Source organism: Pantoea sp. SIMBA_079, assembly GCF_046940275.1.
Lineage (GTDB): Bacteria > Pseudomonadota > Gammaproteobacteria > Enterobacterales > Enterobacteriaceae > Pantoea > Pantoea borealis.
In genome coordinates, this window is sequence record NZ_JAWRYR010000009.1 from 1 (window position 1) to 56,330 (window position 56,330).

The following is a 56,330-nucleotide window of genomic DNA, read 5'->3' on the forward strand; positions in this document are numbered from 1 at the left end:
CTGGTTGCGTGCATCGTCTGAACCAGGGGCGCATTAATGCGCCCCCTACATATCTCGGGGGCGGCATTTATGCCGCCCTGGAAAATTATGCGCATCCTCAAACGCAGGGGCGGCATTCATGCCGCCCTGGTTGCGTGCATCGTCTGAACCAGGGGCGCATTAATGCGCCCCCTACATATCTCGGGGGGCGGCATTTATGCCGCCCTGGAAAGTTATGCGCATCCTCAAACGCAGGGGCGGCATTTATGCCGCCCTGGTTGCGTGCATCGTCTGAACCAGGGGCGCATTAATGCGCCCCCTACATATCTCGGGGGCGGCATTTATGCCGCCTCTGCAAAATTATGCGCATCCTTAAACGTAGGGGCGGCATTAATGCCGCCCTGGTTGCGTGCATCGTCTGAACCAGGGGCGCATTAATGCGCCCCCTACATATCGCCAGGGTGGCATTCATGCCGCTCTGGCGATATTACAGCTCATCCAGAATGGCCAGCGCATCCGCCAGCTTCTTCGCGCTGTAAACCTTCATGCCATCAATCGTTTTCTTCGGCGCGTTGCCGGCCGGCACAATGGCGCGCTTAAAGCCGTGCTTCGCGGCTTCAGAGATGCGCTCCTGACCACTCGGTACCGGCCGGATCTCGCCCGCCAGCCCGACTTCACCAAAGATCACCACATCCTGCGGCAGAGGGCGATCGCGCAGACTGGAGACCAGCGCCAGCAGCAGCGCCAGATCGGCGCTGGTTTCCGTGACTTTGACGCCACCTACCACGTTAACAAACACATCCTGATCTGCCATCTGCAGGCCGCCGTGACGGTGCAGTACCGCCAGTAAAATCGCCAGACGGTTCTGCTCCAGACCCACCGCAACACGGCGCGGATTGCCCATCATCGAGTGATCCACCAGCGCCTGGATCTCAACCAGCAGCGGCCGGGTGCCTTCCCAGACCACCATCACCGAACTGCCTGAAGTGATCTCATCGCCGCGTGACAGGAAGATAGCCGAGGGATTGCTGACCTCGCGCATCCCCTGCTCCGTCATGGCAAAGACGCCCAGCTCATTCACCGCGCCAAAGCGGTTTTTATGGCTGCGCAGCGTGCGAAAGCGCGAGTCGGCGTCGCCATCCAGCAGTACCGAGCAGTCGATACAGTGCTCGAGCACTTTCGGACCCGCCAGCGAACCATCTTTGGTCACGTGGCCAACCATGATAATCGCCACGCCGCGCGTTTTGGCAAAGCGCGTCAGATAGGCGGCGGTTTCCCGCACCTGCGCCACGCTGCCGGGTGAAGACTGAATATCCGCCATGTGCATCACCTGGATAGAGTCGATAACCATCAGCTTCGGCTCTTCCTGCTCAGCAATCAGGCAGATCTGCTCAATACTGGTTTCGGACAGCATATTCAGGTTGTCCGTGGGCAGTCCCAGCCGGTGCGCGCGCATCGCCACCTGCTGCAGCGACTCCTCGCCGGTGACGTAGAGCGTCTTCATGCTCTCTGCCAGCTTGCACATCACCTGCAGCAGCAGCGTCGATTTACCGGCACCGGGGCTGCCGCCAATCAGGATAGCGCTGCCCGGTACCACTCCGCCGCCCAGGACGCGGTCAAACTCTTTAAACGTGGTGGTGAAGCGCGGCAGCGCCTCAAGGCTGATCTCCGAGAGCTTCTGCACCCGGCTGCTGCCGGCGTTACCTGCATAGCCGCTCAGGCGCTCATTGCGCGCAGCGGCAGGCGAGGCAGCAATACGCACCTCGGTAATGGTATTCCAGGCGTGGCAGGCGCTGCATTGCCCCTGCCAGCGCGGATAGTCTGCGCCACATTCGTTGCATACGAAGGCGCGTTTTGCCGCTTTGGCCAAATCAGTTCCTCAGTTAACGCTCTTCATGAATCAGGCTGCCGGTCAGGATGCAGAACACCCCCATCAGGTCAGCGTGACGGATAGTGACTTCCGTCTGCTCATTCACTTTTGGTTTAGCATGATAGGCGATACCCAGCGCCGCGCGTTTAATCATCGGCAGATCGTTGGCGCCGTCGCCAATCGCTACCGTCTGCTGCGGCGCGATGTCAAAACGCTGCGCCAGCTGATGCAGGGTATCCGCTTTATATTGTGCATCGACAATCTGTCCAATGACTTCGCCGGTAAGCTTACCGTCGCGCATCTCCAGCTCATTGGCGACGGCAGCGGCCAGATGCAAGGTCTGACGCAGGTGATCCGCATAAAAGGTAAAACCGCCGGATGCAATCGCGACCTGCCAGCCCAGCGCCTGCAGCTTATGTACCAGCGTGGTCAGCCCTGGCATCAGCGGCAGTGCGTCGCGCACCTGTTTAAGGATAGCCGCATCGGCGCCAGCCAGCTGCGCCACGCGCTCACGCAGGCTGGCTTTGAAGTCGAGTTCGCCACGCATCGCCCGTTCGGTGACCTCAGCCACCTGCTCACCACAGCCCGCCAGTCTGGCGATCTCATCAATGCATTCGATCTGGATCGCCGTTGAGTCCATATCCATCACCAGCAGCCCCGGCGTTTTAAGGTGCGGGATTTTACCCAGCGGTGCCACGTCGAATCCGGCATCATGCGCCAGCCGGGTGGCACGCGGCGTCAGCGAGCCAGCCAGCCGGATCACCTGGTACTCGTCAACGTTCCACGCGCTGACAATCACCATGGCAGCGCCCAGCTGATGCTGGTAATCGGTCAGCTGCTGTTTATCGAGTCCGCGCCCATACAGCAGCCAGCCTGTGCGGCCGGCACGGTAGTCCAGCGGCATAACTTCATCACCGCTCAGGGAGAGGGGTAAACCCGGCCAGAGTGAGACATCGGCGGGCAGATCGCACCAGGTAAGACGATTTGGCATTACAGCTCCTGTAGGGACAACAAAACCACGCAAGAGGCTACCTTGTCTGCGCGGGTTCTGGCAACATAATTGCCAGCCTTTCTGCTGCTATGTCACATGGGTTTCTGATGGTTAAAACTGCACTGAAATTTCGCCTGCATCGCACGGTGATTGTTCTTATCTCTCTGGCGTTGCTGGTGGTGCTGATGCAGGGCGCCTCATGGTTCAGCCTGGGTCATCAGATGGCGCGCTCTGAGCAGGTTGAAGAGCTGGCTCATACCCTCACCCGGCAGGTGGCGTTCAGCCTGAAGCCCCTGATGGATAACAGCGATGACAACCGTACGCAGATTGCCGCCATACTCGATCAGATGACGGATAACAGCCGCATCCTTGATGCCTCTGTCTATGCCGATGATGGCAGTCTGGTGGCACACAGCGGCGAAACCATTAACGTACGCGACCGTCTGGCGCTGGATGGCAAACGTGCCGGCAGCTACTTCAATCATCAGATTGTGCAGCCGCTGGAAGGCAAAGAGGGGCCGCAGGGTTTCTTACGCGTGACGCTGGATACGCACGTGCTGGTCACCGAATCCCGTCAGGTAGACAACACCACCAATATTCTGCGCCTGATGATGCTGCTGGCGCTGGCGATTGGCATTATCCTGACCCGCACCCTGCTGCGCGACCGCCGCACCCGCTGGCAGCAGTCGCCCTTCCTGCTCACTGCCAGCCGCGAGGTGAAAGAGGATAAAGAGGAAGGGTCAGCAGAAACGATCGACACAGAAGAAAAGAAAAAATAAGTGCCGGCCTGGCCCGATACCGCTTTTATTTTACAGGCCTGACAACGCCAGGCCGCTGTTTCTGCCTGGCTTGCTGTTTTTTACACGCTTTCGCTCTGCTAAGCGGTAAGAATGGCCTGAAGCTGGGCGAGATTGTTGACCTGGAAATCAGGGGTAATATCCGCAGGCAACGGGCGCGTGCCGTGATCGATCCAGCAGGTCTTCAGACCCGCATTCATCCCCCCGAGAATATCAGACTCGGGCGTATCACCGACCATCAGTACGCGCTGCGGCGCCGGATTGCCGAGCAAGGCCAGCGTGTGGGCAAAGATCTTCGCGTCCGGCTTGGGCACGCCAACCTGCTCTGAAATCACCAGCGCATCGAACATATCGTGAAAGCCCGTGCGTTCCAGTCGCGCCTGCTGCAGGGCCGTAAAGCCGTTGGTAACAATCGCCATTTTGACGTGGCCTTTAAGGCTCTTCAGCAGTTCAGGCGCGCCTTCCAGCGGCAGGCAGATTTCTGCCATGGCATTAAGGAAATCGCTGTTTAAGATGTCCGGCTCTACGCTGAGTTTCTCTCCCCAGAGCGTAAAGCGCTGCGTCTGCAGCTGTGCGGCAGTGATGGTGCCGTTCTGGTAATCCACCCACAAAGGCTTATTGATCGCCTGATAATCGGCGTAATCGCGATCGCTGAACTGCACATCGTAGCGGGTAAACATGCGCTGCAGCCCGGCAAAGGCGTCAAAATGAAATAGCGTATCATCAGCATCAAACAGGATGCAGTCCCAGTCGTTTAACATGGTACTCCTTAATCAGCGGTCAAAGTGTCAGCGCCATAATGACGGCGTCTTCCCGTCCGCCTGCGGTGGGATAGTAATTGGGGCGTACGCTGACCTGATGAAAATCCAGCTGCTCATACAGAGCAATCGCCGCGCGGTTTGACGCGCGAACTTCCAGCCAGAGGGTCAGGACATCACGCTGCTCCAGTTCGCCGATCAGCCTCTGTAATAGCTGACGCGCATATCCGCGACGCTGAAAGTCAGGATCAACGGCGATGTTAAACAGCGACGCCTCATCCAGCACAACCTGCGTAATAGCAAAGCCGGCAAGGCGTCCGTCACTGCGCAGCCCGAAATTGAGAAAACGTTCACCCTGATTGCTGGCGAAGGTCTGTTCGCTCCAGGGAAAAGCGTGCGCCCGGAGTTCAATGGCGAGCAGCTGCGGCCGATCGTCAGGCGTGATGAGCGAGATAGTGGTCATGGTTACACATCTGTTGCCACAGCGCGCGCCTGGCTGCGCCGCTGCTAATCAGTTCATTAAGGACGGCGCTGGTGAACACCACACCGTTAAAGCTGTGCCCGCTCTCCACGCCCAGCAGCCAGCCGGGACAGGCTACCTGCTCTGGCAGCATCGGCAGCTGCTCCGGCGTCAGCGTCATCACCTGCGCAGGCGGAATATCCAGCGCCCGCAGCACGTCCCGTATCAGAGGCTCATCCAGTGCCGGCGGATGTTCCGCTACCAGCAGCAGGCGCGTATCGGGTGCCAGCCTGACGGCGATCTCCCCTTGCAGCACGCGCGGACGCCGCAGCTGATACTGCGTGATCCCCATCTGCTGCAGAAGCCAGTCGCGTCTTGTACTCATGCTGTTTTCCGCTATGCCGTAAGTAATGCGCGCTATGCTAGCAAACCCGTCGAACATGCGCCAACAAAGCACTATAATCCCCGCTCTGATTTAACAGGAGCGTTCCATGTCTGCTTTTACCCCGGCCAGTGAAGTTATTCTGCGCCACAGTGATGAATTTACCACCCGCCACGTGCTGTTTGCGGGTGACCTGCAGGATGACCTGCCCGCCCAGCTGGAAACCGCGCTCAGCCGCGTTCATACCCAGCAGTATCATCACTGGCAGAATCTGAGCCACCGGCTGGGCGATCGCGCCGTATACAGCCTCGTGGCCAGTGCGGCTGATGTGACAGACTGCACCACCCTGATTTACTTCTGGCCAAAAAATAAGCCGGAAGCGCAGTTCCAGCTGCAAAATCTGCTCGCGTTGCTGCCTGTGGGCAGCGATATCTTTGTAGTGGGCGAAAACCGCAGCGGTGTGCGCAGCGCCGAAGGCATGCTGGAGCAGTGGGTGACGCTGGAGAAAATTGACAGCGCGCGTCGCTGCGGCCTCTATCATGGTCAGCTGACGCAGCAGCCTGAGTTTGATGCCAGCCAGTTTGGCAACACCTACCTGCTGGATGGGATGACGATCCATACGCTGCCAGGCGTATTCAGCCGCGATGGTCTGGATATTGGCAGCGATCTGCTGCTGTCGACGCTGACGCCGCATACCAAAGGAAAAGTGCTGGATCTCGGATGCGGCAGCGGTGTCTTAGCGACCGCGCTGGCGCAGCACTCGCCGAAGGTGCGTTTGTGGCTGTGTGATGTGCACGCTGCTGCCATTGAGGCGAGCAAAGCCACGCTGGCAGCAAACGGGCTGGAAGGCGACGTGTTTGCCAGCAACGTTTTTAGCGACGTGACCGGACGCTTCGATCTGATTATCTCCAACCCGCCGTTCCATGACGGCATGCAGACCAGCCTTGATGCGGCACACAGCCTTATTCGCGGCGCGGTGAAGCATCTCAACAGCGGCGGCGAACTGCGTATTGTGGCGAATGCTTTCCTGCCTTATCCGCAGATACTTGATGAGACCTTCGGCAGCCATGAAGTGCTGGCGCAAACCGGTCGCTTTAAGGTTTATCGTGCGGTATATGGCCGTGGCGCGCGCGGACGCTAAGCGCCTGATACGGCGATAAAGCGTTGCTTTTTCCAGCAGTCGGTTTATCGCCGTAAAATATCTGTTGACGCATTGCGTAAAACCTCTAGAATGCGCCTCCGTGGTTAGCAATACTGTAAAGTGTTGCCAGGTATGCGAAGGTGGCGGAATTGGTAGACGCGCTAGCTTCAGGTGTTAGTGTCCTAACGGACGTGAGGGTTCAAGTCCCTCTCTTCGCACCAATAATCACAGAGTTTATATCGCGTGCACTGCGCGAAGGTGGCGGAATTGGTAGACGCGCTAGCTTCAGGTGTTAGTGTTCTTACGGACGTGAGGGTTCAAGTCCCTCTCTTCGCACCATGCGGTGATATAAACAGACAACACGATGCGAAGGTGGCGGAATTGGTAGACGCGCTAGCTTCAGGTGTTAGTGTTCTTACGGACGTGAGGGTTCAAGTCCCTCTCTTCGCACCACTGTTGTCACCTCTCCCCCGGCAGTTAATTCCCTGAATCACATTCTTTTGCTTATCACGCGCTGCGTGATGTTGCTGTTTCTGCCCGCGGTTAACCCGGATAAAAATTCACTGACGCAGCCGTAATGCCGCCAGCCAGTGCTATGCAGGATGGCAGCAATATGTAGTGCCGCAGTCGCTGATGAAACAGCATGACCAGCGTCAGCAGAAGCATAACGATCATAATTGCCCGCCACTGCGCATACCCGGGTTCCCATAGCGCAAACAGCGGCATCGCGGTACAGGGCAGCAATATCCCCCAGCCGCTATCCAGGCGCTTACCCATTACCCAGCTCACGCCCCATAAGCCACAGGCTGCCAGCATTGCTGCAATCATCATCACGCTCCTTAATGATAAAAATTACCATTATCATATGACAATCATTCTCATTCTGCAGCGAATTTTTCACTGCATGACAGAAATACTGGAAAATGCTAAATTGCCGCCGATAACACACCTGATAACAACATGAAACGTGCTGACTATCCGTATAGCAGAATTCACTCTGCCGGGTAGCGCTTTGATATTTCAGGGCTGTCACGGGTAATAACAATGAAATTAAACGCTTACGATGACCTGAAACACAGCAAATATCGGCTTTCACTGATGCTGTTTTTATTTCTTAATATCGCCGTTTCACTCTTTTGTCTGCTGCCCTGCCTGAACGTTCAGATACCGGTATTTACTCTGCCCGCGGTGCTGGTCGCCGGTTTCAGTACAACGCTGCTGCTGCTTTGCCTGATCGTGCCCGGCCTGCGCTTTTCCGTATTAACGCCGGTCGCGCTGCTGCTGGGGCTGCTATGGGCATGGCATATTGATCAGAAATATCATCTGATCTCTGCGTTTGAGAGCAGCTATTTAATTATCAGTTTACTTAGCGTCTTTTTTATCAGCGCTATTGCTCTGAGCGATTATTTAACTGCCTTTTGCCTGCATATTACGCCGCCGGTGCTGACCGTCCTGCTGCTGGATAACGGACAGCATCTGATGACCATTCTGTTTACTATCACGCTGCCGCTAATTGGCTTTTCCCTGCTTCACCTGATGCGCCGGCGTTTTGATCATTTCACCCGCCAGCTGATCGGCCAGCTGTATGAAGAGAAACAGAGCTTCAGCGCGCTCAGCATGCTCGACCCGCTGACCGGTCTCTATAACCGGCGGGGGCTGCAAAACCGGCTGGAAACAATTCTGGAGAACCATGCCGGCAGCCACTTTATCCTGCTGCTGGATATCGACCATTTCAAAGCCTATAACGACAATTACGGACATGCGATGGGCGACCAGGCGCTGAAACGGGTTTCGGCCGCGATCCGGGACGCCGTACGCTCGCGCGATGTGGTCACCCGCTATGGCGGCGAGGAGTTTCTGGTACTGCTGACGAATGTCAATGCGTCGATAGCCATGAAACTCGCCGAGCGTATCCGCCAATCGGTGCTGGAACTGGAAATCCCCCATCGCTCCAATACCGCGGTAGCTACTCACGTTACCGTCAGCACCGGTATTGCTCTAATGGCAGCGCACGATTTCGACCGCGCCGTCGCCAATGCCGACCGCGCGCTGTATGTGGCTAAAAACCAGGGGCGTAATACCATCCTGGCCTGGGAGACGCTGCCGGCACGCCGGCAGGCAATCGGCGAACCGCACTGAGGTGATGAATATAACGCTATAGCAATCTTATGCTGCTGCTATCTTGCTCACTCAATCAGGAACGATTATCATTTGTTTTTCGTTTCCCGTTATCATTCAGGATTGGCATGGCTACGATTACGCGTCAGGCGCACCGCTTCAGTGAGCAGTCCCCGATCTTCATGCAGCGCGATCGCACGCTGGTACGTGCGCTGCAGGAGCTGATACGTGAGCAGTGCAGCGACCGTCAGGCGTATGTCAGACTGGGAGAACCTGCGCCCGAAGGCGCTTTGACGCTGGCTGAATGGTCGACACCCGGGCACTATCAGCGGCTGATGCAGCGCTACGGTGACTATCTCTATCACAGTCATCCTGATACGCCACGGGAGGCGAAGCCGCTGCAGTCACTCTGGGCGCAGTGGTATTTCGGCCTGCTGGTGCCCACGCTGATGATAGCGCTGCTACATGAACCGCGTGCGCTGAGCTGCTCGCCTGAACATATTCGCGCTGAGTTTCACGAAAACGGGCATCCCGCCGCCTTCTGGCTGGATGTGCAGGAGGATGAGCCCGCGCGCTTTCTCTCTGCTCCGCAGCGCATGGCGCGCCTGATCCAGACCTGCCTGCAGCCCGCCGTGGAAGGCATGACGCAGCACGGCGACATTAACGCGCGCCTTATCTGGAATAACATGGGATATCTGATCTACTGGTTTCTGGGTGAACTCCGGGCGCAGCTGCCTGCCGCGCTGATCGACCAGCTGGAAGAGATGCTGTTTTTCACGCCGTCGCTGCCGGACGGCAGCGATAACCCGCTTTATCGCACCATGATCGTACGCCACGGCACGATGGAGCGGCGCAGCTGCTGCCAGCGCTACCGGATCCCTGACGTCGATCGCTGCGGTAACTGTACACTGAAAGCGCAATAAGCACGCGCACGCCGTAAATTCTCCTTTTCTCTCGTTTACACTTTTTTCGCCTTATGGCAGCGTTCAGGTTCAGTTTTTACCGGAGAACACCATGAGCCTGGAGTCGGTACAGCAGTTCTTTGCTGAGCATGCGCCGGATATCGAAATTATTGAAACGCCTGAAAGCACGGCCACCGTGGCGCTGGCAGCACGCGTTCACGGCGTCTTACCAGGACAAATCGCCAAAACGCTGTCGCTGAAAGTAAAAGAGCAGGTCGTGCTGATTGTCACCCGCGGCGATGCGCGTCTGGACAACCGCAAACTGAAAGCCGCACTGGGCGCTAAAGCGCGCATGCTGAGCGTGGATGAAGTGGTGAACTGGACCGGCCATCCGGCAGACGGGGTCTGCCCTTTTGGCCTGGAAAACCCGCTGACCGTATACTGCGATACCTCTCTGCGCAGCTTTGATGAGGTGCTGCCCGCCGCAGGTTCGGTGCGCAGCGCGGTCCGGATCTCTCCGCTGAGAATGGCGGAGCTGACCCACGCAACCTGGGTCGACGTCTGCGAAGTGCTGTGAGGGCGCGGAGATTATCGCGCCCTCGCTGTCTCATTTCAGAGCCGGTGTGGCAGACGGATAAAGGCCTGTTCAAGCATATCCAGCAGCAGCGCATTATCAACACGCTGGATCACATGAACCAGCGCGCCGGTCTCTGGCGGAATACCCACGTCGAGGCGCAGCGGCGGACGGTAACGCCAGCTCTTGCCGCGCGTTGCACCGGGACGCAGCTCAATATCCACGAAATAATCCGCCCCTTCCGCCACGCGCTGATTCAGCAGCCAGGCTACTACCAGCGCATCATGGATCCAGCAGCCAGGCAGCTGCCGGGTCCGCATTGAGTAGTCGATCCAGGGTCCCAGCGTCTCCCGGACAAACTGCGTCAGCGGATGCGGCTGTGCCGTAATGCGCGTGAGATCGTCGCGGGTCAGCAGCGTCTGCGTAGTCGCATCCATCGGCACCAGCGTGATGGTGGCGCCGCTGTGCAGTACCTGATGAGCCGCCTCCGGATCGAGACCAAAATTGGTATCTTTGATGTAATCATCAAGCGCAAATACGCCGCCCATGATCACAATCTCTGCTACCGCTTCAGCCATCTCCGGATAACGCTGCAGCGCCTGCGCCACGTTCGTCAGCGGCCCGATAGCAACCAGAGTAAACTCTCCCGGATTATCGCAGATTAACTGCCCCATCACGCCGGCTGCATCATTGCCGTCCGCCGCCATGACGGCGGGCTGACGTACGCCCTGCCACAGCGCAGCCAGCGCCGGGTCGGCCAGATTATCCAGACGCGCCCGCCACGGCAGCGGATCTTCGCGCAGCGCCTGCAGCGCCCCCTGCACTACCGGAATATTCATCCCGAGACGTTTCAGCAAATCTTTTGCCACACGGGCACCCGTCGCGCTGGGCGTGTTACCGGTGACCGTGGTGATCAGTTCCGGCGACAATGCAGGTGATGCCAGCGCCAGCGCGATAGCCAGTCCGTCATCGGTATTTGCCCCTGCGATGCCATTCCCCGGATCGCAATCAATAATTACTCGTTTCATAATGTTTTATCGTTATTGTATTTAAGGCTGCAGGCAGCCACAGGATTCACCGGTTTCGATGTAGTGCGGCAGCTCTGCCATCACTCCCTCATCCGGCTGGTTTTTCAGCATAGCAATAGCGCGCTGCGCCAGCTCAGACAGCGGCTGCCGCACCGTGGTCAGCGAAGGCACGTGAAACGCGGCCTGTGTGGTACCGTTAAAGCAGACCAGCGCCACATCCTGCGGCACGCGGATCCCCTGCTCGGCAAACGCACGAATACAGCCAATGGCCTGTCCTTCATTACTGGCAAACAGCGCACGCGGCAGGCGCCCGCTGGCGATCATGCGCTGCGCCGCGTCATAGCCCCCCTGCCGCGAGTAGTCAGCCGGGAAAATCAGGTTTTCATCAACGGGCAGTCCCTGCTCCTGCATCGCATCCCGCCAGCCCTGAATACGATCCTGGGCGTTAAACATTGCCAGCGGACCGCTGATCATCCCCACCTGCTGGTAGCCGTGACTCAGCAGATGCCGGGTTACATCGCAGGCTGCCAGCCGCTCGTTCATGCTCAGCACGCTGACGCCGGGCCGCGGAGCAATGCGATCCAGCATCAGCAGCGGCGTACCGCTGGCCTGTATCACATCAATATAAGGATGACGATCGACGCTGTTGTAAAACAGTCCGTCAATCTGACGGTTAAGCATTCCCTGAATCAGCTCCAGCTCACGCTGACGATCGTCACCGGCGTCGCCCAGCAGCATAATATGGCCGTGGTTAAGCGACTCCTGCAGCAGCACATGCGCCATGGAAGCAACAAACGGGTTAGCAATGTTCGGCACAATCAGACCAAAGGTTTTGGTGGTGCCGGAGGCCAGCGCGCGCGCTACGGCGTTAGGCCGGTAGCCCGTCTGCTTAATGGCAGCCAGCACCCGCTGACGGGTCGCTTCTGCGACCGGGCGCGGCCCGTTATTGATCACATAGCTGACCACGGCTACCGAGGTACCGGCGACGCGGGCGACATCGGTACGGGTTACATTTCCGCCGGGAGATTTTGCCAAATTAGCCTCAATATAAATGCCGCTGGCCGGATTCACCGGCCAGCGTTATGTCAATGGTCCTGCCTGCGCCTGCGCGTCAGATAGCATCCTCCGGCAGATTAAGGTCACGACCGCGCGTTTCCGGTGCGACAAACGTCGTCAGAAATCCGATAGCGGCCATTGCGCTAAAGTAAACGGCGATCGGCCACCAGTGGCCGGTCCATGAGAGCAGCGCCGCCGCGACCAGCGGTGCAGTGCCGCCAGAAAGAATCGATCCCAGCTCTTTTGCCACTGCCATCTTGGTATAGCGGTGTTTCACGCCAAACATCTCGACGCCCCAGGCCGCCTGCACGCCAAATATCCCCAGCGACGCGAGCGCCATGCCGACAACAATAACCGCAATGATAATCGTCGGATCGCGGCTATCCATCAGGCTGAAGGCAGGCCACGCATAGATCATCAGCAGCAGGCAAAAGCCCCGATAGGTAATGCGGCGACCAAAACGATCGGAGAGCCAGCCCGCAAAAGGAATAATCAGAAAGCCCAGCAGCGAGGCGATAAACACCGCCGTGGTCGGTACAGATTTATCCAGCATCAGCACTTTTGCTACGTAACCGACAATAAAGCCCTGAGCCAGATAAGAGGGGCCATTCTCACCAATGCGCAGACCCACCATGGTCCAGAACGCCCGCGTACGCTGCCAGACGCTGCGGCTGTCTGTTTCAGTGTGTGCCTGAGCCAGCGTTTCACTGCGCTGCGCCTGCAGTTCAGCCTGCTGACGCTCAAACACCGGCGTTTCGCGCAGATGGCGGCGGATCCACAGCGCCACGATGGCGATCAGCACGCTGCTCAGAAAAGGAATACGCCAGCCCCAGGCCAGCAGGCTCTCTTTATCCATCTGGATCACCGCCAGCCAGACCAGAGAGGCGATCAGCGTGCCGCTGTTGGATCCCAGCGCAATCACGGAAGAGACCAGGCCGCGCCGTTCAACCGGTGCATACTCGCCCAGCATCACCGTGCCGCCAGAGAGCTCCGCCCCTGCTCCTAATCCCTGCGTAAAGCGTAGCAGCACCAGACAGGCGGGTGCCCAGAGTCCAATCGTTGCATAAGACGGGATCAGGCCAATCAGCGTGGTAGAGGCGCCCATCAGAATAATCGTGCTGATCATCACGACTTTGCGCCCTTTGCGATCGCCAATCCAGCCAAACAGCAGTGCGCCTATCGGGCGGGCAATAAAGCCGACTGACCAGGTAGCAAAACTGGAGAGCAGTGCCATAGCCGGTGTCGCTTCCGGAAAAAAAATGTCGCCAAAGATGATACCCGCCGCCAGACCATACAGGGCAAAGTCGGCATACTCCATCGCCGTACCGAGCCAGCAGGAGAAGGTTGCGCGCCAGAAATCTTTCCGGCCAGCGGCAGTTTGCAGTCGTTCATCGGCCGCGGTGAGGTGAGGTGAGTGCTGTGCAGTGGGATGATGTTCCGTCATAACCCTTTCTCTTAGTGAAGTGAAAACAGTAAACGCCCTTCCATGGGTCTGTTCGCTTGCGCAGACAAGCGGAACGTCCCGGTGACGACGTTCGACAGGCAAATCCTGAAAGATCAGTAAGGAATTCCCTGGTGTTGGAATTCATCTCTCTGCTGCGTTTCGCCGATGTTTAATTCACCGATCGTATTAGCACAGCAAATGTAACCTGGTCATTTCGGGTCTGTAGCCGCGTCTGGCACCGTGAGTTATCACTGGGGAGACAGTCTATCTACGCGCGTAGATAAATCAAGCGGCAAAAAGAAAAATTAGTTAGATTATTTTGACTATCCTCCCTGACTGATACCAAAAAAACACCATAATTCAGGCAATTGCATGCGTTTTAATTAAGCAAAAGCCGTATTAAAACGCAGCAATTGATATCCGTAATTTATCAATAGCAGCACACTGCCTGCTATCGCGCCGCCTTTATGCCACCTGCAGATGACACTAAAATGACAGCGGCTGCCTCAGCGCAGCGTAAAATAACTTAACGCCTCACAGCCTGTGCCCGCCTGCGGCGTGGCGATGACCTTTCGCTGCGCCAGATCGATAACGCTTAACGACCCCTCACCCTCATTGGCAATAAGCAGCGTGCGGTTATCTTCACTGAAACAGCCATCGCCGGGCCGGCACCCCACACGAACGGTGCCGGAGGGAGTAAGCAGATCGTCAAACAGCGTAACCAGTGATTCATCACGCCCGATCGCAACCAGCCGTTCGCCACTGGCACTGAACCGCACAACATGGCAGGGCTGCTGGTGCCCGGCCAGCGTAATGCGCTGCCGGACCCGGTGGCTCTGCCGATCGATCACGTAAAGCAGCGGTGCGTCGGCGGCGCTGGCAACCAGATAAGGATGTCTGGGCGAGGCAGCAATACCGGCTATCGGACCAGGCAGCAGAATGTTATCAATGACGCGTCCTTCTGCCTCACATAAATCGATTACCGTGATGCTGGCATCCTCTTCATTTTCCGTGAACAGTTTGCGTCCGCTGGGTGAGAGCGTCAGCCGGTGCGCGTGATGCGAAGGCAGCGGTATGGTTTTCTCCACGCGATCGGTGTGCGGATCGATGACCGCGACCGCCGCGCTGTTTTCACAGCAGAGATAAACCTTGCCGTCGCGACCCAGCTGCCCGCTGTGTGGCGACTGCAGTGGCGTAAGGTCGATAAAGCCGCTGATCCGGCGCTGACGCAGATCGATAACAGCAACTTTATGCCCGGGATGTGGGTTAGCGCCGTGCATGCCGCTGCCATAGAGCGGGACATAGGCTTTCTCCAGCGCGGGCAGCATCAGCAGCTCATGCGGGCGCGGCGGAAACGCATTCAGCTCCTGCTCAACGGTAAAGCGTTCCGGATGCAGAAACAGCACCCGGTTACCCTGTTTATCAACGGCTATCAGGCCGCGGGCAGATGACTGCATAATCACTCCTTAAACAGAATGCCTGACTAAAGCGTAGCTAAGCTGCATGACGAAGGTAAATTTCGCTCTGATGCCAGGCTAAAATCCAGCAAGGATAATCGTTCATTTCTTGCTGCAATTTTCAGATTGCCGCACCTTACGCAGCCCGCGGGGAATAATCTTAGGATTAATCCTGGCGGGAAAAATTAAACTGTGAAATTCATCACGCTGTTATTTTGTTAAATTTTTATTGATAACGGCTGCTTCATTTTCCGCTTTATCTGAAAGAGAAAAAAAGTATTAGCGCAAACGCGAAGAATGTTTTATTAAGCTCAATGTAATACTTTTACACACAGCCCCCGTAAGGAAACATAAGAGCGTCTAAGGCGCCAGCATCAGGGACTCCTTGCCCATAATCACAATAATCAGGTGCATCATGTCAAAAAAACGTCTTCAGCCGGCGCGCGCGCTCTGGCACAACTGGAAAAGAATAGCGTTTACCGGTCAGTCATTACTGCAGAAAAAACAGCATAATGCGCTCTGCGCGCCGGAGTATGATCCCAGCGAAGAGGACAATATCGTGTTACTTTCTGGTGAGAAGACGTTGCCAGATATCCCGAAAAAAGTATGGCTGTACTGGGATACAGAATATTTACCAAAATCGCTGCAGGCGAATATTGCTAAAATACGCCGCGATAATCCTGACCACAGCGTTCACCTGTTAAATAAATATTCTGTAAAAGAAGTCCTGCCCGATTTTATATTTACTTCAGCGCAATTAACGGCACAGCAGAAAAGCGAAGTGATCAGGCTTGAGCTGTTATTACGCTACGGCGGCATCGCTATCGACTGCGCTGCGCTGCTGTTTGAAGATCTGAGCTGGGTACACAGCGCCCATCAGGAACGTCCGATGGATGTGATCGGCTATTATTGCGAACGCTCAACGCTGAATTATCTCGCACCTGTTATTGAGAACTGGTTCCTCGCTGCTGCGCCAAATAATCCTTTTATTCGCGAATGGCAGAAGCAGTATGCGCCGATTAAACATCAGGGTGAGCAGAGCTTCTTTAACGAAATGCGCAAGCGTGATGACTTTTCGCTGCTGACGCAGAGAATCGCTGAACCGGCACAGCAGCCGGGTGCGCTGGCGCAGCAGGCGGCCATGCGTGAATACCGCCGCGTTAATCTCTTTTTGCGTAAATGTGAAGCCAGCGCCTTTTACTATCAGCGCCTCAATAACTGGAAAAGCGACGCCTTTACGCATGCCATTCTGTTTCATCAGCGTCCGCATACGCCACCGCCGGTTATTAAACTGGACGGCCACGCGCAGCTGCATCTCGACTTTAACCTGCGCCTGGGTAACTACAACCGCAGCAGCCTGCTGGGCGCCATGATGCAGCCTGTCGCCCCGCTGAGCGTGGCGCTGCCCTCACCCGTCAATAAAGCGAGCGCGTAGCCAGTGGATAAAGGTCGTCACTGCACGCGGCACCTGTGCCGCGTAAGGACGCACCACCCAGAGGCGGTCGGCAAAGGCGTCGATTGCCTGCCACGATGACAGCACCGGCTGCAGCGCGCCGCTTTCCAGCGCTGCGCGGGCGCTGAAGTCGGGCAGCATGGCAATGCCTGCACCCTGCAGCGCGGCATCCCGAATCGACTCGCTGTTGTTCGTGGCAAAATTTCCCTGAATTTTCACCGTCAGCGTTTCACCTCCCTGATGCGACTGAAAGCGCCACTGCGGCGCATCAGGACCGCGCGGATACCACAGGCAGTTATGCTGAAGCAGCGCGTCCGGCGTCTGCGGCACGCCGTGCTGTGCCAGATAAGCGGGCGAAGCCACCAGCAGCGCGCGCGTGGCGCACAGAGGCAGCGCGACGTGCGTTTCCGGCAGCGACTGGCTGTGGCGGATAGCAAGATCAAATCCTTCGCCGCCGAGTGACACCAGGCGGTCAGTCACATCCAGCTGCAGACGAACCTGCGGATATTCCCGCAGAAAGTCGCCGATAATCGGCACCAGCTGCTGCCGGGCAAACGCCACCGGCGCGCTGATGCGTACCTGCCCGCGTACCGGCCCCGCCTCATCGCGCACGCGATAAACGCTTTCAGCTATCCGGGTAAAGGGCTCACGCAGCTCGCCAGCCAGCTGTTCGCCGGCTGAGGTGAGCCGCACGCTGCGCGTGGTGCGCTGAACCAGCGCTACCCCGGTCAGCGTCTCCAGCTCTTTAATTTTCTGACTCACTGCCGCTTTACTCACATCCAGCCGCTCAGCGGCGCGGGTAAAACTGCCCTGCTCCGCCAGTACCGTCAGCCAGTAAAGATGTGTCCAGAGCGCCTCCGTTTTCATCCCTTTGCCCGCCATTGTTCAAAATAGTGAACAATCAGTTTATCGCAGACGCTTTTTCTTTGCGCGTACAGCGGGCAGCATAGCCACATCTGTCTCTGCTTTTTTGCCACTACTGCGAGGGTTTACCGATGCCATTACTCACTTTTGATCTGATTCAGGGCCGCTCTGAGAGTGAAGTTCGTACTTTACTGGATGCTGCCCATCGCGCCGTGCTTACCGCCTTCGGTGTTCCTGAGCGGGACCGCTATCAGATTGTTCACGAAAACAAAGCGTATCAGATGGTTTTTCAGGATACCGGGCTGGGCTTTTCGCGCACGGATAATCTGGTGATGGTGCGGGTCTACACCAGCCCGCGCAGTGAGGCGCAAAAAGCCAGTTTTATGGCAGAACTGGCGCGCGAGCTGCGCGAAAACTGCGGCGTGCAGGGGCACGATCTGATGATAAGCTTTATTACCAACAGCAAAGGCGACTGGAGCTTTGCACAGGGTGAGGCGCAGTATCTTACCGGCGCGTTATAAACCACCGTCTGCCAGATATGCCGCCGCGCTTATCATCCCGCCTGGCGGCACGATTCCGAATGTACCGCACAAATCCCGCCGGACAGGTTGCAGCCCGGTGACAGCCAATATAGATTGACGCAAACCCCCTGAGAGGGCGCGCAGCCACTCGCGCTGTGCTATTCATCTATCGTGAGGATTTGCCGTTGGCATTGCTTTCAATTGTGCTGTTTCTGACCGCCATTATCGTTTACAGCTGTAAAGCCGGACGCAATACTTTCTGGTTTATCCTGATGCTGCTGCTGCTCACGCTGTTTATTGTGCTGAATGCCACGCTGTTCGCCAGCAACTATTTTACCGGTGACGGCATTAACGATGCGGTGATCTACACGCTGACCAACAGCCTGACGGGCGCCGGCGTCAGTAAATATGTGGTGCCCGCTATCGGGCTGATTATCGTGCTGTTTCTGCTGTTCTGCTTTCTCTCATGGATTTTGCGCCGCCATAAACGCCCGCATCATCTCGGCTGGAGCCTGCTGGCGATCGCCTGTGCCGCCGGATCGGTACAGACCACGCCGGCGTTTCGCCAGGTTAAAGATCTGATTGCCTCCCACGCACACGCGGGCGACTCCGATTTCGCTACCTGGTATATTACGCCGCAGAACCGTATCGAACAGCCCGCGCTTAACCTGGTCTATATCTACGGCGAGAGTCTGGAGCGCACCTATTTAAATCAGCAGGCTTTTCCCGATCTGGCGCCAGAGCTGAGCCGCGAGCAGGCGCAGAGTCTGGATTTCAGCCATACGGCCCAGCTTCCCGGCACCGACTACACTATTGCCGGCATGGTCGCCTCGCAGTGCGGCATCCCGCTGTTTGCCCCTTTTGACGGTAACGCCTCAGCCGCGCTCTCCAGCTTCTATCCGCAGAGCCTCTGCCTCGGCGATATTCTTAAAAACAGCGGCTACGAGAACTGGTTTATTCAGGGCGCCGATCTGCGCTTTGCCGGCAAAGACACCTTTCTGCTCTCGCACGGCTTTGCTGCCGCGAATCTCTATGGCGCGCAGGAGCTGAAAAGCCGCGTGGCCGATCCCGACTACCGTAACAACTGGGGCTTTTACGACGATACCGTGCTGGACGAGGTGTTTGAAAAATATACTGAACTGTCACAGCAGAATAAACGCTTTGCCCTGTTCACCCTGACGGTGGATACCCATCACCCTGATGGCTTTATCTCACGCAGCTGCCGGCGCAAGAGCTATCAGTATGACGGCAAACTGAACCAGTCATTCAGCGCCGTCACCTGTTCGCAGGAGCACGTGGCGCGCCTGATTGAGCGTATCAAAGCCTCGCCGTGGTTTAAAAACACCGTCATCGTCGTCAGCTCCGATCATCTGGCGATGAACAATACCGCCCATCCCTATCTGATGAAGCTGCCGCGCCACGATCTCTTTATGGTGATCCGCGGCGACCAGCCGCAGGCGGCGGTGCGCGATGCCCCCCGCAGCACGCTCGATAACGGTGCCACGGTGCTGGAGATCCTCGGCGGCGACAAAGCGCTGGGTCTTGGCCGCAGCTCACTCTCCACGCCGTCGCTCTCCACGCAGTTTGACGACATGGCGAAGAAGGTCAGCAGCTGGAAAGCCGATATTGTGCAGCTGTGGAATTTTCCGGCCAGCATGAAAGATTTCACCATCGACCAGCAGAAGAATACCTTTACCTTCTCCGGCGCCACGTTCCGCCTGCCGATCCTGTTCCGGCTGGGCAATAAGCAGGTAGAACCGCTGCCGGAGGGGGAGTATGCCGCGCCGCTGCGCTATCAGCTGGCGGATTTTGCCGCGAACGACAAATTTGTCTGGGCTGACCGCTGCTTTAAAATGGCGCGACTCTGGAAGCCGGAGCTGGCGCTCTCTACCGATCTCTGCCTGGCGATGGGCCAGATGGGCGGCCAGCCCAGCGTGGTGCGTATCGATCAGCCGCTCTGGCACGGCAAAACGCACTTCCCGCCGCTGCGCGTCAGCCCGGAAACCTGGCGGCTCAACCAGCAGCAGATCCGCATTGAAGATAATGACATTCGCTACGATGCCGACAGCTTTGTGCTGAACGTGCCAGGCGCCCCGCACAGCATCCGGCGCTTTAGCGGCATCTCACGTCCGGAGAGCTGGGGACGCTGGTCAAACGCCAACCTGGCTCCGGAGGTGAATATTGAGTATGCCGACCCGCTGCCGCCGCGGTTTGATCTGGTGATCACCGCGCGCGCGTTTGGTGCCAATGCGCAGCAGTCAATTCCGGTACGCGTAGGCAGCGAGGAGCACGTTCTGCGGCTGGGCGATACTTTCTCAACCACCACGCTGCACTTCAGCAATCGCGACGGCAGCCATAATCTGGTGATTGTGCCACCGGCGCCGCAGCTGTCGAATCAGGATAATATTGTGGGTCAGGCGCCACGTAAGCTCGGCATTGGCATGGCGGAGATCCGCATTGTGCCGCGGCCCTGAGCGCGGCCTCAGTCGCGCTGGCGCAGCGTCTCCAGCCGCTCCCGCTGCGCGCCATCGGCGCTGAAATTATCCGGCGCCAGCCAGCGCTCAAAGGCGTGCTTTAACACCGGCCAGTCGCTATCGATAACAGAGAACCAGCAGGTATCGCGGCTGCGGCCTTTATACACCATCGCCTGACGGAACACGCCCTCGGGCTGAAAACCGAGCCGCAGCGCCGCCTGGCGCGACGGCTGATTGCAGCTGTCGCATTTCCATTCGTAGCGGCGATAGCCGAGCTGGTCAAACGCATATGCCATCAGCAGAAAGTGCGCCTCGGTTGCCATGCGGGTACGCTGAAGCAGCGGTGAAAACACCACATACCCTACTTCCATTACGCCGTGCTGCGGCTCGATACGCATCAGGGCGAGCGTCCCCACCGCCTGCCCGCGCTGCAGGTCAATCACGGCAAAATGCAGATAATCGGGAGTATGCTGGCAGGCGGCGGCGAACGTCAGCCACTCATGCTGCGATGCCGGACGCTCCACGGGCAGCCAGGTCCAGCTGCGATCGTCTGCGGCCTGCGCATGCGCGGCGCTGAGATCGGACGCGTGGCGTGGCGCATCCAGCGGCTCAAGGCGACAGTAACGCCCCTGAAGCGTAATGCGCTGCGGACGCGGGCGCGGCTGCCAGTCAGGTAATGCAACACCCGTCGGCTGGCCAAATGCATTAACGGTCGGGGCCATCTTTCCTGCCTCTGAAATAAAACAGGCGGACCCGGTGGCCCGCCTGCTGGCGTTATCCCTTAAAGAAGATGTCGCCCGATTTGCCCATCACGATTTTGCCGCTGTCATCGGTGATCTGAATATAGTTGGCGTTGATGTAAGCCCAGTGTGCACCGGCCTGCGGAGCGGGCAGATGACGCGCCTGCCAGTCAGTGATGGTGTACTCTTTTTTGCGATACTCTTCCGGCACTACATCGCCGACCTTGTGCTCTTTGTAGTCGATAATGATGGTATGCAGATTGTAGTTGTTGGCGGCGGAAGGCTGTTCGCCGGTACCGTTGTTAGACGGGCGAACCGGCGCGTCGTCGCCTGATGCAGCAGGTGCCTGAGCGGCGGGCGCATCGGCGGCGGGTGCTGACGCGGCGTCAGGAGCCTGCGCATCCGGCTGCTGCACCTGAGGCGGCATTGGTACACTATCGGTCTGCTCATCCGCTGCCAGTGCGGCTGGCGTCAGGCTGAGCGCCCCCAGAAACAGGCTGGCTGATAAAAAGGTTAGGTGTGTCCTGCGCATTGGTGATTCCCACTCTGATGAATAGTCTGATGTCCATTTACTGACAAGCGCACCGGGCCAATGGTTCCCGCTGCCGTGCGGCGCTCGTCGCGTCATGCCACAGCATACCTCAGCCTGGCCCGATTCAGGCGCGCTAAAATTGCAAATAATCGTGATAATGCCGCTATAATCGCGCCATGAGATGCGGGCCTGGCCCGTACAGAATATTACGTGCAGGAGAGAACCGATGAATCAGGGGCCGTTAACGGAAAAAGAGCTGAACTGGCTGGATGACATGCTGGAGAAGTATGGCAATGCCCACTCCGTGGTGGATACGGCCGAGCTGGATGGGATGCTGACCGCCCTGCTCTCCGGCCCGAATGATATTGAACCCAGCGAGTGGCTGGTGGCGATGTGGGGCGGCCAGAAGCATATTCCTAAATGGGCTAATGAGCGCGAGATGGATCGCTTTATGACCCTGACCTTTCAGCACCTGAACGATATTGCTGAGCGTCTGGCCGAATTTCCGGAGCAGTTTGACCCGCTGTTTGGCCTGCAGGAGATGGAGGGCCAGGAGTTTACCGTGGTCGAAGACTGGTGTTACGGCTATATGCGCGGCGTCGCGCTGGACGCCGACTGGTCACAGCTGCCCGACGCGCTGCAGCCGCAGCTGCAGGCAATTGCCCTGCACGGCAGCGAAGAGCAGCGCGAAGCGCGCGAGGCGCTCGATCCGGACGCGTTTGAAGCGAGCATGGAGGCGATCCGCCCGGCGGCGCTGGAACTGCACGAATACTGGCAGGCCGAGCGCATGGCGCAGCCCGATCCCGAGCCACAGCTGCCGTTCTTTGCCGGTGATAAAACCGGCCGCAACGATCCCTGCCCGTGCGGCAGCGGCAAAAAATATAAGCAGTGTTGCCTGAATAAATAACCTGCGTTGGGGTCGCATGATATCGCGCCTAATCCAACCCGGGCCGCATAAATGCGGCCCCTACAAACGCCGCCACAGGGGCGCCATTTATGGCGCCCTGGTCCCATCGCGCCTAATCCAACCCGGGCCGCATAAATGCGGCCCCTACATTGGTATCCGTAGGGGCGCCATTCATGGCGCCCTGGCCACATCCGGCACCTGACCCCGGGCCGCATTAATGCGACCCCTGGGGATATCGCGCCCAATTACCCCGGGTCGCATAAATACGGCCCCTACAAACGCCGCCACAGGGGCGCCATTTATGGCGCCCTGGTCCCATACGGTCTGCAATCAGGGGGCGGGTCTGACATCGCTGACCAGCACCGGCAGCTGCCAGGCGCCGCCGGCGCGGATAGCGCGGCACATGCCGGTGGTGGCGTCGCTGCTCTGTACAAAATTGCGGCCATCCCAGACCCATGCGGCGGTGCTCCAGCAGTCGCCAATGCCGCGGCCTTTCTGCGCTTCGCTAATTACCCCAGCGTGATAATCGGAGCCGGAGTCGGTGATCAGCTGCGGTGAACCCTGCAGCGCGCGATCCATCAGCCAGTAGCCATACCCTTCGTTATAGGCACCGCGCCAGCAGAGGGCGGCGATCAGCACATGGTCCGTATCCACGGTGGTCAGCGTCGGCGGCTCTGCGCCCTCTTCCGGCTGATCGTCTGCCGGTGCAAGATTATCGCAGCTGTCATCATCCGTCAGCGTAGCGATAAGCGCCGGCTTGATCCGCGCCAGCTCCTGCGGCGTCAGCGGACGCGGCTTTGCCTCAACGGTTCTGGCCTGGATAATCACCGGCAGCGGTACCGCAGGCGGCACGCTGCTTTCCGGCTTGCTGTCTTTACGCACCAGCGCACCCGGCGTGCCGATGCGCCCCTGCGCCTCATCCATTTTCAGCAGCACGGCAAAGGCACCGTTTGCAGAGAGATCAAACGGCTCGGCACCGCCACGGAACTCCACGCTGCCGCTGCCTTTAATGGCAGTAATAATCGACCGGGTCTGCGCATCGGTCAGCGTCCACTCATCATTATCGGCTTTTGCCAGTTCACCCAGCGGGCGATCGTCGATCCAGAGCGTCAGCGCGTCGACCTGCTTTGAGTCATCATCACCGGTATCCGCCAGCACCACCCGGCCATGCGTCACCGTATCCGGCCCGCCCGCCCGCGTCAGTAACACCGATCCCCCCGCGCCCTCTTCCGCGCTATAGCCCGCCGCACGACAGGTCAGCGTGTTATCGCACGCCAGCTCCCACTCTTTGTGAGCAAACGAGACGCCTTCTTCAGCTATCGCCGGTACCATCAGGGCGTTAAGCAGAGGAAGCGCCAGCAGCAACCGTATCTTCATGGCATGTTTTCCATCAGAATAAAGCGGTCAGTGTGAGGATTTTTTGCAGGCAGGAGAAGTGAATTTTTGCAGCGGCAGAGACGCACAGATGTCGCCTCTGCCGCTTAGCGCTTATCGGCTCAGTTCCGCCTGCGCGTCAGCCAGCTCTTCACGCACCTCAGTGAGTTTGCGCTGCTGTTTTTCAATCTTATCGCGGCGGCCGCTGGCCTGCGCTTTCTGCAGATCCGCTTCGCGCTCAGACACTTTCTGCTGCTTCTCCGTTACTTTCTCCTGACGCTCCTGCCGCAGAGCCGCATCAGTGCAGTGCTGCTGATTTTCGCGCAGCGCTTTCTCCAGCCCGTTAATGCGCGCTTTATTGCCATATTCGCGCGCCATCTCCAGCTCCTGCTGGATCGCCTGCTGTTTCTGCTGACAGCCACCGGCAGCCTGTGCGGCGGTGGCAGAGAACGCTGCTGCCAGCGTAATAAGTGCAATCGCTGTTTTTTTCATGGTTTCATCCTGAAAGTCGGGTAATGCGCTCATTATACGGCGAGTTCTTAAGAGGTTCTTAAAGGCACAGCGCTGCAAAGAGAAAAAAGGGGCTTATTTTGATTAAGATCAGGATTGTCACTGAATGGGGGCTACCGTAACGGTCCTTTCCGGGATGCCTCTGTCTCCGGTATTTCAACGGCAATACGCTTTTAACTTCCGGTAACCGCTGACGCTGGCATCAATAGCAGCAAGGCAATCTTTTGAACGCGGTTAATCAATGTGTGTGGCAGGCTGAGTTAACAGCCACACTGCCACACGCTCAATAATGTCCTGCCTGAAAGCTAACGTGCCTCAGAAAAGATAGCGCGCGCCCAGCGTAAACTCGTTTGATACCAGGCGTGCTTTCATTTGTTCATCTTTCAAGCCGCGGACATTGGTGAAGTTATTGTAACCACTTTCAATTTTTCCCAGATCCACATAGCGGTACCCCAGATCGAGGGTGAGTGGTTCAAGCACCGTATAGCTAATCCCTGCACCCAGCGTATAGGTCAGGTTGTTCTGTGTCGCTGACGCATATTCGCGCGTCGTCACGCCCTGCCAGCCACCCGCCCTGATTTTGCTGATGCCGAGGCCTGCCGTGCCATACAGCGAAAATCCGTAACCCAGAGCATAATCGCGGTAGACATTAAGCATCAGACTTTCGGTTTCTGTCTGCAAATGATTAAAACTGGAAGGGAAAAGAGTGGAGCCACTGGTGTACTCCGTTTTTTGCCGGAAACGGTACTCCGCCTCGGTACGCCAGCCATTGCCAAACTGATATCCGGCAGCCAGGGCTGCGCCGTCCAGATGCTCTTTCTCGTTGCCGCTGACAAATTGCCCGACTCCGGGGCGACTGCTGGTATTCAGTTCGCTGGCCCGCTGTGTGCTTTGCAGGTATTTTGCAGAACCGTAATACCCTGCCGGAAGATGAGCATCGGCCAGAGCATAACCCGCGGTAAAAGCCAGCGGCATAAGGAATAAAACAGAAGTGATTTTCATACGTCTCTCTTAATTGATTCAGGTGGGGAAAATCATCCGGCGCTGAGAGCGTTCTGATTATTTTTCAGTGCGTCGAGCGCGCACTGCTGGTCCAGATGACCACCCGGCGCGCCGCCTACGCCGATCGCACCCACCACGTCCTTACCGGATATCACCGGTACGCCGCCGGCCAGCAGTAAAAATCCGGGAATACTGGCTAAATGCGCGGCACCGGCATTGGCCTGCGCGGTTTTCATGACCTGCTCTGTGGCATTACGCGTACTGAGGGCGGTGTAGGCTTTCATCCGGCTGGCCTCCAGCGTATGAGGACCGGCATTATCCATGCGTTTGCTAACCAGCGGCACGCCGGCGCGATCGACGACGGTGACGGCGATAGCGTATTGGCTGGCATGACAGGCCTGTATCGCGCTTTGCGCCAGTTTATCGGCCAGGGTCAGAGAGAGTGTTTTAACGGTCAGCGTATCGGTAGCTGAGCTGGCGAACGAGGCCAGGCTGCTCAGTACAACTGCGGTGAAGAACAGGCGTTTCATGATAAGGAGCTCCTTGCTTATCCCATGTTGACGATCCACAGGATAAAAGGAGTACCGGCGGTAAACTATTGGCGTAACTACCAGGCCTGCCAGGTAAAATTACTTAGTCACCTGCAGTTTTTTTCCACCGCGCCAGTTCACCATACGCGCTTATCAGCCTGGAGAGTGAGTGCACATCAAGCTTATCGAAAATGCTGGCGCGATGCGCTTCAACGGTACGTGGCGACAGCGCATACCGTCGGGCAATCTCTTTACCCGACTGCCCCTGCATAATCTGCGCAAAAATTTCGCTTTCGCGCGCGGTCAGCGTACTGAGGCGTTCCTGCATCAACTGCAGCTTCTGCCGCTGCTTCTGCTGTTGCGCCTGCTGCTCCAGCGCCCCGCCCACCACTTCAAACAGCAAGTCTGCATCTATCGGCTTGGTCAGAAACTCAAATGCCCCGTTTTTGAATGCCCGGCGGCACAGGTCGATGTTGCCATGCCCGGTCATGATGATCACCGGAATTACCAGCCCCTGCTGTTGCCATTCGTCCAGCAGCGTAAGCCCGGTTTTACCCGGCATACGAATATCCAGCAGCATGCAGCCGTTGAGTAAGGAGAGCTCTCCTGCTTCCCGCTGAAAAGTTTGCGCGCTATCAAATGTTTTCGTCTGCCAGCCGACCGTACTTAACAGCGCGCTGAGAGAGGCGCAGATGGCCGGTTCATCGTCGATAAGATAAATTGCCTGCGTCATCTTTTTTCCTGGTGAGTCGCGGGTAACCACAGAGTGAAGCAAGCGCCCTGTCCGGCAATGTTCGCGACGTCAATTGTACCGTTAAGGCGCTGAATCAGAGTATCCGTTAACGCCATACCTAACCCAATCCCATTGGGCCGCGTGGTGAAAAACGGCATGAACACCTGTTGCAACGCTGGCACAGAGAGGCCAGGCCCGCCGTCGCTAATGCTGAGCCGGATACCGCCATTTAACGCGGCGGCTTCCAGTCTGATCCAGGCTGTACCGGCTTTATTGTGCCGCTGGGCCTGCAGCGCGTTATGAACGATGTTATGCAGGATCTGTTCTATCCAGAGCGGCGGGGCAACCAGCGCCGGCAGATCCGCCGGAATATAGCTGGTAACGGTGACTTTATCATGCCGGATTTCATTCTCTAAAAGCGTGATCACCTGCCGCCAGAGCGACTCAAGCACAATCGGCTGCCAGTCAGCCTGCTCGCTGGTCAGCTTTTGCCGAAACTGCTGTAACAGCGCATCGGTCCGCTTGATCTGAACCACGGCCGCTTCCAGCAGCGGCGGCACCGGCTCCGCTTTCCCCTGCTGCAGCCAGCGCAGCGCCGTTTGGGTGTAACTCAGCGTCGCGGTGAGCGGCTGGTTAAGTTCATGCACAATACCCGCCGCCAGCTCACCCAGCGTATTCAGGCGGGTCAGTTCCGCATAATGCGCGCGTAAATCAGCAATATCACGACGGCGGCGGTTGATGCGGTACTGATCGATCAGATACAGCGTTGCGCCCCAAAACAGTCCGGGCGAGAGGATAAGCCACCACGGCAGCGCTCCCCAGGCAGGGTTGTCACCGGCGCTGAGCAAAAACGATTGTGAAGGGCTGACGATGGTTTTTTGCCACTGCCAGTGCTGTGCGTGACTGCGTGTTCCGCGCGTAATCACAGGCTGACCCTGCCACGTCACAACAAGCTGCCGGAAGCGCGTTTTCTCCGACAGATTGTCAAAAATGACATTCAGGTCGATCAATAACGAGCGCCTGTCGATATTCAGCCAGTAGCGGCCGTCCGGCTCAATGACGATTGTCGGACGCGCTATGTTGTCCGGGCGGGCACGCCACTTAACAATTTGCGGGAACAGCGTTTGCACCTCACGACTGTACTGGCTGGCTGGCAACAGCTGAATGATAGCGTCATGCTGCGCCAGCTTTACCGTCACATCGCGATATAAAATGCGAAACTCAGCGCTCTTCTCTTCATATTGCTGCTGCAGGAAATAGAGAGTTAACCCGCTGCCGGAAAGCAGGGTCAGGAGCATCCAAACGACAATTTTCAGCATGTTTCGCCAGGCCAGGTGCGGGTTTATTGGGTCAGTTAAATCAGAGGATGATAATTTTTTCCTGACAGATCGGAGCTGACTCTCTGTCCGCAGTCACCGCTCATTCGCATAGATTACGGGAATTGTTATTCCACCAGAACCCCTGGAATTTGCCATAAGTATCATTTTTCGCTCAACATTCGCCTTCTGGCTTACGTCAGTCCGGAGGCGAGCGTGACGGGCTTTGAGCCAGCAAATCTCAGACGAATTGATATCAGGGAAAATATACCGTTCAGGGTAGCGCAGGATCCGTGAACAATAGTCGTCACTTCAGCGCTGGTTATTTGCATGCCATTCGCGGGCAATTATTTCAAAAGTATACGCTGCAATGGTATCCGGATTTTAACGGGCAACGTTGGATGGCTCAACGGATGGAAATTGCTGCCACCATTGATTTTAGAGGGATAACTGAACTTTGGAGGGTTCCTGCAAGTACTGATGGTGCCGAAGGCCGGACTCGAACCGGCACGTATTTCTACGGTTGATTTTGAATCAACTGCGTCTACCGATTTCGCCACTCCGGCATGGATAAGGATACGGAAAACGCTGGCGATTATACCGTTACCCGTGGGGTGTGCAACCGCTATTGAGCAGCGCGTGCGCTGAGCGTTGAAAAAAACAGCGTCATCATCGCCTCTGAAACCAGAACACTCTCAATCTGCATGGCCCTGCCCGCTTCTCCGGAACTTTCTGAGATCCTGTGCCTCATATCCTGCATTATCGGCGTCTGAAAGACGGAACCATGAGGTTACACATGAGTAAATCAATGCAACGCGGCGTTTGGGCATGGGGTATGGCAGCAGCACTGGTCGCGGGCAGCGCATCGGCGGCGAGCTGGCAGGATCAGCTGAGCAGCGCTGCTTCTCAGCTCTCACAGCAGCAAAACAGCAATACCACCACCAGCAGCAACGGCGCGCAGAGCGGCGGGCTGTCGCTCTCCACGCTGACCGGCCTGCTGAACGGCGGCGATAAAGCGGTGAGCGCCAGCAATATGACCAACGCAGCGGGCGTGATGGAGTACTGCGTGCAGCATAACGTGGTGGATAACAACGTGAAGTCAGTGAAAGAGCAGGTGCTGAGCAAACTCGGCCTGAGCACGCCGGCGGCGCAGGAGCAGAAAACTGATTATCAGCAGGGAATCGCGGGCCTGCTCAATACCGGTAACGGCCAGCAGCTTAACCTGCAGAGCCTGAGCAACTCGCCAATGGGTGAGAAGCTTAAAACCAAAGCGTGTGATGTGGTGCTGAAGCAGGGCAAAAAATATATCGGCATGTAATCAGCGCCGTGTGCCGGGGCGCTGTCCCGGCCTTATCGTGCTGATGAATGAGATTTTTTATGGCCGGATGCGTACGCTGCTGGCCTCCCCATGTTTTTCCGGGCGTCCTGACGCTATAGTGAGATTTTGCAGCAAACAGGACAGCGCGCATGAAAGGCATCAACATAGCGATTTACTTCGATCCCGATCTGATTCGACTCTGCGTACATGAGCAGGATGACAGCTACCTCAACCAGACTTTTCAGTATGACGACAGCGTCATTGAAGAGATCTATCAGTGGCTGGAACAGTACACGCCAAAGCGCACCCATATCTGTCTGATTGAGCACGACACCGCCGATATCCTCGCCGATGAGCTGACCGATAACGGCTATCACGTTCATCAGGTGAGCCAGCATGACCTGCTGAGCTGGTTCGCCAGCGAGCCGCCTGCTACGCCGGATGGATCGCCGGTGCGCGCCCTGCTGCGCTATCTCGAGAGCGAACGCCCGGCGGAGTATGAGTCGCGCACGCCGCAGATCGAAGCGCTGATGGATCTGCTGGACGAGCTCGATGCGCTGGAGGGCGTGGATGAGGTTGAGGATGAAGATGGCCTGCCGGACAACGTGCTGCGCCTGATGAAACAGAAAAAAATCAGCGCTGAAGATGCCGCGCAGCGCCTGCTGCCGGACGTTAATGAGCGCATCCGCGAACACCTTATCAGCTACCCCGAACTGATGACGCCCGAGCTGCTGGAAGATTTTTTCCCCGAGATGATCGAAGCGCTCGACACGCCCAAGCACTGAGTAATACGTCCTGTCGCAGGGCTGCGCACGCGGCCCTGCCCTGCGGAGATGCATCATGCTGGAACTCTTCAAAGCGATAGGCCTCGGGCTGGTGGTGATCCTGCCGCTGGCAAACCCTCTGACGACCGTGGCGATGTTTTTAGGGCTGGCGGGCGAGATGAATTTTCAGGAGCGTAACCGTCAGGCCCTGCAGGCGTCGGTCTATGTGTTTCTGATCATGATGGTCGCCTGGTACGCCGGTAACGCGGTGCTGCACACCTTTGGCATCTCGATTCCCGGCCTGCGCATGGCGGGCGGGCTGATCGTCGCCTTTATCGGCTTTCGCATGCTGTTTCCGGCAAAGCCGGTCGGCCATTCGGTAGAAGCGCGCCATAAAAAAGATGAGCAGGATGCCAGCGACGATCCGCGCGAGACGGTGAATATCGCCTTTGTGCCGCTGGCGATGCCCAGCACCGCCGGTCCGGGCACCATTGCGATGATCATCAGCTCAGCTTCAACGATGAAAGCCGGCGTCGATTTTCCCGCCTGGGTGGTGATGGTCGCCCCGGTGCTGACTTTCCTGGTCGTGGCGCTGATTTTATGGATTTCCCTGCGCAGCTCCGGCGCGATTATGAAGCTGGTGGGTAAAGGCGGCATTGAAGCGATTTCGCGCCTGATGGGTTTTCTGCTGGTCTGTATGGGCGTGCAGTTTGTGATTAACGGCGTGCTGGAAGTGGTGCGCACGTTTCATTGAGTTTTGTGCGGATATCGGCCGGGGCGCCATTAATGGCGTCATTAAATCACGTGCGGATATCGGCCAGGGCGCCATTAATGGCGCCCCTACGGGGGATGGATATTATTGAATGTCGTACGAACCCCGCAGGGGGCGCATTTATGCGCCCCTGGCTGAATTCAGGCGTCGTTGAATGTCGTGCGGAAATCGGCCAGGGCGCCATTAATGGCGCCCCTACGGGGGATGGATATTATTGAATGTCGTGCGAACCCCGTAGGGGGCGCATTAATGCGCCCCTGGCTGAATTCAGGCGTCGTTGAATGTCGTGCTGGTATCGGCCAGGGCGCCATTAATGGCGCCCCTACGGGGGGATGGATATTATCGAATGTCGTACGAACCCCGCAGGGGCGCATTTATGCGCCCCTGGTCAAATCCAGGCGTCGTTGAATCACGTGCGGTATAGGCCAGGGCGCCATTAATGGCGCCCCTACGGGGGGATGGATATTATCGAATGTCTTACGAACCCCGCAGGGGGCGCATTTATGCGCCCCTGGCTGAATTCAGGCGTCGTTGAATGTCGTGCGGATATCGGCCAGGGCGCCATGAATGGCGTCATTAAATCACGTGCGGATATCGGCCAGGGCGCCATTAATGGCGTCATTAAATCACGTGCGGAAATCGGCCAGGGCGCCATTAATGGCGTCATTAAATCACGTGCGGAAATCGGCCAGGGCGCCATTAATGGCGCCCCTACGGGGGATGAATATTATTGAATGTCGTACGAACCCCGCAGGGGGCGCATTTATGCGCCCCTGGCTGAGGATATTATCCGGGCATTCCCGTATAGCGGTTAATGCAGGGTTTTGCGGACGTCGGCGACCTGCTCTTTGGTCACGGCCGCGGCGCGGTTGCTCCAGCCCTGGCGAACAAAGGTGGCGAGCTGTGCGACCTCTTCGTCGCTCAGGCGCTGGCCGAAGCCCGGCATCGCCAGCGTTGACGGCGCTTTAGCCGTTGAAGGCTGCTGCGCGCCAACGAGGATCGTGTGGATCAGCCCCGTCGGATCGCCTGCGTTCACGATCGTTGCCTGATCCAGCTCAGGGAAGATCCCCGGCGCACCTTTACCGGTTACGAAGTGGCAGGCGCCGCAGTTGTCGAGATAGAGACGCTCGCCTTCGCTCAGGTTCTTCGCGGCCGTCAGTTTCGCTTCGGTCTGCTGCTGCGCCTGCACGTTGTAGGCCTGCAGCGGCGGGTTACCGCCGAGGAACTTCAGGTATGCGGCAATCGCTTTCAGATCGGCGTCGGTCATATGGGAGCTGGAGTGCTCAATCACCGACTTCATCTCACCGCCTACCGCAGCTTTATCGTTACGCCCGGTCTGCAGGTAATCGATCACCTCCTGCTCGCTCCAGTGCGGCATGCCGCGCAGCGACGGCACATCCCAGTTATTCAGGCTACCGCCGGCGAGGAAAGTTTTGTCGCTGCTGTCGAGCGATTTCTCATTCATGCCGAGACCGCGCGGCGTGTGGCAGCTGCCGCAGTGGCCAAGACTCTCGACGATATAGGCACCGCGATTCACTTCAGCAGAGGCGCCGCCAATCGGCTGAAACGGCTTGTCGGAGGTAAACGCCCAGTTCCAGAAGCGCATACCCCAGCGCTGGCTGAACGGGAAGCTCAGCTTCGTCTCCTGCGGCTGCTCGCTGCTCGGCTTTACGCCCTTCATAAAGTAGACCCAGAGCGCGTGCATATCGGCATCGCTGATCTTCGCGTAGTCCGGGTACGGCATGGCCGGATAGAGGCGTGAGCCATCCGGCAACACGCCTTTACGTACCGCGTCAGAGAACTGCTGTTCGCTGTAGTTGCCGATGCCGTGCGCTTTGTCCGGCGTGATGTTGGTGGAGTAGATCGTGCCCAGGTTCGACTCAATCGCCAGCCCGCCCGCGTACGCCGCTTTACCTGCCACGCTGTGGCACGCCATGCAGTCACCCAGCCGCGACAGATACTCACCCTGCTTAATCAGGGCCGCTTCATCTTCCGCCTGCGCCTGCAGCGCCACGCCGCTCAGCGCCAGCGCTGCCAGTAATGCTAATTTTTTCATCTGCTTATGCCTGTACCAGTGGGCCGGGGTTCTTCAGATACTGCTCTTTGATCGCCTGCGCCGCCATCAGGGTGATCGCACCGATGGTATCGGTCGGGTTCGCCTGGAAGTTTTGCGGGAAGGCGTTGCCGCCCGGCACAAAGACGTTATGCACGTCCCAGCTCTGCAGGTATTTGTTCAGCGCCGAGGTTTTCGGGTTATCGCCCATCACCGCGCCGCCCACGTTGTGGGTCGAGACATATTTAGTGATGTCAAAATCAGCACCCATCGGCAGGAAGCTCATGCTCATGCTGTCCGGGTTCAGCTCTTTGGCAATGTCGCCCACGATGCCTTTCAGATGCTGCTGCAGCTTCAGCTCGTTCTCTTTCCAGTTAAAGGTCATACGCAGCAGCGGGTTGCCGCGATGATCGGTGTAGTGCGGATCGAGATCGAGATAGATATCGCGATAGGACTGGCAGGTGGTGGTGATGCTGATCTTCATCGAATGGTTGTACCACTGCTCCAGCCCCTCTTTGTATCCCATGCCCCAGGCAGGCGTACCTTTCGGCAGCGCAGCGGCCATCGGCGTACCGGTCGCCTGCGAGCTGTGGATCTTGGCGCCGCCGAGGAAGCCGAGGCCCGGGCCGTCAAAGTTGCCTGGCGAGATGTCATTGAACATCTGGCCGGTCGCGCCGGCGGTGGCGTAAGAGTTAAAGTTCTTATCTTTGAAGAACAGCGTGGCGCCGCCGTTGGAGAGAAACGCATAGTTGCGCCCTACCACACCCTCTTCGGTGATCGGGTTATACGGCTTGCCGATACCGGATAGCAGCATCAGACGCACGTTGTAGAGCTGGAAGCTGGAGAGCACCACAATTTTGGCTGGCTGGAATACTTCGTTGCCATCCACGTCGTAGTAGATCACGCCTTTTGCGGTTTTGCCATCCTCGTGCAGCACGACTTTAACCACTTCAGCGTTCACTTCGTAGGAGAAGTTCGGCAGACGCTTCAGCGCATCCATCACCGCCGTCTGCGGTGATGCTTTGGAGTAGTTCAGGCACGGATATTTTGAGCAGTAGCCGCAGTAGTTGCACGGTGCAATCTGGTTGCCGTAAGGGTTTTTCCACGCGCGCGATACGCAGGCTGAAGGGTTCGGGAACGGGTGATAGCCGAGCTTCTTCGCCGCCTCTTTAAACATGACGTTGTTGAGCGTGTCGTCCAGCGCCGGCAGCGGGTAAGGCTCTGAGCGCGGCCCTTCAAACGGATCGCCGCCTTCGAGGATCTGACCACGCAGGTTACCGGTAGTGCCGGACTGCCCGCAGATCAGCTCAAACTTATAGAAGTAAGGCTCAATCTCTTCCCAGCTGAACGGGAAGTCCATAACGCGCATATCATCCTGCAGAATGCCCGGCTTGTACGCCTGATCAACATAGGTTTTCAGTTTGATATCGGTCGGGGTCGGACGGATCAGTACTGCCGTCCAGTGCATGCCTGCGCCGCCCACGCCGGTGCCGGGCGCAAAGGCGCCCCATTTGCGGGTAGGCAGTGCAGTCTGATCCATATTGTAACGCACCGTCACCGCCACCTCTTTCGGCGTGGCGAAGACTTTGTTACGTACGTTATAGGCGTATTCATCGGCCGGCTTCGGGTAGGCGAAGTCGGGATAGTCGCGCTCGCCGCCGCGCTCCAGCGCGCGCACCTCAAGTCCGGCCAGCGCCAGCTCGATACTCATCAGCGAGCCGGCCCAGCCGAGGCCGCATACAACGACATCGACTTCTTTTTTTGTAATCTGTGCCATGTTAATTCTGTCTCACATACCAAATAGGGAAATTCAGGCGCGCTGGCCCAGCAGGCTGACCGGCCCGAGCGGATACGGCACGTTGTGCTGCTTCACCCATTCGGTAAAGCTGGCGCGGGCGCCCGGGAAGCCGATAGCGATCCACGCTTTCATGCCTTTATTGCCGCCATACATCGGGTCGGCAAGATAACCATGTTTGGTATCAGCCAGCAGCTGGCTGAAGAACTGTGAGGCTTTCAGCGCCGGCTCGCCCAGCGCCGCAAAATCGAGACCATCATTCTTGTTGATACGAGTCAGCACGGCATCTTTCTCTTCCGTGCTCAGCTCGTGGAAGGCTTTCTGATAGGTCGTCTGCGTCCACTGATCCACCAGCTTGATGGCGGTGCGGTACATCTGCTGCGGCGTAAACGGGATCTGATACCCCATGGTCGCCGGGGCGTGCACATCAAACGGTCCCTGCAGATAGATTTCTGCACCGAACTCCGGCGTGTGCAGCTGCTGGTCGATAAAAATCGGCACGTTGGTTTCCAGCGCGCCGGGCGCCTTGCCGCTGCCGCCAGCCGGGATCAGACGGTCGGTTGCTGCCAGGATAAACTGCCATTCACTGGCGCTGAAAAAGATCGGTTTATAATCGGCGAGTTCCGGCGCGGCCATTTCTGCCGCCTGCGCGGCGGTAACGCCTTTTAATAACAGGTCGCTGACCGGCAAAGCCAGCAGCGCCCCGAGTAAAAATTTACGTCTGGTGGTGGGTTTTTCTAACAGCATGGCGCGACAATTCTCACTAGCTAAGAAAGATAATTTATATTTTTGTTAATGACGTTATACATCGGCAAACAAGCGGGCAATCTTATGGATACAAATATTTCAGGATGTAAAAATTAAATTAAAAATGTTTTTTAAGTGAAGAATGGTTATTTTTTTACGGTGTGCACGGTATGTAGCAGTGCCACTTATTAACTGAAATTGTGGTTTAAACCCGCTAAAAGCAGGGGTTTTTGGCGCTTTATCTTGATATAACGCTGAAAGCGCTGCATTGAAGAAATAATCGCCCGGCGCAACTGTTGAAAATAAATCACTCTTAAAAGGCAGTTATTGTGAGCGTAAATATTCAGCTTTGTTAACTTTGAGCCAGATTTCTCTCTATCTGCGTTTTATTTATCCAGCTGGCGTATAAAAATCAGGCACAATAATTAATTTCGGGTATTAATTTTATATTCTGGCAATGCTCAGCATAAACCGGCTTATTGATGTGGTACCGTCTGTCTTTATTTGCCGGGAGGATGACGTCGATCCCAGCGCCCGCATCTTTGCCTGTAACCTTCCGGTGGCCTCTGCTTTTTCAGGCGATCAGTTGCGCTACCGCAGGCTGCGCTTGCTATCCTTGGTGTCATAACGCATTGCTGAAGAGCGAGAGATTATGACCACTCCCCTGCTGATTGCTCAAACCCCCGATATCCGGCTGTCGCTGCTCCCGGCGATGGCAAACCGTCACGGGCTGATCGCCGGCGCCACCGGCACCGGTAAGACCGTTACGCTGCAGAAACTGGCAGAATCCTTTTCACAGGCCGGCGTGCCGGTGTTTATGGCTGATGTTAAAGGTGATTTAAGCGGCATTGCCACCCCCGGCAGCGCCTCTGAGAAACTGCAGGCGCGGCTGGCGCAGATTGGCGTCAGCGACTGGCAGCCACACGGCAACCCGGTAATGCTGTGGGATATCTTCGGCCAGCAGGGCCATCCGGTACGTGCCACCGTTACCGATCTGGGCCCCCTGCTGCTCGCCCGTCTGCTGGGGCTGAACGAGGTGCAGTCGGGCGTGCTGCAGATTATTTTCCGCATTGCGGACGATCAGGGACTGCTGCTGCTCGATTTCAAAGATTTGCGCGCCATGACGCAGTATATCGGCGATAACGCCAAAGCCTTTCAGACGCAGTACGGCAACATCAGCAGCGCATCCGTGGGTGCGATCCAGCGCGGCCTGCTGGCGCTGGAGCAGCAGGGAGCAGAGCATTTCTTCGGTGAGCCGATGCTCGATATCCGCGACTGGATGCGCTGCGACGAGCAGGGACGCGGCTATATCAATATTCTCGCAGCCGAAAAACTCTATCAGCTGCCCAAACTCTACGCCACCAGCCTGCTGTGGCTGCTGGCGGAGCTGTATGAGCAGCTGCCGGAAGCGGGCGACCTGGATAAACCGAAAATGGTGTTCTTCTTCGATGAGGCGCATCTGCTGTTCAGTGATGCGCCGCCGGTGCTGCTGGAAAAGATTGAGCAGGTGATCCGCCTGATCCGCTCCAAAGGCGTTGGCGTCTGGTTCGTGACGCAGAACCCGTCAGATATTCCGGATAAAGTACTGGGCCAGCTCGGTAATCGCGTGCAGCACGCCCTGCGCGCCTTTACGCCGCGCGACCAGAAAGCGGTAAAAAGTGCCGCTGAAACCCTGCGCGCTAATCCGGCGTTCGATGCCGTAACGGCGCTTCAGGCGCTCGGTACCGGTGAGGCGCTGATCTCTTTCCTCGATGAGAAAGGCAGCCCATCCATCGTGGAACGCGCTATGGTGATTGCTCCCGGCTCACGCATGGGGCCGCTGACGCAGGATGAGCGCAACGCCCTGATCAACCACTCGCCGCTTTATGGCAAATATGATGAGGAAGTCGATCGCGAGTCAGCCTTTGAGCGGCTGCAGCAGGGCATCGCCACTGCACCGCAGCAGTCGGCGGCACCGGACGTTAAAGGCGCTGACGTGAAGGTTGAGAGCGGTATTCTCGGCGGCCTGAAAGAGATTCTGTTTGGTACCACCGGACCGCGCGGCGGTAAACGCGACGGCGTGGTGCAGAGCGTAGCCCGCAGCGCAGCGCGCCAGGTGACCAGCCAGATCGTGCGTGGCGTGCTGGGCAGCCTGCTCGGCGGTCGCCGCCGTTAAGGACTCTCTGCTAAGATCGGGTTATGGATAAATATCAACAACTGAAGCGCAGCAAACAGCTGGCGCTGGCGCTGCTGCTGGCGGCAGCGGCAACCTTTATCGTTACGCTGTTTCTGCCACCCAATTTCTGGGTACTGGGCGTTAAAGCGATCGCGGAAGCGGCCATGGTCGGTGCACTGGCCGACTGGTTTGCGGTGGTGGCGCTGTTTCGCCGCGTGCCGCTGCCGCTGATTGCGCGCCATACGGCCATTATTCCGCGTAACAAAGATCGCATCGGCGAGAACCTTGGTCGCTTTGTACAGGAGAAGTTTCTCGATACCGATTCGCTGCTGGCGCTGATCCGCCGCAATAATCCGGCACAGCTGCTGGCGCAGTGGCTGAACGCGCCGGGCAACGCCGATCGCGTAGGGCGTCATCTGCTGCAGGTCATGCGCGGCTTTCTCGATCTCACTGACGATGCACGCATTCAGCAGTTTATGCGCCGCGCCGTGCATCGCGCGCTGGATAAGGTCGATCTGACGCAGTCCAGTGCGATGATCCTCGACAGCCTGACTAAAAATAACCGTCATCAGGCGCTGCTGGATGCGGCGATTGAACAGCTGCTGCAGCTGCTGCACAAACCCGGCACGCGTGAGTTTATCGCCCTGCAGATTGTGCGCTGGCTGAAGCGTGAACATCCGGTTAAAGCCAAAGTATTGCCGACCGAGTGGCTGGGCGAGCACAGCGCCACGCTGGTGGCTAACGCGGTGGATTCGATTCTCGATGAAGTGGCACGCGATCAGGGGCACGAGCTGCGTCTCGGCTTTAACCGCGCGGTGCAGCGGCTGATTGACCAGCTGAAAAACGATCCGGAGATGGCGGTGCGCGCAGAGTCAGTTAAGCAGTGGCTGAAAGAGGATGAGTCGCTGAATCGCTATATCGGTGAGCTGTGGCAGGATCTGCGCGCCTGGCTGAAGCGCGATCTCAGCAGCGATGATTCCCGCGTACAGGAGCGGGTACGGCTGGCGGCGCTGTGGCTGGGAGAGACCCTGCTGGCCGATGAGGCGTTACGCAGTTCGATGAATCAGCATCTGGAGGATGCGGCGCGCAGCGTGGCACCGGAGTTTGCTGCTTTTCTGACGCGTCACATCAGCGATACGGTGAAAAGCTGGGATGCACGTGATATGTCGCAACAGATTGAGCTGAACATCGGGCGCGATCTGCAGTTTATCCGCATCAACGGCACGCTGGTCGGCGGCACCATTGGCCTGCTGCTTTATCTGCTGTCGCAGTTGCCCGCGCTTCTGCAGACGCTGCGCTGACCGGCAGAGGCTGAGCCAGGGCGCCATGATTAACCCAGGGCGCCATTAATGGCGCCCCTACAGTGCTGCTCGCAGGGGGTGTATTAATGCGCCCCAGGTTCAGGCCGAATACCAAAAAATAAGGGCGCCATAAATGGCGCCCTGGATCTGTCCCGCTTAGCGTCGTTTCAGCAGCAGATAGAGGCTGATAGCGAAGAAAGCACCGCTGGGCAGGATTGCCCCCAATATTGGCGGCAGGCCGTAGACCAGGCTCAGCGGACCAAAAATCTGATCCAGCACGTAGAACAGGAAGCCGAAGCTGATCCCGGTCACCACGCGCACGCCCATCGATACGCTGCGCAGCGGGCCGAAGATAAAGGAGAGCGCCATCAGCATCATGACCGCCACGGAGAGCGGCTGGAAGATTTTACCCCACATATTGAGCTGATAACGGCCCGACTCCTGTCCGCTCTGCTTCAGATATTTGCTGTAGTTATACAGCCCGCTGATTGAGAGCGCATCCGGGTCCAGCGCCACCACGCCCAGCTTGTCCGGCGTCAGGTTGGTTTTCCACTCGCCGTTCAGGCTCTGCGAACCGGTGATCTGCTTTGGATCGGTAAGGTCTGACTCATCGACCTGCGCCAGCTCCCACCGTTTACGCGCCTGATCCCAGGTCGCGGTGGCCGCATAGCGCACGCTCTGCAGACGGCGGGCGTCGTTAAAGCGGTAGATGCTGACACCATCAATCTCATTGTCGCCTTTAATGCGTTCAATATAGATGAAGTCGTTGCCATCCTTCGCCCAGAGGCCGTTCTGCGTGGAGACCAGCGATCCGCCGTAAAGCTGCTGCGCACGGAAATTACGTGCCATCTGCTCGCCCTGCGGCGCCACAAACTCACCGACGGCCATGGTCAGCAGCACCAGCGGGATCGCGGTTTTCATGACGGAAAGCGCCACCTGCAGGCGGGTAAAGCCGGACGCCTGCATCACCACCAGCTCGCTGCGCTGCGCCAGCGTGCCCAGGCCCAGCAGCGCGCCAAGCAGCGCCGCCATCGGGAAGAAGATCTCGATATCTTTCGGCACGCTCAGCAGGGTGTAGTAGCCCGCGTCCAGCGCGGAATACGCGCCCTGCCCGGTTTTGCGCAGCTGATCGACAAACTTGATAATGCCCGACAGCGACACCAGCATGAACAGCGTCATCATGATGGTGTTGAAGATGGTTTTACCGATATAGCGGTCAAGCACCTTAAACATCACACCGACCCTCCGCGGCTGAAACGCGCCCGCAGACGACGCATCGGCACGGTATCCCAGGCGTTAAGCGCGACTGCCAGTGCCAGATACGCGATGTTGACGGTCCACATCCAGATCGCCGGATCGAAGCGCCCTTTGGCCGCATTGGAGCGCAGCGAACTCTGTAGCAGGAAGAAGATCAGATAGAGCAGCATCGCAGGCAGCATCGACAATACGCGGCCCTGACGTGGATTGACCACGCTAAGCGGCACCACCATCAGCGCCATAATCAGCACCGAGAAGACCAGCGTCAGACGCCAGTGCAGCTCGGCCTGGAACTGCGGCGTTTTGGTGTTGATCAGCGTAAGCAGATCGGCCTGATCGGCGTCGTTAGGATCGAGCGTCGCTTCTTTGTAGCCCACTACCGCCTGATAGTTCACAAAGTCAGTGATGCGGAAATCACGCAGCAGCGCGGTGCCCTCAAAGCGGGTACCTTTATCCAGCGTCACCACCTGTGAGCCATCTTTACGCTGCTCCATATGGCCGCTGTCTGCCAGCACCACCGACGGACGCGCGTTGCCTTTGGGCCGCAGCTGCGCCAGGAAAACGTTGCCGAAGGTGTTGCCTTTCACATTCTCGACAAACAGCACGGTATTACCGTCGCTTGAGGTCTGGAACTGTCCCGCAGCCAGCGCAGCAGCGCCCGGATTAGCCTTGGCGTTCTGCGTAACCTCATCCTGATAACGCGATGACCAGGGGCCGAGCCAGATAACGTTGACCGCCGCCACCAGCGAGGTCATCAGCATCAGGATCATCGCCGCCTTAACCAGTAACCCTTTACCCAGACCGCAGGCGTGCATCACCGTAATTTCACTTTCGGTGTATAGCCGGCCCAGCGTCATTAAAATCGCCAGAAACAGGCTTAAGGGTAAAATAAGTTGCGCCATTTCAGGCACACCGAGTCCTAACAAGGTCAGAACCAGATTTGTGGGGATTTCGCCATCCACCGCTGCCCCTAAAATCCTGACTAACTTCTGACAAAAGAAGATCAGCAGCAGGATAAACAGGATAGCCAGCTGGCTTTTGAGCGTTTCCCGAACCAGATATCTAATAATGATCACGCTTAGTACGCCTGTGAAAACTTGTCTTTTTGCAGGAAAATCGCTAGTTTCAACGCTTATCAGCCATTTTTCTTCATCAATGGCCGTATTGGTCGCTAAAATGGTCTGTTAATGCGTCAGGGTGGTGAAAAAACATCACATTGTCACCCCACTCATTATGACCAGCGGCGTTAAATTGTCATGGCGTCGCGCCAAATAATGGGTGACGAACGCGCTACATTCTAACGACAGCTACGGCCGTTGTCTTTAAGATTCAGGAGAGTGCATGGAGTTCAGTGTAAAAAGCGGCAGCCCGGAAAAACAGCGGAGCGCCTGCATTGTTGTAGGCGTTTTTGAGCCGCGCCGTTTATCGCCCATTGCCGAACAGCTGGATAAAATCAGCGACGGCTATATCAGTGCGCTGCTGCGCCGTGGCGAACTGGAGGGCAAAGTCGGTCAGACGCTGCTGCTGCACCATGTGCCGAATATTCTCTCTGAACGTATTCTGCTGATTGGCTGCGGCAAAGAGCGCGAGCTGGACGAGCGTCAGTATAAGCAGGTGATCCAGAAGACCATTAATACGCTGAATGACACCGGCTCCATGGAAGCAGTCTGCTTTCTGACCGAGCTGCATGTTAAAGGCCGTAATACCTACTGGAAAGTGCGCCAGGCGATTGAGACCTCGAAAGAGGCGCTCTACAACTTTGATCAGCTGAAAAGCAATAAAGTTGAGCCGCGTCGCCCGCTGCGCAAGCTGGTGTTCAACGTGCCAACGCGTCGCGAACTCACCAGCGGTGAGCGCGCCATCCAGCATGGCCTCGCCGTAGCAGCCGGTGTGAAAGCAGCAAAAGATCTCAGCAATATGCCGCCAAATATCTGTAATGCGGCCTATCTCGCCTCGCAGGCTCGCCAGCTGGCGGACGCTTACAGCAAAAACGTTACGACCCGTGTTATCGGCGAACAGCAGATGAAAGAGCTGGGCATGAATGCCTATCTTGCGGTCGGCGCCGGTTCGCACAATGAGTCGCTGATGTCGGTTATTGAGTACAAAGGCAACAGCGATCCGGACGCGCGTCCCATCGTGCTGGTGGGTAAAGGGCTGACCTTTGACGCCGGCGGCATTTCCATCAAGCCTGCTGAAGGCATGGATGAGATGAAATATGATATGTGCGGCGCGGCCTCGGTCTATGGCGTAATGCGCATGGTGGCAGAACTCAATCTGCCGCTGAACGTGGTAGGCGTGCTGGTGGGCTGTGAAAACATGCCGGATGGCCGGGCGATGCGCCCGGGTGATGTCCTGACCACGATGTCAGGCCAGACCGTTGAAGTGCTGAACACTGACGCTGAAGGCCGTCTGGTACTGTGCGACGCCCTCACCTACGTTGAGCGTTTTGAGCCTGAAGTCGTAATTGACGTGGCGACCCTGACCGGTGCCTGCGTGATTGCGCTGGGTCACCACGTCAGCGGCCTGCTTTCGAATCACAACCCGCTGGCGCATGAGCTGATCAGTGCTTCTGAGCAGTCAGGCGACCGCGCGTGGCGGCTGCCGATGGCCGATGAGTATCAGGAGCAGCTGGAGTCGAACTTTGCCGATATGGCGAATATCGGCGGACGTCCGGGCGGTGCAATCACTGCGGCCTGTTTCCTGGCCCGCTTTGCACGCAAATATAACTGGGCGCACCTCGATATCGCCGGTACCGCATGGCGCTCCGGTAAAGCCAAAGGCGCTACCGGGCGTCCGGTGCCGATGCTGTCGCAGTTTCTGCTGAACCGTGCAGGCCTGAACGGCGACGATTAACCGGTATCGCGCGTCCAAACGGTGCGGTGTTTGACCAGGAGCGCATTGATGCGCCCCCTGCGGCGGCATTTTTCCCCGTAGGGGCGCCATTCATGGCGCCCGGGGTTGATACGCGTACGGGACGCGATGACGTCCAAACGGTGCGGTGTTTGACCAGGGGCGCATTAATGCGCCCCCTGTGGCGGCATTCCCGTAGGGGCGCCATTCATGGCGCCCGGGGTTGATACGCGTACGGGACGTGATGACGCCATTCATGGCGCCCGGGGTTGATACGCGCACGGGACGTGATGACGTCATTAATGGCCCCTCTGCGATTGATACCGGCCTTAATATTGGACGCACGCCGCGCGCTGACGCACAATGCTCTCTGTTGTTACTGATGGAATTTAGCCCGCCATGAAAAACGCCACCTTCTATGTTTTAGAGTCAGAAAGCGCCAGTGATGGCCTTAGCGCGATTGAAGCGCTGGTGTGCGATCTGGCTGCTGCCCGCTGGCGTGAAGGTAAACGCATTCTGATCGCCTGTGAAAGCGAGGCGCAGGCGAACCGGCTTGATGAGGCGCTGTGGCAGCGTCCGGCAAACGCCTTTGTGCCGCATAATCTGGCCGGTGAAGGTCCGCGTTATGGTGCGCCGGTAGAACTTGCCTGGCCACAGCGGCGTAGCAGTGCGCCGCGCGATCTGCTGATCAGCCTGCTGCCAGCGTTCGCAGATTTTGCCACCGCTTTCCATGAAGTGATAGACTTCGTACCGTATGAAGAATCCCTGAAACAACCGGCGCGCGATCGCTATAAAGCCTATCGCAGCGTTGGTTTCCAACTGAAAACGGCGCCACCACCCCCGCCGCAAACGACATAGCAGAAATGGACAAGACATATAACCCGCAAGATATCGAGCAGCCGCTCTACGAGCACTGGGAACAGCAGGGCTACTTTAAACCAAATGGCGATACCAGCCAGGAAAGCTTTTGCATCATGATCCCGCCGCCGAACGTCACCGGCAGCTTGCATATGGGTCACGCCTTCCAGCAGACCATCATGGATACCATGATCCGCTACCAGCGCATGCAGGGTAAAAATACCCTGTGGCAGGCGGGCACTGACCATGCCGGTATTGCGACGCAGATGGTTGTGGAGCGTAAAATCGCCGCTGAAGAGGGAAAAACGCGTCAGGATTATGGCCGTGACGCCTTTATCGATAAAATCTGGCAGTGGAAAGCGGAGTCCGGCGGCACCATCACCCGCCAGATGCGCCGCCTCGGCAACTCCGTGGACTGGGAGCGCGAGCGCTTTACCATGGATGACGGCCTCTCCAATGCGGTGAAAGAAGTGTTTGTGCGCCTCTACAAAGAGAACCTGATCTACCGCGGCAAACGCCTGGTAAACTGGGACCCTAAACTGCGCACCGCTATCTCCGATCTGGAAGTAGAAAACCGCGAAAGCAAAGGCTCGATGTGGCATATCCGCTATCCGCTGGCGGATGGCGCGACCACCGCAGACGGCAAAGATTATCTGGTTGTCGCCACCACCCGTCCGGAAACCCTGCTGGGCGATACCGGCGTTGCTGTTAACCCGGAAGATCCCCGCTATAAAGATCTGATCGGTAAAGAGCTGATCCTGCCGCTGGTAGATCGCCGCATTCCGATCGTCGGTGATGAGCACGCCGATATGGAAAAAGGCACCGGCTGCGTGAAGATCACCCCGGCGCACGATTTCAACGACTATGAAGTGGGTCGTCGTCACAAGCTGCCGATGATCAACATTCTGACCTTTGACGGCGATATTCGCGCCCGGGCAGAAGTGTTCGACACCAACGGTGAAGCAAGCACCGCCTGCTCCGATGAGATCCCGGCTGCGTTCCAGGGCATGGAGCGCTTTGCCGCGCGTAAAGCGATTGTCGCTGCCGTGGATGAGGCGGGCCTGCTGGATGAGATCAAGCCACACGACCTCACGGTGCCGTACGGCGATCGCGGCGGCGTGGTCATTGAGCCGATGCTGACCGATCAGTGGTACGTGCGTACCGCGCCGCTGGCGAAAGTCGCGGTGGAAGCGGTTGAAAACGGCGATATCCAGTTTGTACCGAAGCAGTATGAAAATATGTACTTCTCCTGGATGCGTGATATTCAGGACTGGTGTATTTCACGCCAGCTCTGGTGGGGTCACCGCATTCCGGCGTGGTATGACAATGACGGCAACGTCTATGTCGGCCGCACCGAAGAAGAGGTGCGTCAGGAGAATAACCTGGCCGCAGACGTGGCGCTGCGTCAGGATGATGACGTGCTGGATACCTGGTTCTCCTCCGGCCTGTGGACCTTCTCTACCCTTGGCTGGCCGGAGAACACCGAAGCGCTGCGTACCTTCCACCCGACCAGCGTGCTGGTGAGCGGCTTCGACATTATCTTCTTCTGGATCGCGCGCATGATCATGCTGACCATGCACTTCATCAAAGATGAGAACGGCAAGCCGCAGGTGCCGTTTAAGACCGTCTATATGACCGGTCTGATCCGCGATGAAGAGGGACAGAAGATGTCGAAGTCGAAAGGCAACGTCATCGATCCGCTCGATATGGTTGATGGAATTTCGCTGGAAGCGCTGCTGGAGAAACGTACCGGCAACATGATGCAGCCGCAGCTGGCGGAAAAAATCCGCAAGCGTACCGAGAAGCAGTTCCCGGACGGCATCGTGCCATCAGGCACGGACGCCCTGCGCTTTACGCTGGCCGCGCTGGCCTCAACCGGACGCGATATCAACTGGGATATGAAGCGTCTTGAAGGCTACCGCAACTTCTGTAATAAGCTGTGGAACGCCAGCCGCTTTGTGCTGATGAATACCGAAGATCAGGACTGCGGGCAGCAGGGTGGCGAGCTGAAGCTGTCGCTGGCGGACCGCTGGATCCTGAGCGAGTTCAACCGCACGGTGAAAGCGTACCGTGAGGCGCTGGACAGCTATCGCTTCGATATCGCGGCCAATATTCTCTATGACTTCACCTGGAACCAGTTCTGCGACTGGTATCTGGAGCTGACCAAGCCGGTGATGAACAGCGGCAGCGAAGCGGAGCTGCGCGGCACGCGCAACACGCTGGTAACGGTGCTGGAAGCCCTGCTGCGTCTGGCACACCCGATTATTCCGTTTATTACGGAAACTATCTGGCAGCGCGTAAAAGTGCTGAAAAACATCGATCATGACACCATTATGCTGCAGCCGTTCCCGCAGTATGACGCGGCGAATGAGGATGCCGCAGCGCAGGCAGACATTGAGTGGATGAAACAGGCGATTGTCGCGGTACGTAATATCCGCGCTGAGATGAACATCGCGCCGAGCAAGCCGCTGGATGTCCTGCTGCGCGACTGCTCCGCTGACGCACAGCGTCGCGTGGAAGAGAACCGTAACTTCCTCTCCCGTCTGGCGCGGCTTGCGAGCCTGACGATCCTGCCGGCGGGCGAGAAAGGCCCGGTCTCTGTGACCAAAATCGTTGAGGGAGCAGAACTGCTGATCCCGATGGCCGATCTGGTCAACAAAGAGGCGGAGCTGGAGCGTCTGGCGAAAGAGCTGCTGAAGCTGGATGTTGAGATTGAGAAGATCCAGACCAAGCTGGCGAACGAAGGCTTTGTGTCGCGTGCACCGGAAGCGGTGGTCGCGAAAGAGCGCGAGCGCGTGGCGGAAATGGAGCAGTCAAAAGCAAAACTGATTGAACAGCAGGGCGTGATTGCGGCATTGTAAGCGCTTAAGACCTGTTCGCTAACCGAAGCCGGGCTCTGCCCGGCTTTTTTATTACCGGAATTCTGCCATGAGCACCCTCACCTCACTGAATCTGCAGGTCCGCCCGATCTGCGCCGCGGACAACCTGCCGATTGCACAGGTGATCCGCACGGTGTCAGCCGAGTTTGGCCTGACCGCCGATAAAGGCTATACCGTCGCCGATCCTCAGCTTGATCGCCTGTTTGAACTCTACAGCACGCCTGCAAGCGCCTACTGGGTTGTGGAGCTGGAGGGCAAGGTTGTGGGCGGCGGCGGCATTGCGCCGCTGGCGTGCAGCGCACCCGATATCTGCGAGCTTCAGAAAATGTATTTTCTGCCGCAGGTGCGCGGGCGCGGTCTGGCACGTGAGCTGGCGCTGCGCGCGCTGGCGTTTGCTCAGGCACAGGGATTCCGCCGCTGCTATCTGGAGACCACCGCCAGCCTGACGCGGGCGATTGCGCTTTATGAAGCGCTGGGATTTACGCATATTGACCGCGCCATGGGCTGTACCGGTCACGTCGATTGCGAAGTGCGGATGCTTAAAACGCTGGCGTAGAGGGCCGCACTCAGAACGCGGGCACGCCGCTGTGAAAGCGCAGCTCCGTATCCGGCTCGCCGATCAGGCGCGCTTCCGCTGCGCCGATCGCCTGTACGCGCGGTGTGATATCGCGCGGTGAGATCTGCGCCGCCAGCGCAAGGTAGTCCTGATAGTGTCGCGCTTCTGAACGCAGCAGCGAGATATAGAACTTCTCCAGCTGCGCATCCAGATGCGGTGCCAGGCTGGCAAACCGTTCACAGGAGCGCGCTTCAATGTAGGCGCCGCAAATCAGCTTATCCACCAGCGTATCGGGCTCATGGGTGGTGACTTCCCGCAGCAGCCCTTTGGCGTAGCGACTGGCGGTGATTTTGCGGTAAATCAGACCGCGCGCCTGCATGATCTCCCATACCTGATAAAAGTGGTGTAGCTCCTCTTTGATCAGCAGCACCATCTTCTCCACCATCTCATCCGCCCACGGCAGCTCGTTGCGCACGATAACGCTTTTGGTCAGATTTTTATGCGCATTAATGAAGTCGCTGCTGTGCGCTTCGCCAAAAACAAACGCCTCATAGGGTTCAAGCCACGCCAGAATGGCCTCGCCGCTCGGTTTATCCGCCACATATTTCCGGATCAGCCACACGGCGGTCTGCGCAGCTTTCAGCTCGCACACCATGTGATCGGTCAGCAGCAGCGTGAGATTTTCCGGCTTGCGCGCCTCCAGGATCCACGCCTCAGGCGTGCGGCAGTGCAGGAACTGGTGAATAGGGGTTAATAGCGGAGCGTAATTCATTGGTGGTCTTTACAGGCAGGTAAGTGAAACGGGCGACAGACGCCGCCCGGTACGATCAGTGACGGACGCCGTTATCCTCGCCGTCATCGTCCATCTCTTCATCTTCGTCTTCGTCATCTTCCGCGTTGGGATCTTCGAAGTAGGTGCCCCAGCCGTCATAATCAACGTTGTATTTGCCCACCAGGTTCACCAGCTGCTCAACCTGTGCATCGATCAGTTCAGGTTTCAGCGCAGATTCGCTGAGGATATCCACACACATCACCGTGGTGCCATCTTCCAGCTCCAGCTCTTCCGGCTCGGTGACTTCATAGCCCAGCTTAAACGCATCAACGGCGGCTTTTTCCAGCGAGTCGAAGTTGTTGCAGGAAAGATGGTGTTCAATGGTGTAGAGCGCATCCGGATCGCTTCCGTCATCCAGCAACTCTTCGATGATCAGACGCGTCTCTTCGCGCTGTTCTTCCAGCAATGCTTCGTATGCCATGGGTAAGTCCTCAAAATGGTGGCAGTGAATGCAATTATTTTCCCATACTGCCTCGCGCGCCACTACACAAAACAGAAAGTTTATTTGCGCCGGGGTTGAAAATGAATATTCATACGGTTAGATTGAATTTTAATTCATTACCAAGCGGCTTACGGAGCAAAGCATGAGCCAGTTATATTTGAAACATTTCCTGCGGTTACTGGATTTTACCCCGGCAGAGATCGCCAGCCTGCTGTCGCTGGCCGCTGAATTGAAACAGGCTAAAAAAAGCGGCAGTGAACCCCGCTACCTTACCGGCAAAAATATCGCGCTCATCTTCGAAAAAGACTCGACCCGTACCCGATGCTCTTTCGAAGTTGCCGCTTACGATCAGGGGGCGAATGTGACATACCTCGGGCCAGGCGGCAGTCAGATTGGCCATAAAGAGTCCATGAAAGATACCGCCCGGGTGCTGGGACGCTTCTACGATGGCATTCAGTATCGCGGCTATGGTCAGACCCTGGTGGAAACACTGGCTGAACATGCCGGCGTACCGGTCTGGAACGGCCTGACCGATGAGTTTCACCCTACGCAGCTGCTGGCCGATCTGCTCACGATGCAGGAGCAGCTGCCGGGTAAAGCGCTGAGCGACATGACGCTGGTATATGTGGGCGACGCACGCAACAACATGGGCAACAGCATGCTGGAGGCCGCCGCGCTGACGGGGCTCGATTTGCGTCTGGTAGCGCCTGAAGCATGCTGGCCGGAGACGGAGCTGGTAGAGACCTGCCGGGCAGCGGCGGCGCAGACCGGCGGAAAAATTACGCTGACGGAGAATATTGCCGAAGGCGTACAGGGTGCAGACTTTATCTATACTGACGTCTGGGTCTCAATGGGCGAGGCGAAATCGGTATGGGAAGAGCGTATTGCTCTGCTGCGCCCCTATCAGGTTAACCGCGCGATGCTGGCGCTGACCGGTAATCCGCAGGTGAAGTTTCTGCACTGTCTGCCCGCTTTTCATGATGATAAAACCACCCTGGGCCAGCAGCTGGCCGCACAGTACGGGCTGGAAGAAGGAATGGAAGTCAGCGACGAAGTATTTGAGTCGGCGCACAGCGTCGTGTTCGACCAGGCGGAAAACCGCATGCATACCATCAAAGCGGTGATGGTGGCCACGCTGGCCCAGCGCTGATTAACGCCAGGCAAACGTTTACTTAGCGCTTGCTGCCCGCCTGTGAATGCGTATAATGCGCCACAATTTGCCGGAGGAAACATGCCACAGCGCCAGCCACATTTTGCTGCTCCCGTCCGCCTGAACGCAGGCGGTACCGCTGTTTCTTTCCGCTATTCACCGATCGTTATAAAGCCCCTGTAAAGGGGCTTTTTTTTGTCCGCTATCCGGCAGCACTGAGGAGAAAGCTATGGCTAACCCGCTATATCGCAAACACATCATTTCCATCAACGACCTCAATCGCGATGAACTGGAGCTGGTGCTGCACACCGCTGCCCGGCTTAAGGCGCAGCCGCAGCCTGAGCTGCTGAAGCATAATGTGATTGCCAGCTGTTTTTTCGAAGCCTCTACCCGGACCCGCCTCTCATTTGAGACGGCGATGCATCGCCTGGGGGCATCGGTGGTCGGGTTCGCCGACGGCGGTAACACCTCGCTGGGCAAAAAAGGCGAAACGCTGGCCGACACCATTTCCGTGATCGGCACCTACGTTGACGCTATCGTGATGCGCCATCCGCAGGAGGGTGCGGCGCGTCTGGCTACGGAATTTTCAGGCGGCGTACCGATCCTCAATGCCGGTGATGGCGCAAATCAGCATCCGACGCAAACCCTGCTCGATCTCTTTACCCTCCGTGAAACGCAGGGACGGCTTGATAACCTCAGTGTCGCGATGGTCGGCGATCTGAAATATGGCCGCACCGTGCACTCGCTCACGCAGGCACTGGCGAAGTTCACCGGCAACCGTTTCTATTTCATCGCCCCGTCTGCGCTCGCCATGCCCGCTTATATCACCGATATGCTGGATGAACAGAACATTGTCTGGACGCGGCACGACAGCATTGAAGAGGTGCTGCCTGAGCTGGATATTCTTTATATGACGCGGGTACAGAAAGAGCGTCTCGATCCGTCAGAGTATGCCAACGTAAAGGCGCAGTTCATTCTGCGCGCCGCCGATCTGCATGGCGCGCGCGCCAATTTGAAAGTGCTGCACCCGCTGCCGCGTGTGGATGAGATCGCCACCGATGTCGACAGCACGCCCCACGCCTGGTATTTCCAGCAGGCGGGTAACGGCATTTTTGCCCGCCAGGCCCTTCTGGCGCTGGTACTGAATAGCGAACTGGCAGAATAAGGAGCAATCGATCATGACTCAGGATAATAAACTGCAGGTAGAGGCCATTAAACGCGGCACGGTCATCGACCATATTCCGGCACAGACGGGGTTTACGCTGCTGTCGCTGTTCCGCCTGACAGAAACCGATCAGCGCATTACCATCGGCCTTAACCTGCCTTCCGGCGAGATGGGACGTAAGGATCTGATCAAAATTGAGAACACTTTTCTCACAGAAGATCAGATCAACCAGCTGGCGTTCTATGCGCCGCACGCCACGGTGAACCGCATCGATGAATATGAAGTGGTCGCCAAGATTACGCCAGCGCTGCCGGCGCGCATTGAGCAGGTGCTGACCTGCCCGAACAGCAACTGCATCAGCCGCAGCGAGCCGGTTTTCTCCAGCTTTGCCGTAAAACAGCGTGATGACGATATCCACCTGCAGTGCAAATATTGCGAGAAGTCGTTTGCCCGCCATGTGGTACTGGGTCACTGGTAATCATCTGACCGCTCCCTATAATGGGAACCCTGGCTTACGCGGCAGGCGTCCCGCCGGTCGCGCACTTCTGAGGAGAAACGATGTCTCGCGAAATCAGTACGGAACAGGCACCCGCCGCTATCGGTCCCTATGTGCAGGGCGTGGATCTCGGCAGCATGATTATCACCTCCGGACAGATCCCGGTTGATCCGGCAACCGGTGCGGTCGCGGAGGACGTGGCGGCACAGGCGCGCCAGTCGCTGGAGAACGTAAAAGCGATTGTTGAAGCCGCAGGCCTGCAGGTCGGCGACATTGTCAAAACCACGGTCTTTGTCAAAGATCTCAACGATTTTGCCACGGTTAACGCCACTTACGAGGCGTTCTTTACTGAACATCAGGCCAGCTTCCCGGCGCGCTCCTGCGTGGAGGTCGCCCGCCTGCCTAAAGATGTCAAAATTGAGATTGAAGCGATCGCCGTACGTCGCTGATCCCCTGTCCCTCTGCCTGTCGGGAGAGGGACTCGCCACTTCCTTGCGGCATATCAAGCCATACGCGATTAATCCCCGTTCAGACACAACATATAGCCATTACACTACCTGGAATATCTATATATAGTCCAGGGAGCGTGTATGCCGGTAACAGTAATAAAGCGCGACGGCTGCAAAGTAGCGTTTGACACACAGCGGATTGAACAGGCCATCGCGGCGGCGGCAGAGGCCGTGGCGCAGTACGATCCCGCCTGGTGCCGGGCACTGGCTGAAGAGATCGGTCAGCGGCTGGCCACCCATGCAGAAGTTGATATTCATGAGATCCAGCAGGCGGCGGAAGACGCGCTGATGCATGCCGGCAAGCCGGCGGTGGCGCGCGCGTGGATTGAGTATCGTCACGACCGCGATCGGGCGCGCGAGCAGCGCAGCAGGCTGCATCATGCGATCAGGGGGTTAGTGGAGCAGACCGACACGGCGCTGCTGCATGAGAACGCCAATAAAGACAGTAATGTGATCCCGACACAGCGCGACCTGCTGGCGGGCATCGTGGCAAAACATTATGCGCAGCAGCATCTGCTGCCGCGTGCGGTCGCAGAGGCGCATGAGCGTGGCGAGATCCACTATCACGATCTCGATTACGCCCCTTTCTTTCCGATGTTCAATTGTATGCTGGTCGACCTGCGCGGCATGCTGACGCAGGGCTTTAAAATGGGCAACGCGGAGATTGAGCCGCCCAAATCGATTGCCACCGCGACCGCTGTCACCGCGCAGATCATCGCGCAGGTCGCCAGTCATATTTATGGCGGCACAACCCTAAACCGTATTGATGAAGTGCTGGCGCCGTTTGTGGAATTAAGCATGGCGAAGCATCGCCGGATTGCCGCGGCGTGGCAGATCGAAAGCGCTGAAGCGTATGCCCGTGAACGCACTGAAAAAGAGTGCTTTGACGCGTTTCAGTCGCTGGAATATGAAGTCAATACGCTGCACACCGCCAATGGCCAGACCCCCTTTGTGACGTTTGGCTTCGGGCTTGGCACCTGTGAAGCCGCGCGCATGATCCAGCGGGCGATTCTGCATAACCGGATCGCCGGACTGGGTAAAAATCATAAAACGGCGGTATTTCCCAAGCTGGTATTTGCCATCCGCGACGGCATAAACCGGCGACCAGGCGACATGAATTACGATATCAAACAGCTGGCGCTGCGCTGCGCTGCTAAACGTATGTACCCCGACATCCTCAATTATGACCAGGTTGTGGCGGTGACCGGCTCATTTAAAACGCCAATGGGCTGCCGCAGCTTCCTTGACTGCTACGAGGAGCAGGGAGAGCCGGTACATGACGGGCGCTGCAACCTTGGCGTGGTGACGATCAACCTGCCACGCATTGCGCTGGAGGCGCAGGGAGATGACGATCGCTTCTGGCAGCTGCTCGACCAGCGGCTGGCGCTGACAAAGCAGGCGCTGATGACGCGTATCGCGCGTCTTGAGCGGACTAAAGCGCGCGTAGCGCCCATTCTCTATATGGAAGGTGCCTGTGGCATACGGCTGCAGGCGGATGAAGAGATTGGTGCCCTGTTCCACAACGGGCGGGCGTCGGTTTCGCTTGGCTTTATTGGCCTGCATGAGACGCTGAATGCGCTGAGCGGGAACAGGCAACACCCTTACGATTCACCCGAACTGCGGGCAAAAGGGCTGGCCATTGTTTCCCGCCTGCACGCGGCGGCCAGCGCGTGGAAAGCGGAGAGCGGGTACGGCTTTAGCCTCTACAGTACGCCGAGTGAGAACCTGTGCGATCGCTTCTGTCGCCTCGATGCAGCCGAATTTGGTGTGGTCCCGGGCGTGACCGATAAAGGCTACTACACCAACAGTTTCCACCTTGATGTAGAGAAGAAGGTAAATCCGTACGACAAAATCGATTTTGAAGCGCCCTATCCGGCGATCAGCAGCGGCGGCTTTATCTGTTACGGCGAATATCCCAGCCTGCAGCATAACCTGAAAGCGCTGGAAGATGTCTGGGATTACAGCTACCACCGGGTGCCCTACTACGGCACCAATACGCCGATTGATGAATGCTACGCCTGCGGCTTCAGCGGTGAGTTCAGCTGCACCAGCAAAGGCTTTACCTGTCCCGCCTGCGGCAATCGCGATCCCGCCCGGGTTTCCGTCACGCGCCGCGTCTGCGGCTATCTTGGCAGCCCGGATGCCCGCCCCTTCAATGCCGGTAAACAGCAGGAGGTGCAGCGACGCGTGAAGCACATGAGCGGCGGGCTGCCAAAATGATGCGTATTCATGGCTATTATGACATCGACGTGGTGAACGGGCCGGGTACGCGCTGCTCGCTGTTTGTCGCGGGCTGCGAGCATCAGTGCCGGGGCTGTTATAACCCGCGCACCTGGCGTACCGACACGGGCACACCGTTTACGCTGCAGATGGAAGAACAGCTGATTGCCGATCTCAACGATACGCGCGTGCCGCGTCAGGGCCTGTCGCTCAGCGGGGGCGATCCGCTGCATCCGCACAATGTGCCGCATATTCGCCGGCTGGTGCGCCGCGTACGCCGCGACTGTCCCGGTAAAGATATCTGGCTCTGGACCGGCTATGAGCTGGCTGAACTTTCTGCCGCCCAGCGGGTAATACTCGACGCTATTGATGTACTGGTTGATGGCCGGTTTGTTGAGGCTGAAAAGGATGCAAAGCTGCAGTGGCGGGGCAGCCGGAACCAGACAATCTGGTGGTTGCGTCTGCTGCCGCTGACGCCGCCTGCAGAAGACATTACGTCGTCCGGCTTGCGTTTCAGTCATTAGCGTCCAGACTTGTCAGGTCACTCATGCAACGAACCCTGCGTTCGCGAACCACATGGAGAAGAGAAGATGGGCAAGAAAATAGCGGTTCTGATCACCGATGATTTTGAGGATTCTGAATTTACCTCACCAGCGGATGCTTACACCCAGGCGGGCCATGACGTGGTCACCATTGAGATGCAGGCAGGAAAAACGGTTAAAGGTAAACAGGGCAAAGCGGAAGTGAAGATCGATAAAGATATCGATCACGTCAGTGCAGCGGAGTTTGATGCGCTGCTGCTGCCGGGCGGTCACTCCCCTGACGCACTGCGCGGTGACGATCGTTTTGTGCAGTTCACCAAAGAGTTTGTTGCCAGCGGCAAACCGATTTTCGCCATTTGCCACGGGCCGCAGCTGCTGATCAGCGCCAACGGCGTGCGCGGCCGCAAGATGACCTGTGTGAAAGCGATTGCGATCGATCTGCGTAACGCCGGTGCCGATTTTTACGACAAAGAAGTGGTCGTGGATGATGACAAGCTGGTCACCAGCCGCACCCCGGAAGATCTGCCGGCATTTAACCGTGAATCGCTGCGCATCCTGAACGCCTCGTAATCCCCCGGACGATCGTTGTGGCCAGGGCGGCATGAATGCCGCCCCTGCGGTTGCACGATCTGTAGGGGGCGCATTCATGCGCCCCCTGGTTTCTGCGATTTACCTGAGCCAGGGCGGCATGAATGCCGCCCTTACGATTGCACGATCTGTAGGGGGCGCATTCATGTGCCCCTGGTTTCTGCGATATACCTGACCCAGGGCGGCATGAATGCCGCCCTTACGATCGCACGATCTGTAGGGGGCGCATTCATGCGCCCCTGGTTTCTGCGATTTACCTGAGCCAGGGCGGCATGAATGCCGCCCTTACGATTGCACGACCTGTAGGGGGCGCATTCATGCGCCCCTGGTTTCTGCGATTTACCTGAGCCAGGGCGGCATGAATGCCGCCCTTACGATTGCACGATCTGTAGGGGGCGCATTCATGTGCCCCTGGTTTCTGCGATATACCTGACCCAGGGCGGCATGAATGCCGCCCTTACGATCGCACGATCTGTAGGGGGCGCATTCATGCGCCCCTGTCATTATGCGGTACGCTGCCAGCTGATTTTCTTCCCAAAACCCAGCGTGTTATCCGTCATCTTCAGCTCATCTATCGTGAGCTGCCAGAGCGGAGCAATCCTTTTTTTAGCTACCGGAAAACGGCGCTGATAGGCGCTTAATGCCTGCGCGTCCTCGCTGAGTTGCACCCGTCCACGATATTGCACACCTTTAAGCAGCTGAACACTTTTTGGCTGGCCATTGATGGTGCCTGCGACCTGCGGGTTATGCAGCATCATTGCACCATGCCGCGTGGCGGTGTCGCTCATCAGCCAGAATGCCATCTGTGCTTCATCAAACAGATAGTAGCAATTAGCGCACCACAGCTCTTCCGGTGCGCTGGCGCAGATCGAAAGCACATGCTGTTTCTTCAGATAACGCAGTAAATGAGACAGATCGGACAAAGGTCGCTCCCTGCACATAGCCGTGAACGCGGCGGCGCGTTACACTGCCGGTGCTTTGTTTTGAGGTCTGAGAAATGGAACAGAACTGGCAGCTTTATATGCTGCAAACCGCTGCCGGGATGATCTATACCGGGATTACTACCGATGTGTCGCGCCGGCTGCAGCAGCATCAGCAGGGACGCGGCGCCCGCTCGCTGCGCGGCAAGGGACCACTGACGCTGATGTTTCACTGCCCCGCCGGTGAC

At 57.5% G+C, this 56,330-nt stretch carries 54 protein-coding genes and 4 tRNA genes (1 of these 58 running past the window's edge); 30 read left to right on the plus strand and 28 right to left on the minus strand.

Annotation, left to right across the window (positions count from 1 at the left end; translation table 11 throughout):
• Nucleotides 1-466: 466 nt before the first annotated feature.
• Nucleotides 467-1,849, minus strand: coding sequence for a DNA repair protein RadA (gene radA / locus SB719_RS12695; protein ID WP_304233385.1), 1,383 nt, complete (start codon nt 1,847-1,849; stop codon nt 467-469).
• Nucleotides 1,850-1,862: 13 nt separating this feature from the next.
• Nucleotides 1,863-2,840, minus strand: a complete 978-nt coding sequence (gene serB, locus SB719_RS12700) for a phosphoserine phosphatase (protein ID WP_065650193.1) — start codon at nt 2,838-2,840, stop codon at nt 1,863-1,865.
• 107 nt (nt 2,841-2,947) lie between these two features.
• Between serB and SB719_RS12705 the strand changes: the two genes are divergently transcribed.
• On the plus strand, nt 2,948-3,619 hold the full coding sequence (locus SB719_RS12705) for a YtjB family periplasmic protein (RefSeq protein WP_065650513.1): 672 nt from the start codon (nt 2,948-2,950) through the stop codon (nt 3,617-3,619).
• 98 nt (nt 3,620-3,717) lie between these two features.
• On the opposite strand, the gene yjjG is transcribed toward SB719_RS12705, so the two are convergent.
• The 3 genes from yjjG to SB719_RS12720 are packed head-to-tail and all read right to left on the minus strand — an operon-like array spanning nt 3,718 to nt 5,240.
• On the minus strand, nt 3,718-4,398 hold the full coding sequence (yjjG, locus tag SB719_RS12710) for a pyrimidine 5'-nucleotidase (RefSeq protein WP_065650194.1): 681 nt from the start codon (nt 4,396-4,398) through the stop codon (nt 3,718-3,720).
• Nucleotides 4,399-4,417: 19 nt separating this feature from the next.
• A complete protein-coding gene (gene rimI, locus SB719_RS12715; protein WP_412159275.1) occupies nt 4,418-4,858 on the minus strand; it encodes a ribosomal protein S18-alanine N-acetyltransferase in 441 nt (146 codons plus the stop codon).
• The gene (locus SB719_RS12720) at nt 4,830-5,240 is read right to left on the minus strand and encodes a DNA polymerase III subunit psi (protein ID WP_065650196.1); all 411 of its coding nucleotides are present in this window, start codon (nt 5,238-5,240) and stop codon (nt 4,830-4,832) included. The genes rimI and SB719_RS12720 overlap by 29 nt, the downstream gene beginning before the upstream one ends.
• A gap of 106 nt (nt 5,241-5,346) precedes the next feature.
• On the opposite strand from SB719_RS12720, the gene rsmC reads away from it, so the two are divergent.
• The 4 genes from rsmC (at nt 5,347) to SB719_RS12740 (ending at nt 6,831) form a co-directional block, all read left to right on the plus strand.
• Nucleotides 5,347-6,378, plus strand: a complete 1,032-nt coding sequence (gene rsmC / locus SB719_RS12725) for a 16S rRNA (guanine(1207)-N(2))-methyltransferase RsmC (RefSeq protein WP_292975352.1) — start codon at nt 5,347-5,349, stop codon at nt 6,376-6,378.
• Between the two features lie 134 nt (nt 6,379-6,512).
• Nucleotides 6,513-6,599: transfer RNA gene (locus tag SB719_RS12730), tRNA-Leu, on the plus strand.
• Nucleotides 6,600-6,630: 31 nt separating this feature from the next.
• Nucleotides 6,631-6,717 (plus strand) — tRNA-Leu (locus SB719_RS12735).
• A gap of 27 nt (nt 6,718-6,744) precedes the next feature.
• Nucleotides 6,745-6,831, plus strand: a tRNA-Leu gene (locus tag SB719_RS12740).
• 90 nt (nt 6,832-6,921) lie between these two features.
• On the opposite strand, the gene SB719_RS12745 is transcribed toward SB719_RS12740, so the two are convergent.
• Nucleotides 6,922-7,206 (minus strand): DUF1435 domain-containing protein, encoded by a 285-nt coding sequence (locus SB719_RS12745; protein ID WP_065650198.1) that lies wholly within the window; start codon nt 7,204-7,206, stop codon nt 6,922-6,924.
• A 216-nt stretch (nt 7,207-7,422) separates the two neighbouring features.
• On the opposite strand from SB719_RS12745, the gene SB719_RS12750 reads away from it, so the two are divergent.
• The 3 genes from SB719_RS12750 to SB719_RS12760 all read left to right on the plus strand — a co-directional run bounded on the left by SB719_RS12750 (nt 7,423) and on the right by SB719_RS12760 (nt 9,975).
• Nucleotides 7,423-8,517, plus strand: a complete 1,095-nt coding sequence (locus tag SB719_RS12750; RefSeq protein ID WP_314688881.1) for a GGDEF domain-containing protein — start codon at nt 7,423-7,425, stop codon at nt 8,515-8,517.
• 161 nt (nt 8,518-8,678) lie between these two features.
• Nucleotides 8,679-9,419: a siderophore-iron reductase FhuF gene (gene fhuF, locus SB719_RS12755; protein WP_412159298.1), complete on the plus strand. Its 741-nt coding sequence runs from the start codon at nt 8,679-8,681 to the stop codon at nt 9,417-9,419.
• Nucleotides 9,420-9,510: 91 nt separating this feature from the next.
• The gene (locus SB719_RS12760; RefSeq protein ID WP_412159276.1) at nt 9,511-9,975 is read left to right on the plus strand and encodes a YbaK/EbsC family protein; all 465 of its coding nucleotides are present in this window, start codon (nt 9,511-9,513) and stop codon (nt 9,973-9,975) included.
• Nucleotides 9,976-10,010: 35 nt separating this feature from the next.
• On the opposite strand, the gene SB719_RS12765 is transcribed toward SB719_RS12760, so the two are convergent.
• The 4 genes from SB719_RS12765 to SB719_RS12780 form a co-directional block, all read right to left on the minus strand.
• The gene (locus SB719_RS12765; protein WP_412159277.1) at nt 10,011-11,000 is read right to left on the minus strand and encodes a nucleoside hydrolase; all 990 of its coding nucleotides are present in this window, start codon (nt 10,998-11,000) and stop codon (nt 10,011-10,013) included.
• Nucleotides 11,001-11,021: 21 nt separating this feature from the next.
• A complete protein-coding gene (locus SB719_RS12770) occupies nt 11,022-12,035 on the minus strand; it encodes a LacI family DNA-binding transcriptional regulator (RefSeq protein WP_292975344.1) in 1,014 nt (337 codons plus the stop codon).
• Nucleotides 12,036-12,111: 76 nt separating this feature from the next.
• Nucleotides 12,112-13,500, minus strand: coding sequence for an MFS transporter (locus tag SB719_RS12775; protein WP_065650203.1), 1,389 nt, complete (start codon nt 13,498-13,500; stop codon nt 12,112-12,114).
• A 506-nt stretch (nt 13,501-14,006) separates the two neighbouring features.
• Entirely contained in the window at nt 14,007-14,957 is a 951-nt protein-coding gene (locus SB719_RS12780) for a WD40 repeat domain-containing protein (protein WP_313066687.1), read from the minus strand.
• Between the two features lie 415 nt (nt 14,958-15,372).
• Here SB719_RS12780 and SB719_RS12785 point away from each other — a divergent pair, with 415 nt between their 5' ends.
• On the plus strand, nt 15,373-16,392 hold the full coding sequence (locus SB719_RS12785; protein ID WP_065650205.1) for a glycosyltransferase family 32 protein: 1,020 nt from the start codon (nt 15,373-15,375) through the stop codon (nt 16,390-16,392).
• On the opposite strand, the gene SB719_RS12790 is transcribed toward SB719_RS12785, so the two are convergent.
• Nucleotides 16,366-17,277, minus strand: coding sequence for a LysR family transcriptional regulator (locus SB719_RS12790; protein WP_292975337.1), 912 nt, complete (start codon nt 17,275-17,277; stop codon nt 16,366-16,368). The genes SB719_RS12785 and SB719_RS12790 overlap by 27 nt on opposite strands.
• Before the next feature lie 128 nt (nt 17,278-17,405).
• On the opposite strand from SB719_RS12790, the gene SB719_RS12795 reads away from it, so the two are divergent.
• Nucleotides 17,406-17,795, plus strand: coding sequence for a tautomerase family protein (locus SB719_RS12795; protein ID WP_065650207.1), 390 nt, complete (start codon nt 17,406-17,408; stop codon nt 17,793-17,795).
• A 179-nt stretch (nt 17,796-17,974) separates the two neighbouring features.
• Nucleotides 17,975-20,269 carry a phosphatidylglycerol--membrane-oligosaccharide glycerophosphotransferase gene (opgB, locus tag SB719_RS12800; protein WP_412159278.1) on the plus strand — a complete coding sequence of 765 codons (2,295 nt, stop codon included), beginning with the start codon at nt 17,975-17,977 and terminating at the stop codon, nt 20,267-20,269.
• A gap of 8 nt (nt 20,270-20,277) precedes the next feature.
• On the opposite strand, the gene SB719_RS12805 is transcribed toward opgB, so the two are convergent.
• A complete protein-coding gene (locus tag SB719_RS12805; RefSeq protein WP_292975331.1) occupies nt 20,278-20,991 on the minus strand; it encodes a GNAT family N-acetyltransferase in 714 nt (237 codons plus the stop codon).
• A gap of 52 nt (nt 20,992-21,043) precedes the next feature.
• The gene (locus tag SB719_RS12810) at nt 21,044-21,541 is read right to left on the minus strand and encodes an RcnB family protein (protein ID WP_412159279.1); all 498 of its coding nucleotides are present in this window, start codon (nt 21,539-21,541) and stop codon (nt 21,044-21,046) included.
• A 226-nt stretch (nt 21,542-21,767) separates the two neighbouring features.
• Here SB719_RS12810 and SB719_RS12815 point away from each other — a divergent pair, with 226 nt between their 5' ends.
• Nucleotides 21,768-22,448, plus strand: coding sequence for a YecA family protein (locus SB719_RS12815; protein WP_065650210.1), 681 nt, complete (start codon nt 21,768-21,770; stop codon nt 22,446-22,448).
• A gap of 330 nt (nt 22,449-22,778) precedes the next feature.
• Here SB719_RS12815 and SB719_RS12820 read toward each other — a convergent pair whose 3' ends face one another.
• From SB719_RS12820 to SB719_RS12850, 7 genes are all read right to left on the minus strand, one after another.
• On the minus strand, nt 22,779-23,825 hold the full coding sequence (locus SB719_RS12820) for a DUF1176 domain-containing protein (protein ID WP_412159280.1): 1,047 nt from the start codon (nt 23,823-23,825) through the stop codon (nt 22,779-22,781).
• A 111-nt stretch (nt 23,826-23,936) separates the two neighbouring features.
• Complete coding sequence (locus SB719_RS12825) at nt 23,937-24,314, minus strand: DUF1090 domain-containing protein (protein ID WP_412159281.1); 378 nt, start codon at nt 24,312-24,314, stop codon at nt 23,937-23,939.
• 333 nt (nt 24,315-24,647) lie between these two features.
• Entirely contained in the window at nt 24,648-25,334 is a 687-nt protein-coding gene (locus SB719_RS12830) for an outer membrane protein (protein ID WP_412159282.1), read from the minus strand.
• 32 nt (nt 25,335-25,366) lie between these two features.
• A complete protein-coding gene (locus SB719_RS12835) occupies nt 25,367-25,864 on the minus strand; it encodes a GlcG/HbpS family heme-binding protein (RefSeq protein ID WP_065650214.1) in 498 nt (165 codons plus the stop codon).
• Between the two features lie 103 nt (nt 25,865-25,967).
• Nucleotides 25,968-26,597, minus strand: a complete 630-nt coding sequence (locus SB719_RS12840) for a response regulator (RefSeq protein ID WP_293005016.1) — start codon at nt 26,595-26,597, stop codon at nt 25,968-25,970.
• Nucleotides 26,594-27,916, minus strand: coding sequence for a sensor histidine kinase (locus SB719_RS12845; protein WP_304233339.1), 1,323 nt, complete (start codon nt 27,914-27,916; stop codon nt 26,594-26,596). Before SB719_RS12845 ends, SB719_RS12840 begins: the two co-directional genes overlap by 4 nt.
• A gap of 478 nt (nt 27,917-28,394) precedes the next feature.
• Nucleotides 28,395-28,479, minus strand: a tRNA-Leu gene (locus SB719_RS12850).
• 230 nt (nt 28,480-28,709) lie between these two features.
• On the opposite strand from SB719_RS12850, the gene SB719_RS12855 reads away from it, so the two are divergent.
• From SB719_RS12855 to SB719_RS12870, 4 genes are all read left to right on the plus strand, one after another.
• On the plus strand, nt 28,710-29,231 hold the full coding sequence (locus SB719_RS12855) for a DUF2501 domain-containing protein (RefSeq protein WP_412159283.1): 522 nt from the start codon (nt 28,710-28,712) through the stop codon (nt 29,229-29,231).
• 149 nt (nt 29,232-29,380) lie between these two features.
• A complete protein-coding gene (locus tag SB719_RS12860; protein ID WP_065650242.1) occupies nt 29,381-30,016 on the plus strand; it encodes a hypothetical protein in 636 nt (211 codons plus the stop codon).
• Between the two features lie 55 nt (nt 30,017-30,071).
• Complete coding sequence (locus SB719_RS12865) at nt 30,072-30,749, plus strand: MarC family NAAT transporter (protein WP_412159284.1); 678 nt, start codon at nt 30,072-30,074, stop codon at nt 30,747-30,749.
• Between the two features lie 521 nt (nt 30,750-31,270).
• Nucleotides 31,271-31,501: a hypothetical protein gene (locus SB719_RS12870; RefSeq protein WP_412159285.1), complete on the plus strand. Its 231-nt coding sequence runs from the start codon at nt 31,271-31,273 to the stop codon at nt 31,499-31,501.
• A 77-nt stretch (nt 31,502-31,578) separates the two neighbouring features.
• Here the strand turns inward: SB719_RS12870 and SB719_RS12875 are convergent, their stop codons facing one another.
• Genes SB719_RS12875 through SB719_RS12885 form a run of 3 tightly spaced genes read right to left on the minus strand, consistent with a single transcriptional unit; the run spans nt 31,579 to nt 35,362 of the window.
• Nucleotides 31,579-32,823 carry a c-type cytochrome gene (locus SB719_RS12875; protein WP_065650245.1) on the minus strand — a complete coding sequence of 415 codons (1,245 nt, stop codon included), beginning with the start codon at nt 32,821-32,823 and terminating at the stop codon, nt 31,579-31,581.
• Nucleotides 32,824-32,827: 4 nt separating this feature from the next.
• On the minus strand, nt 32,828-34,597 hold the full coding sequence (locus tag SB719_RS12880; protein ID WP_292975285.1) for a GMC family oxidoreductase: 1,770 nt from the start codon (nt 34,595-34,597) through the stop codon (nt 32,828-32,830).
• Between the two features lie 33 nt (nt 34,598-34,630).
• Entirely contained in the window at nt 34,631-35,362 is a 732-nt protein-coding gene (locus SB719_RS12885) for a gluconate 2-dehydrogenase subunit 3 family protein (protein WP_065650247.1), read from the minus strand.
• Nucleotides 35,363-36,014: 652 nt separating this feature from the next.
• Between SB719_RS12885 and SB719_RS12890 the strand changes: the two genes are divergently transcribed.
• Nucleotides 36,015-37,517: a helicase HerA-like C-terminal domain-containing protein gene (locus SB719_RS12890; RefSeq protein WP_304233328.1), complete on the plus strand. Its 1,503-nt coding sequence runs from the start codon at nt 36,015-36,017 to the stop codon at nt 37,515-37,517.
• A gap of 23 nt (nt 37,518-37,540) precedes the next feature.
• Complete coding sequence (locus tag SB719_RS12895; RefSeq protein ID WP_304233326.1) at nt 37,541-38,818, plus strand: DUF445 domain-containing protein; 1,278 nt, start codon at nt 37,541-37,543, stop codon at nt 38,816-38,818.
• A 156-nt stretch (nt 38,819-38,974) separates the two neighbouring features.
• Here SB719_RS12895 and lptG read toward each other — a convergent pair whose 3' ends face one another.
• Nucleotides 38,975-40,051 (minus strand): LPS export ABC transporter permease LptG, encoded by a 1,077-nt coding sequence (lptG, locus tag SB719_RS12900; RefSeq protein WP_039382335.1) that lies wholly within the window; start codon nt 40,049-40,051, stop codon nt 38,975-38,977.
• Complete coding sequence (gene lptF, locus SB719_RS12905; protein WP_065650250.1) at nt 40,051-41,151, minus strand: LPS export ABC transporter permease LptF; 1,101 nt, start codon at nt 41,149-41,151, stop codon at nt 40,051-40,053. The genes lptG and lptF overlap by 1 nt, the downstream gene beginning before the upstream one ends.
• 265 nt (nt 41,152-41,416) lie before the next feature.
• Between lptF and pepA the strand changes: the two genes are divergently transcribed.
• The 4 genes from pepA to SB719_RS12925 all read left to right on the plus strand — a co-directional run bounded on the left by pepA (nt 41,417) and on the right by SB719_RS12925 (nt 47,218).
• On the plus strand, nt 41,417-42,928 hold the full coding sequence (gene pepA / locus SB719_RS12910; RefSeq protein WP_039382329.1) for a leucyl aminopeptidase: 1,512 nt from the start codon (nt 41,417-41,419) through the stop codon (nt 42,926-42,928).
• Nucleotides 42,929-43,324: 396 nt separating this feature from the next.
• A complete protein-coding gene (locus SB719_RS12915) occupies nt 43,325-43,783 on the plus strand; it encodes a DNA polymerase III subunit chi (protein ID WP_065650251.1) in 459 nt (152 codons plus the stop codon).
• Between the two features lie 5 nt (nt 43,784-43,788).
• The gene (locus SB719_RS12920) at nt 43,789-46,644 is read left to right on the plus strand and encodes a valine--tRNA ligase (protein ID WP_065650252.1); all 2,856 of its coding nucleotides are present in this window, start codon (nt 43,789-43,791) and stop codon (nt 46,642-46,644) included.
• A gap of 67 nt (nt 46,645-46,711) precedes the next feature.
• Entirely contained in the window at nt 46,712-47,218 is a 507-nt protein-coding gene (locus SB719_RS12925; RefSeq protein WP_292975267.1) for a GNAT family N-acetyltransferase, read from the plus strand.
• A 10-nt stretch (nt 47,219-47,228) separates the two neighbouring features.
• On the opposite strand, the gene miaE is transcribed toward SB719_RS12925, so the two are convergent.
• Nucleotides 47,229-47,990 (minus strand): tRNA isopentenyl-2-thiomethyl-A-37 hydroxylase MiaE, encoded by a 762-nt coding sequence (miaE, locus tag SB719_RS12930; RefSeq protein WP_412159286.1) that lies wholly within the window; start codon nt 47,988-47,990, stop codon nt 47,229-47,231.
• Between the two features lie 55 nt (nt 47,991-48,045).
• Nucleotides 48,046-48,471 (minus strand): ribonuclease E inhibitor RraB, encoded by a 426-nt coding sequence (rraB, locus tag SB719_RS12935; protein ID WP_039382316.1) that lies wholly within the window; start codon nt 48,469-48,471, stop codon nt 48,046-48,048.
• A 163-nt stretch (nt 48,472-48,634) separates the two neighbouring features.
• On the opposite strand from rraB, the gene argF reads away from it, so the two are divergent.
• From argF to SB719_RS12970, 7 genes are all read left to right on the plus strand, one after another.
• Nucleotides 48,635-49,642 carry an ornithine carbamoyltransferase gene (gene argF, locus SB719_RS12940; RefSeq protein WP_304233310.1) on the plus strand — a complete coding sequence of 336 codons (1,008 nt, stop codon included), beginning with the start codon at nt 48,635-48,637 and terminating at the stop codon, nt 49,640-49,642.
• A gap of 229 nt (nt 49,643-49,871) precedes the next feature.
• Nucleotides 49,872-50,807 carry an aspartate carbamoyltransferase gene (gene pyrB, locus SB719_RS12945; protein WP_292975256.1) on the plus strand — a complete coding sequence of 312 codons (936 nt, stop codon included), beginning with the start codon at nt 49,872-49,874 and terminating at the stop codon, nt 50,805-50,807.
• A 13-nt stretch (nt 50,808-50,820) separates the two neighbouring features.
• The gene (pyrI, locus tag SB719_RS12950) at nt 50,821-51,285 is read left to right on the plus strand and encodes an aspartate carbamoyltransferase regulatory subunit (protein ID WP_065650257.1); all 465 of its coding nucleotides are present in this window, start codon (nt 50,821-50,823) and stop codon (nt 51,283-51,285) included.
• Between the two features lie 80 nt (nt 51,286-51,365).
• Entirely contained in the window at nt 51,366-51,752 is a 387-nt protein-coding gene (gene ridA, locus SB719_RS12955) for a 2-iminobutanoate/2-iminopropanoate deaminase (RefSeq protein ID WP_065650258.1), read from the plus strand.
• 141 nt (nt 51,753-51,893) lie between these two features.
• A complete protein-coding gene (nrdD, locus tag SB719_RS12960) occupies nt 51,894-54,032 on the plus strand; it encodes an anaerobic ribonucleoside-triphosphate reductase (protein ID WP_304233304.1) in 2,139 nt (712 codons plus the stop codon).
• On the plus strand, nt 54,029-54,556 hold the full coding sequence (gene nrdG / locus SB719_RS12965; protein ID WP_412159287.1) for an anaerobic ribonucleoside-triphosphate reductase-activating protein: 528 nt from the start codon (nt 54,029-54,031) through the stop codon (nt 54,554-54,556). The genes nrdD and nrdG overlap by 4 nt, the downstream gene beginning before the upstream one ends.
• Nucleotides 54,557-54,622: 66 nt before the next feature.
• Nucleotides 54,623-55,144, plus strand: a complete 522-nt coding sequence (locus SB719_RS12970) for a type 1 glutamine amidotransferase domain-containing protein (RefSeq protein ID WP_065650260.1) — start codon at nt 54,623-54,625, stop codon at nt 55,142-55,144.
• 521 nt (nt 55,145-55,665) lie between these two features.
• On the opposite strand, the gene SB719_RS12975 is transcribed toward SB719_RS12970, so the two are convergent.
• Nucleotides 55,666-56,085 (minus strand): YhbP family protein, encoded by a 420-nt coding sequence (locus SB719_RS12975; protein ID WP_065650261.1) that lies wholly within the window; start codon nt 56,083-56,085, stop codon nt 55,666-55,668.
• Nucleotides 56,086-56,159: 74 nt separating this feature from the next.
• Between SB719_RS12975 and SB719_RS12980 the strand changes: the two genes are divergently transcribed.
• A protein-coding gene (locus SB719_RS12980; protein ID WP_412159288.1) for a GIY-YIG nuclease family protein crosses the window boundary here: on the plus strand, nt 56,160-56,330 show its 5' portion. 117 nt of this gene lie beyond the right edge of the window; 171 of the gene's 288 nt are visible here — the first part of the coding sequence; the start codon lies at nt 56,160-56,162; its stop codon lies beyond the right edge, outside the window.

Bases quoted from the DNA above. Each gene is read 5' to 3' on its own strand.
- lptG (WP_039382335.1), bottom strand. From the start codon at position 40,051: ATGTTTAAGGTGCTTGACCGCTATATCGGTAAAACCATCTTCAACACC.
- fhuF (WP_412159298.1), top strand. From the start codon at position 8,679: ATGCAGCGCGATCGCACGCTGGTACGTGCGCTGCAGGAGCTGATACGT.
- SB719_RS12915 (WP_065650251.1), top strand. From the start codon at position 43,325: ATGAAAAACGCCACCTTCTATGTTTTAGAGTCAGAAAGCGCCAGTGAT.
- SB719_RS12885 (WP_065650247.1), bottom strand. From the start codon at position 35,362: ATGCTGTTAGAAAAACCCACCACCAGACGTAAATTTTTACTCGGGGCG.
- pepA (WP_039382329.1), top strand. From the start codon at position 41,417: ATGGAGTTCAGTGTAAAAAGCGGCAGCCCGGAAAAACAGCGGAGCGCC.
- SB719_RS12855 (WP_412159283.1), top strand. From the start codon at position 28,710: ATGAGTAAATCAATGCAACGCGGCGTTTGGGCATGGGGTATGGCAGCA.
- SB719_RS12970 (WP_065650260.1), top strand. From the start codon at position 54,623: ATGGGCAAGAAAATAGCGGTTCTGATCACCGATGATTTTGAGGATTCT.
- pyrI (WP_065650257.1), top strand. From the start codon at position 50,821: ATGACTCAGGATAATAAACTGCAGGTAGAGGCCATTAAACGCGGCACG.
- nrdD (WP_304233304.1), top strand. From the start codon at position 51,894: ATGCCGGTAACAGTAATAAAGCGCGACGGCTGCAAAGTAGCGTTTGAC.
- SB719_RS12775 (WP_065650203.1), bottom strand. From the start codon at position 13,500: ATGACGGAACATCATCCCACTGCACAGCACTCACCTCACCTCACCGCG.
- SB719_RS12780 (WP_313066687.1), bottom strand. From the start codon at position 14,957: ATGCAGTCATCTGCCCGCGGCCTGATAGCCGTTGATAAACAGGGTAAC.
- SB719_RS12760 (WP_412159276.1), top strand. From the start codon at position 9,511: ATGAGCCTGGAGTCGGTACAGCAGTTCTTTGCTGAGCATGCGCCGGAT.
- argF (WP_304233310.1), top strand. From the start codon at position 48,635: ATGAGCCAGTTATATTTGAAACATTTCCTGCGGTTACTGGATTTTACC.
- SB719_RS12765 (WP_412159277.1), bottom strand. From the start codon at position 11,000: ATGAAACGAGTAATTATTGATTGCGATCCGGGGAATGGCATCGCAGGG.
- SB719_RS12785 (WP_065650205.1), top strand. From the start codon at position 15,373: ATGTCAAAAAAACGTCTTCAGCCGGCGCGCGCGCTCTGGCACAACTGG.
- SB719_RS12790 (WP_292975337.1), bottom strand. From the start codon at position 17,277: ATGAAAACGGAGGCGCTCTGGACACATCTTTACTGGCTGACGGTACTG.
- SB719_RS12815 (WP_065650210.1), top strand. From the start codon at position 21,768: ATGAATCAGGGGCCGTTAACGGAAAAAGAGCTGAACTGGCTGGATGAC.
- nrdG (WP_412159287.1), top strand. From the start codon at position 54,029: ATGATGCGTATTCATGGCTATTATGACATCGACGTGGTGAACGGGCCG.
- SB719_RS12830 (WP_412159282.1), bottom strand. From the start codon at position 25,334: ATGAAAATCACTTCTGTTTTATTCCTTATGCCGCTGGCTTTTACCGCG.
- SB719_RS12840 (WP_293005016.1), bottom strand. From the start codon at position 26,597: ATGACGCAGGCAATTTATCTTATCGACGATGAACCGGCCATCTGCGCC.
- yjjG (WP_065650194.1), bottom strand. From the start codon at position 4,398: ATGTTAAACGACTGGGACTGCATCCTGTTTGATGCTGATGATACGCTA.
- SB719_RS12875 (WP_065650245.1), bottom strand. From the start codon at position 32,823: ATGAAAAAATTAGCATTACTGGCAGCGCTGGCGCTGAGCGGCGTGGCG.
- SB719_RS12925 (WP_292975267.1), top strand. From the start codon at position 46,712: ATGAGCACCCTCACCTCACTGAATCTGCAGGTCCGCCCGATCTGCGCC.
- SB719_RS12795 (WP_065650207.1), top strand. From the start codon at position 17,406: ATGCCATTACTCACTTTTGATCTGATTCAGGGCCGCTCTGAGAGTGAA.
- rimI (WP_412159275.1), bottom strand. From the start codon at position 4,858: ATGACCACTATCTCGCTCATCACGCCTGACGATCGGCCGCAGCTGCTC.
- SB719_RS12845 (WP_304233339.1), bottom strand. From the start codon at position 27,916: ATGCTGAAAATTGTCGTTTGGATGCTCCTGACCCTGCTTTCCGGCAGC.
- SB719_RS12810 (WP_412159279.1), bottom strand. From the start codon at position 21,541: ATGCGCAGGACACACCTAACCTTTTTATCAGCCAGCCTGTTTCTGGGG.
- SB719_RS12825 (WP_412159281.1), bottom strand. From the start codon at position 24,314: ATGAAAAAAACAGCGATTGCACTTATTACGCTGGCAGCAGCGTTCTCT.
- SB719_RS12880 (WP_292975285.1), bottom strand. From the start codon at position 34,597: ATGGCACAGATTACAAAAAAAGAAGTCGATGTCGTTGTATGCGGCCTC.
- SB719_RS12805 (WP_292975331.1), bottom strand. From the start codon at position 20,991: ATGGCCCCGACCGTTAATGCATTTGGCCAGCCGACGGGTGTTGCATTA.
- SB719_RS12860 (WP_065650242.1), top strand. From the start codon at position 29,381: ATGAAAGGCATCAACATAGCGATTTACTTCGATCCCGATCTGATTCGA.
- pyrB (WP_292975256.1), top strand. From the start codon at position 49,872: ATGGCTAACCCGCTATATCGCAAACACATCATTTCCATCAACGACCTC.
- SB719_RS12745 (WP_065650198.1), bottom strand. From the start codon at position 7,206: ATGATTGCAGCAATGCTGGCAGCCTGTGGCTTATGGGGCGTGAGCTGG.
- SB719_RS12750 (WP_314688881.1), top strand. From the start codon at position 7,423: ATGAAATTAAACGCTTACGATGACCTGAAACACAGCAAATATCGGCTT.
- SB719_RS12870 (WP_412159285.1), top strand. From the start codon at position 31,271: ATGCGCCCCTGGCTGAATTCAGGCGTCGTTGAATGTCGTGCGGATATC.
- SB719_RS12820 (WP_412159280.1), bottom strand. From the start codon at position 23,825: ATGAAGATACGGTTGCTGCTGGCGCTTCCTCTGCTTAACGCCCTGATG.
- serB (WP_065650193.1), bottom strand. From the start codon at position 2,840: ATGCCAAATCGTCTTACCTGGTGCGATCTGCCCGCCGATGTCTCACTC.
- SB719_RS12920 (WP_065650252.1), top strand. From the start codon at position 43,789: ATGGACAAGACATATAACCCGCAAGATATCGAGCAGCCGCTCTACGAG.
- rsmC (WP_292975352.1), top strand. From the start codon at position 5,347: ATGTCTGCTTTTACCCCGGCCAGTGAAGTTATTCTGCGCCACAGTGAT.
- SB719_RS12895 (WP_304233326.1), top strand. From the start codon at position 37,541: ATGGATAAATATCAACAACTGAAGCGCAGCAAACAGCTGGCGCTGGCG.
- rraB (WP_039382316.1), bottom strand. From the start codon at position 48,471: ATGGCATACGAAGCATTGCTGGAAGAACAGCGCGAAGAGACGCGTCTG.
- SB719_RS12865 (WP_412159284.1), top strand. From the start codon at position 30,072: ATGCTGGAACTCTTCAAAGCGATAGGCCTCGGGCTGGTGGTGATCCTG.
- miaE (WP_412159286.1), bottom strand. From the start codon at position 47,990: ATGAATTACGCTCCGCTATTAACCCCTATTCACCAGTTCCTGCACTGC.
- SB719_RS12720 (WP_065650196.1), bottom strand. From the start codon at position 5,240: ATGAGTACAAGACGCGACTGGCTTCTGCAGCAGATGGGGATCACGCAG.
- SB719_RS12890 (WP_304233328.1), top strand. From the start codon at position 36,015: ATGACCACTCCCCTGCTGATTGCTCAAACCCCCGATATCCGGCTGTCG.
- SB719_RS12835 (WP_065650214.1), bottom strand. From the start codon at position 25,864: ATGAAACGCCTGTTCTTCACCGCAGTTGTACTGAGCAGCCTGGCCTCG.
- ridA (WP_065650258.1), top strand. From the start codon at position 51,366: ATGTCTCGCGAAATCAGTACGGAACAGGCACCCGCCGCTATCGGTCCC.
- SB719_RS12705 (WP_065650513.1), top strand. From the start codon at position 2,948: ATGGTTAAAACTGCACTGAAATTTCGCCTGCATCGCACGGTGATTGTT.